The organism is Amycolatopsis sp. NPDC004169 (genome assembly GCF_040610315.1).
In the GTDB taxonomy this organism is placed as follows: Bacteria; Actinomycetota; Actinomycetes; order Mycobacteriales; family Pseudonocardiaceae; genus Amycolatopsis.
Genome location: NZ_JBEXMD010000037.1, coordinates 55,478 through 101,577, shown reverse-complemented (window position 1 = coordinate 101,577; position 46,100 = coordinate 55,478). Strand labels below are relative to the sequence as shown.

Annotated in this window: 44 protein-coding genes and 2 pseudogenes (1 of these 46 cut by a window edge); 19 read left to right on the top strand and 27 right to left on the bottom strand. The window is 71.5% G+C overall.

Annotated features, from left to right (window positions below):
* Nucleotides 1-159: 159 nt before the first annotated feature.
* From ABZX11_RS36655 to fdhA, 4 genes and pseudogenes are all read right to left on the bottom strand, one after another.
* A pseudogene (locus ABZX11_RS36655) lies at nt 160-306 on the bottom strand (integrase); the annotation flags it as partial.
* Nucleotides 299-847 carry a helix-turn-helix domain-containing protein gene (locus ABZX11_RS36650; RefSeq protein WP_354922052.1) on the bottom strand — a complete coding sequence of 183 codons (549 nt, stop codon included), beginning with the start codon at nt 845-847 and terminating at the stop codon, nt 299-301. The gene ABZX11_RS36650 and the pseudogene ABZX11_RS36655, both read right to left, overlap by 8 nt.
* Nucleotides 848-1,281: 434 nt before the next feature.
* The gene (locus ABZX11_RS36645; RefSeq protein ID WP_354922049.1) at nt 1,282-2,022 is read right to left on the bottom strand and encodes a PAS domain-containing protein; all 741 of its coding nucleotides are present in this window, start codon (nt 2,020-2,022) and stop codon (nt 1,282-1,284) included.
* A 363-nt stretch (nt 2,023-2,385) separates the two neighbouring features.
* Nucleotides 2,386-3,603 carry a formaldehyde dehydrogenase, glutathione-independent gene (fdhA, locus tag ABZX11_RS36640; protein ID WP_354922046.1) on the bottom strand — a complete coding sequence of 406 codons (1,218 nt, stop codon included), beginning with the start codon at nt 3,601-3,603 and terminating at the stop codon, nt 2,386-2,388.
* Nucleotides 3,604-4,253: 650 nt separating this feature from the next.
* On the opposite strand from fdhA, the gene ABZX11_RS36635 reads away from it, so the two are divergent.
* From ABZX11_RS36635 to ABZX11_RS36605, 7 genes are all read left to right on the top strand, one after another.
* Nucleotides 4,254-4,871 (top strand): NAD(P)-binding domain-containing protein, encoded by a 618-nt coding sequence (locus ABZX11_RS36635; protein ID WP_354922043.1) that lies wholly within the window; start codon nt 4,254-4,256, stop codon nt 4,869-4,871.
* A gap of 155 nt (nt 4,872-5,026) precedes the next feature.
* Nucleotides 5,027-5,224, top strand: a complete 198-nt coding sequence (locus ABZX11_RS36630; RefSeq protein ID WP_354922040.1) for a hypothetical protein — start codon at nt 5,027-5,029, stop codon at nt 5,222-5,224.
* On the top strand, nt 5,221-6,063 hold the full coding sequence (locus ABZX11_RS36625; RefSeq protein ID WP_354922037.1) for an aldo/keto reductase: 843 nt from the start codon (nt 5,221-5,223) through the stop codon (nt 6,061-6,063). Before ABZX11_RS36630 ends, ABZX11_RS36625 begins: the two co-directional genes overlap by 4 nt.
* A gap of 149 nt (nt 6,064-6,212) precedes the next feature.
* Nucleotides 6,213-6,734 carry a hypothetical protein gene (locus ABZX11_RS36620; protein ID WP_354922068.1) on the top strand — a complete coding sequence of 174 codons (522 nt, stop codon included), beginning with the start codon at nt 6,213-6,215 and terminating at the stop codon, nt 6,732-6,734.
* Between the two features lie 784 nt (nt 6,735-7,518).
* Nucleotides 7,519-8,838 (top strand): helix-turn-helix domain-containing protein, encoded by a 1,320-nt coding sequence (locus tag ABZX11_RS36615; protein WP_354922034.1) that lies wholly within the window; start codon nt 7,519-7,521, stop codon nt 8,836-8,838.
* Nucleotides 8,835-9,020 carry a hypothetical protein gene (locus ABZX11_RS36610; RefSeq protein ID WP_354922031.1) on the top strand — a complete coding sequence of 62 codons (186 nt, stop codon included), beginning with the start codon at nt 8,835-8,837 and terminating at the stop codon, nt 9,018-9,020. The genes ABZX11_RS36615 and ABZX11_RS36610 overlap by 4 nt, the downstream gene beginning before the upstream one ends.
* Before the next feature lie 120 nt (nt 9,021-9,140).
* Nucleotides 9,141-9,740, top strand: a complete 600-nt coding sequence (locus ABZX11_RS36605) for an MEDS domain-containing protein (RefSeq protein WP_354922028.1) — start codon at nt 9,141-9,143, stop codon at nt 9,738-9,740.
* Between the two features lie 290 nt (nt 9,741-10,030).
* Here the strand turns inward: ABZX11_RS36605 and ABZX11_RS36600 are convergent, their stop codons facing one another.
* A complete protein-coding gene (locus ABZX11_RS36600) occupies nt 10,031-10,444 on the bottom strand; it encodes a heme-binding protein (protein WP_354922025.1) in 414 nt (137 codons plus the stop codon).
* 188 nt (nt 10,445-10,632) lie between these two features.
* Here ABZX11_RS36600 and ABZX11_RS36595 point away from each other — a divergent pair, with 188 nt between their 5' ends.
* Nucleotides 10,633-10,935, top strand: coding sequence for an antibiotic biosynthesis monooxygenase (locus ABZX11_RS36595; RefSeq protein ID WP_176177241.1), 303 nt, complete (start codon nt 10,633-10,635; stop codon nt 10,933-10,935).
* Between the two features lie 487 nt (nt 10,936-11,422).
* Nucleotides 11,423-12,106 (top strand): ANTAR domain-containing protein, encoded by a 684-nt coding sequence (locus tag ABZX11_RS36590; RefSeq protein ID WP_354922021.1) that lies wholly within the window; start codon nt 11,423-11,425, stop codon nt 12,104-12,106.
* Between the two features lie 141 nt (nt 12,107-12,247).
* Here the strand turns inward: ABZX11_RS36590 and ABZX11_RS36585 are convergent, their stop codons facing one another.
* The gene (locus ABZX11_RS36585; RefSeq protein ID WP_354922018.1) at nt 12,248-12,688 is read right to left on the bottom strand and encodes a hypothetical protein; all 441 of its coding nucleotides are present in this window, start codon (nt 12,686-12,688) and stop codon (nt 12,248-12,250) included.
* A gap of 439 nt (nt 12,689-13,127) precedes the next feature.
* On the opposite strand from ABZX11_RS36585, the gene ABZX11_RS36580 reads away from it, so the two are divergent.
* Together ABZX11_RS36580 and ABZX11_RS36575 are read left to right on the top strand one after the other, a co-directional pair.
* Nucleotides 13,128-13,850, top strand: a complete 723-nt coding sequence (locus ABZX11_RS36580) for an SDR family NAD(P)-dependent oxidoreductase (RefSeq protein WP_354922015.1) — start codon at nt 13,128-13,130, stop codon at nt 13,848-13,850.
* 68 nt (nt 13,851-13,918) lie between these two features.
* Nucleotides 13,919-14,878, top strand: coding sequence for a 3-oxoacyl-[acyl-carrier-protein] synthase III C-terminal domain-containing protein (locus ABZX11_RS36575; protein ID WP_354922012.1), 960 nt, complete (start codon nt 13,919-13,921; stop codon nt 14,876-14,878).
* Here the strand turns inward: ABZX11_RS36575 and ABZX11_RS36570 are convergent.
* Genes ABZX11_RS36570 through ABZX11_RS36520 form a run of 11 tightly spaced genes read right to left on the bottom strand, consistent with a single transcriptional unit; the run spans nt 14,866 to nt 29,605 of the window.
* Nucleotides 14,866-15,912 (bottom strand): MupA/Atu3671 family FMN-dependent luciferase-like monooxygenase, encoded by a 1,047-nt coding sequence (locus ABZX11_RS36570; RefSeq protein WP_354922009.1) that lies wholly within the window; start codon nt 15,910-15,912, stop codon nt 14,866-14,868. The two genes, ABZX11_RS36575 and ABZX11_RS36570, sit on opposite strands and share 13 nt — an antisense overlap.
* A 21-nt stretch (nt 15,913-15,933) precedes the next feature.
* On the bottom strand, nt 15,934-17,199 hold the full coding sequence (locus ABZX11_RS36565) for an MFS transporter (RefSeq protein ID WP_354922006.1): 1,266 nt from the start codon (nt 17,197-17,199) through the stop codon (nt 15,934-15,936).
* Nucleotides 17,196-18,755, bottom strand: a complete 1,560-nt coding sequence (locus ABZX11_RS36560; protein ID WP_354922003.1) for an amino acid adenylation domain-containing protein — start codon at nt 18,753-18,755, stop codon at nt 17,196-17,198. Before ABZX11_RS36560 ends, ABZX11_RS36565 begins: the two co-directional genes overlap by 4 nt.
* Nucleotides 18,752-19,816 (bottom strand): HAD-IIIC family phosphatase, encoded by a 1,065-nt coding sequence (locus tag ABZX11_RS36555; RefSeq protein ID WP_354922062.1) that lies wholly within the window; start codon nt 19,814-19,816, stop codon nt 18,752-18,754. Before ABZX11_RS36555 ends, ABZX11_RS36560 begins: the two co-directional genes overlap by 4 nt.
* 26 nt (nt 19,817-19,842) lie before the next feature.
* Nucleotides 19,843-20,817 carry a 3-oxoacyl-[acyl-carrier-protein] synthase III C-terminal domain-containing protein gene (locus ABZX11_RS36550; protein WP_176177233.1) on the bottom strand — a complete coding sequence of 325 codons (975 nt, stop codon included), beginning with the start codon at nt 20,815-20,817 and terminating at the stop codon, nt 19,843-19,845.
* On the bottom strand, nt 20,814-21,923 hold the full coding sequence (locus ABZX11_RS36545) for an acyl-CoA dehydrogenase family protein (RefSeq protein ID WP_354921999.1): 1,110 nt from the start codon (nt 21,921-21,923) through the stop codon (nt 20,814-20,816). Before ABZX11_RS36545 ends, ABZX11_RS36550 begins: the two co-directional genes overlap by 4 nt.
* A complete protein-coding gene (locus ABZX11_RS36540; protein ID WP_176177231.1) occupies nt 21,916-22,194 on the bottom strand; it encodes an acyl carrier protein in 279 nt (92 codons plus the stop codon). Before ABZX11_RS36540 ends, ABZX11_RS36545 begins: the two co-directional genes overlap by 8 nt.
* Nucleotides 22,195-22,207: 13 nt before the next feature.
* Nucleotides 22,208-23,047 (bottom strand): 3-hydroxyacyl-CoA dehydrogenase family protein, encoded by an 840-nt coding sequence (locus ABZX11_RS36535; protein ID WP_176177230.1) that lies wholly within the window; start codon nt 23,045-23,047, stop codon nt 22,208-22,210.
* On the bottom strand, nt 23,044-26,424 hold the full coding sequence (locus ABZX11_RS36530; protein WP_354921995.1) for a thioester reductase domain-containing protein: 3,381 nt from the start codon (nt 26,422-26,424) through the stop codon (nt 23,044-23,046). Before ABZX11_RS36530 ends, ABZX11_RS36535 begins: the two co-directional genes overlap by 4 nt.
* On the bottom strand, nt 26,421-26,744 hold the full coding sequence (locus ABZX11_RS36525) for an acyl carrier protein (protein WP_176177228.1): 324 nt from the start codon (nt 26,742-26,744) through the stop codon (nt 26,421-26,423). Before ABZX11_RS36525 ends, ABZX11_RS36530 begins: the two co-directional genes overlap by 4 nt.
* Nucleotides 26,741-29,605 (bottom strand): condensation domain-containing protein, encoded by a 2,865-nt coding sequence (locus ABZX11_RS36520; protein ID WP_354921992.1) that lies wholly within the window; start codon nt 29,603-29,605, stop codon nt 26,741-26,743. The genes ABZX11_RS36525 and ABZX11_RS36520 overlap by 4 nt, the downstream gene beginning before the upstream one ends.
* A gap of 234 nt (nt 29,606-29,839) precedes the next feature.
* On the opposite strand from ABZX11_RS36520, the gene ABZX11_RS36515 reads away from it, so the two are divergent.
* Both ABZX11_RS36515 and ABZX11_RS36510 read left to right on the top strand, forming a co-directional pair.
* On the top strand, nt 29,840-30,247 hold the full coding sequence (locus ABZX11_RS36515; protein WP_176177226.1) for a RidA family protein: 408 nt from the start codon (nt 29,840-29,842) through the stop codon (nt 30,245-30,247).
* Between the two features lie 26 nt (nt 30,248-30,273).
* A complete protein-coding gene (locus tag ABZX11_RS36510) occupies nt 30,274-31,104 on the top strand; it encodes a class I SAM-dependent methyltransferase (protein ID WP_254897363.1) in 831 nt (276 codons plus the stop codon).
* Between the two features lie 46 nt (nt 31,105-31,150).
* Here ABZX11_RS36510 and ABZX11_RS36505 read toward each other — a convergent pair whose 3' ends face one another.
* Both ABZX11_RS36505 and ABZX11_RS36500 read right to left on the bottom strand, forming a co-directional pair.
* On the bottom strand, nt 31,151-32,872 hold the full coding sequence (locus ABZX11_RS36505; protein WP_254897362.1) for a non-ribosomal peptide synthetase: 1,722 nt from the start codon (nt 32,870-32,872) through the stop codon (nt 31,151-31,153).
* 568 nt (nt 32,873-33,440) lie between these two features.
* Nucleotides 33,441-33,611, bottom strand: a complete 171-nt coding sequence (locus ABZX11_RS36500) for a hypothetical protein (RefSeq protein WP_354921987.1) — start codon at nt 33,609-33,611, stop codon at nt 33,441-33,443.
* A 374-nt stretch (nt 33,612-33,985) separates the two neighbouring features.
* On the opposite strand from ABZX11_RS36500, the gene ABZX11_RS36495 reads away from it, so the two are divergent.
* Genes ABZX11_RS36495 through ABZX11_RS36485 form a run of 3 tightly spaced genes read left to right on the top strand, consistent with a single transcriptional unit; the run spans nt 33,986 to nt 36,286 of the window.
* On the top strand, nt 33,986-34,753 hold the full coding sequence (locus ABZX11_RS36495; RefSeq protein ID WP_354921984.1) for an SDR family oxidoreductase: 768 nt from the start codon (nt 33,986-33,988) through the stop codon (nt 34,751-34,753).
* A 5-nt stretch (nt 34,754-34,758) separates the two neighbouring features.
* Nucleotides 34,759-35,610: a patatin-like phospholipase family protein gene (locus ABZX11_RS36490; RefSeq protein ID WP_354921981.1), complete on the top strand. Its 852-nt coding sequence runs from the start codon at nt 34,759-34,761 to the stop codon at nt 35,608-35,610.
* Nucleotides 35,611-35,656: 46 nt separating this feature from the next.
* The gene (locus ABZX11_RS36485) at nt 35,657-36,286 is read left to right on the top strand and encodes a TetR/AcrR family transcriptional regulator (protein WP_354921978.1); all 630 of its coding nucleotides are present in this window, start codon (nt 35,657-35,659) and stop codon (nt 36,284-36,286) included.
* Nucleotides 36,287-36,309: 23 nt separating this feature from the next.
* Here ABZX11_RS36485 and ABZX11_RS36480 read toward each other — a convergent pair whose 3' ends face one another.
* Nucleotides 36,310-37,683, bottom strand: coding sequence for an MFS transporter (locus ABZX11_RS36480; RefSeq protein ID WP_354921975.1), 1,374 nt, complete (start codon nt 37,681-37,683; stop codon nt 36,310-36,312).
* A 94-nt stretch (nt 37,684-37,777) separates the two neighbouring features.
* Between ABZX11_RS36480 and ABZX11_RS36475 the strand changes: the two genes are divergently transcribed.
* Nucleotides 37,778-38,293, top strand: a complete 516-nt coding sequence (locus ABZX11_RS36475) for a helix-turn-helix domain-containing protein (RefSeq protein WP_176177221.1) — start codon at nt 37,778-37,780, stop codon at nt 38,291-38,293.
* Between the two features lie 42 nt (nt 38,294-38,335).
* Here the strand turns inward: ABZX11_RS36475 and ABZX11_RS36470 are convergent.
* The 3 genes and pseudogenes from ABZX11_RS36470 to ABZX11_RS36460 all read right to left on the bottom strand — a co-directional run.
* Nucleotides 38,336-38,458: pseudogene (locus ABZX11_RS36470) on the bottom strand (acyl-CoA dehydrogenase family protein); the annotation flags it as partial.
* Nucleotides 38,459-38,750: 292 nt separating this feature from the next.
* Entirely contained in the window at nt 38,751-39,758 is a 1,008-nt protein-coding gene (locus ABZX11_RS36465) for a right-handed parallel beta-helix repeat-containing protein (protein WP_354921971.1), read from the bottom strand.
* Nucleotides 39,759-39,771: 13 nt separating this feature from the next.
* The gene (locus ABZX11_RS36460) at nt 39,772-41,664 is read right to left on the bottom strand and encodes a hypothetical protein (RefSeq protein ID WP_354921968.1); all 1,893 of its coding nucleotides are present in this window, start codon (nt 41,662-41,664) and stop codon (nt 39,772-39,774) included.
* A 496-nt stretch (nt 41,665-42,160) separates the two neighbouring features.
* Here ABZX11_RS36460 and ABZX11_RS36455 point away from each other — a divergent pair, with 496 nt between their 5' ends.
* Nucleotides 42,161-42,418 carry a hypothetical protein gene (locus ABZX11_RS36455; protein WP_354922059.1) on the top strand — a complete coding sequence of 86 codons (258 nt, stop codon included), beginning with the start codon at nt 42,161-42,163 and terminating at the stop codon, nt 42,416-42,418.
* Here ABZX11_RS36455 and ABZX11_RS36450 read toward each other — a convergent pair.
* The 4 genes from ABZX11_RS36450 to ABZX11_RS36435 all read right to left on the bottom strand — a co-directional run bounded on the left by ABZX11_RS36450 (nt 42,409) and on the right by ABZX11_RS36435 (nt 45,856).
* On the bottom strand, nt 42,409-44,076 hold the full coding sequence (locus ABZX11_RS36450) for a discoidin domain-containing protein (protein WP_354921965.1): 1,668 nt from the start codon (nt 44,074-44,076) through the stop codon (nt 42,409-42,411). The genes ABZX11_RS36455 and ABZX11_RS36450 overlap by 10 nt on opposite strands.
* Before the next feature lie 405 nt (nt 44,077-44,481).
* A complete protein-coding gene (locus ABZX11_RS36445; protein WP_354921962.1) occupies nt 44,482-45,075 on the bottom strand; it encodes a malonic semialdehyde reductase in 594 nt (197 codons plus the stop codon).
* A gap of 24 nt (nt 45,076-45,099) precedes the next feature.
* On the bottom strand, nt 45,100-45,723 hold the full coding sequence (locus ABZX11_RS36440; RefSeq protein ID WP_354921959.1) for an NAD(P)-binding domain-containing protein: 624 nt from the start codon (nt 45,721-45,723) through the stop codon (nt 45,100-45,102).
* 1 nt (nt 45,724) lies between these two features.
* The gene (locus ABZX11_RS36435; protein ID WP_354921956.1) at nt 45,725-45,856 is read right to left on the bottom strand and encodes a hypothetical protein; all 132 of its coding nucleotides are present in this window, start codon (nt 45,854-45,856) and stop codon (nt 45,725-45,727) included.
* Nucleotides 45,857-45,943: 87 nt separating this feature from the next.
* Here ABZX11_RS36435 and ABZX11_RS36430 point away from each other — a divergent pair, with 87 nt between their 5' ends.
* A protein-coding gene (locus ABZX11_RS36430) for a MarR family transcriptional regulator (RefSeq protein WP_354921953.1) crosses the window boundary here: on the top strand, nt 45,944-46,100 show its start. It continues 308 nt past the right edge of the window; the window shows 157 of its 465 coding nt (coding positions 1-157); its start codon is at nt 45,944-45,946; its stop codon lies off the right edge, out of view.

Here is a 46,100-nt window from a genome sequence, read left to right as displayed (position 1 = left end):
CTCCTCGAATAAGTCCGTGCCGGAGTGGTTGCGCGAAGCGCGACTGAAGGCGCTCAAGCTCTCCACCCGCCGGGGGCAAGCCCCCGGGCCCCCGGTCTGGTCGCCTCTCGTAGGCGGCCTCCGGAACCCTCCTGGCGTCCGGGTCTGGTTGACCGTCGCCGGGGTCACGTGGTCGTAGACCCGGGCGACGCCCTTCATCTTCTGCCCCAGCCGGGCGCGCCGAGCGACCTCCGGGTCAGCCAGGTGCTGTGTGTGGCGACCTCCGTGGAAGGTGAACGTCGGGAGGATCGAAGGAACTTCACCCGCGGGACGTCTCCACACCTTCGAGGTCCATGAGCAGGTTGCGGACGGCCTGCGTCACCCAAGCCTGTGTCGGGTGCGCCGTAGTACCGAGAATGCGGATCCGCCGGCCAGCGTGGTGGATAGCCGCGAGAATGTACTGCCGCTGTCCAGTGAGGGTGATGGTCTCGATGAAGTCCATCGCCAGAACCGCCTCGGCTTGAGAGCGCAGAAAGTCAGCCCATCTGACCGTCGTCCGTTGCGGTGCTGAGTCGACACCTTCGGCCTTGAGGATCTCCCATACAGTCGAGGGAGCAACCTCGATACCGGGCAGCGCGAGTTCGCCATGGATGCGCCGGTAGCCCCATTCGGCCGCCAGGCGCAGAACGAGACGACGGATCGAGGTGCGGGTACGCGGGCGCCCAGGCCTTCGATTCACGCTTGCGCGGGCATCACGGCGTTTCAGCAGGTTGCGATGCCACCGCAACACCGTATCCGGGCTGACCAAGAGCCGGAGCCGACGTAACGCCGCGCGGGACAGCGGCACCAGCAATATCGAGAGGAACATCCTGTCCTCGGGCCGAAATTGCGGACGTCGGCCGCCGAGCTGTCGTTGCAAGATGGTGAGCTGGTGGCGCAGAGCGAGGATCTCGACGTCTTTTCCGGTCAGCCCTCAGCAAAAGTCGTAGTGCCGCGAAGGCGTGGGCAACGGCGAGATAAGCGAACCGAACCAGTACGAGACGCGATCATGCCGGAGGGCGAACGACCACCCACTATGGCACTCGACCTCCATGCTTGGGCGTCAGGCGTGAGCTGTCACTGTCGTTCCAGGCGATGCAGCCGGAGCTCGTCGGCAGCGACCAGATCCCCGCGGCAGCGCTACTCGACGAGATCAATGCGAACGTCAGGCGGGCGGTCGGCCCGGCGCGGGCGGGCTGCTCATCTCGGCGGCGGGCCGGAGGGCGGCATTCGCCGGGTCTTGCCCAGACGTCGGCAGTCTCGTCATCCACCTTGACCGCCGGACGCGGCCCGCTCGTCGATGGCTTGCGCGATCCCGCAGACGTGAATGTCGCCGTCCGGGCCACGGTGGGCGGTCCCCGCGAACCGCACGGGGGTCGGACCGAGCGCCAGGCCGACCCGCACGGTGTCTTCGATCGGGTCGCCGGTGAGCAGGCTTGCGCGCACCTGCTCGTCGAGTCGGGAACGGTCGGTGTCGTCCACAAGCGCCAGGAACCCCGCGTAGGTCGTCGGCGGGTGGGGATCGAACAGCAGACCGGACCAGGTCATCGTGCCGGCGCTCGGATGCCATTGCCAGATGCCCACGCGCACCCTGACCCACTCCCGGAAATCCACGCCGCCGTCCTGGCCGACGCAGTAGATGAACTCGTCGTCCGGGTCGGCGAGGAAGCTCCACCGGGTCCGCCGGTAGTGCCCGTCGCGGATCAGGAAGCCCACCTCGGCGTCGTCCCAGCGGCCGATCTTCATCAGCAGCTCGATGCCCTCGACCATCCCGTCCCGGTCGTCGGGGTGCACGAACTCCCACCACGACACCGAGGCCAGCTCGGCGATCGTCCAGCCGAGCAGTTCGCTGTGGCGGGCGTTCGCTGCCTGGTAGAACCCGTGGAAGTCGCTGCGGCCGAGAAGCATCGGGCCGCGTCCCCACTCCTCGGACAGCGACCTTCCCCCGATGCGTTCGGTCGCCCACTCGACGACGTGCGCGGGCCATGCGGCCTGATCTGACATCCCGGGAGCCCCTCCCCGTCCATTCGGCCTCCTCACGGCCGCCGGCTGCGCCGACCCGGCACGACAGAGCTGCGCCGGGTGCGGCCTCGACAGGTGATCGTGCACCAGCCGGACCGCCGTCGCACCCTGTCCACGGCCGTGGCGACTCGTTCGACCGGTCCGATGCGCATGTCGCCCGCGGCGGAAACCCCGGGCACGCCGGTTTCCACGGCGGCGGCGCGCGTCCCTGCGGCGCGCTGGACTCGTCAGGAGGGTCACGTGACGGGCGGTGCGGACCACGACGCGAATCGGCCACGGTCATGGCCGGACCCGTCGCAACACGCACGATGCGGGGCGTCGGCGCACGGGTCGATGCGCGGCCCGTCAGCTGGCGGGGATCATGCCGTGCGGGTCGAGGATGAACTTCCGAGGGACGCCGGCGTCGAACTGCGCGTAGCCGTCCGGTGCGTCGTCCAGCGAGATCACGGTGGCGTTGACATTGCGGGCGATCTGCACCCGGTCGTTGAGGATCGCCATCATCAGCCCGCGGTTGTAGCGCAGCACCGGGCACTGGCCGGTAGCGAAGGAGTGGGACTTGGCCCAGCCCAACCCGAACCGCATCGACAGCGCACCGACCCTGCTGTCCTCGTCGGCGGCGCCGGGGTCGTCGGTCACGTACAGCCCGGGGATGCCGATCCGCCCACCGGCCCGGGTGATCGCCATCGCGGTGTTGAGTACGGTCGCCGGCGCCTCGCGGCCGTCCTTGGTGTGGCCCTTGGCCTCGAAGCCGACGCAGTCGACAGTGGCGTCCACTTCGGGCACGCCCAGGATCTCGGCGATCTGGTCGGGCATCGGCCCCGCCGACGGGTCCAGCGTGGCGCAGCCGAAGGTGCGCGCGTGCGCGAGCCGCTCGGCGTTCAGGTCGCCGACGATCACCACGGCGGCCCCGAGCAGGAACGCCGAGGTCGCTGCGGCGAGCCCGACCGGTCCGGCTCCGGCGATGTACACCGTCGAGCCAGTGCCCACCCCCGCCGTGACGCAGCCGTGGAAGCCGGTCGGGAAGATGTCGGTGAGCATCGTCAGGTCGCGGATCTTCGCCAGTGCCCGGTCCCGGTCGGGGAAGCGCAGCGCGGTCCAGTCCGCATAGGGCACCATCACGTACTCGGCCTGACCACCGGGCCAGCCGCCCGTGTCGACGTAGCCGTAGGCGCCGCCGGGACGGTCGGGGTTGACGTTCAGGCAGATCCCGGTGTCGCCGTCGTGGCAGGTGCGGCAGCGCCCGCAGGAGACGTTGAACGGCACCGAGACGATGTCGCCGATGGTGAGGTTCTCGACGTCGGGTCCTTTCTCGATGACTTCGCGGGTGATCTCGTGGCCGAGGATCAACCCGACCGGCGCGGTGGTGCGCCCGCGGACCATGTGCTGGTCGCTGCCGCAGATGTTGGACGACACCACCTTCAGGATCATCCCGTGCGGGCACTTGCGGTTCTCGTTGCCCGGCGGGACGCCCGGGCCCGGTCGCAGGACCAGCTCGGGGTAGTCGATCGTCTCGACGCTCACCTTGCCCGGACCTTGGTAGACCACTGCACGATTGTCCGCCATGACGCTCTCCTCGCTGCTCTTCGTGGAGACCAGCCTGGTTCGCGGCCCCGCTTCGGGCACCGGCCTGCCGGGTCTGCGGTGTGGGCCGTCCACCGCCCTGACGGGACGATCCGCGGTGTCGCTCCACACGGGATGGCCCCCTGGACGCTGCCACCATTCGGAGCAGGCACGGTCGCAAGGGCGATGGTCATCCCTACAGCCCGGGTCGGGCACGCGGTCGCGGTCAGCGATATCGCCCCGGAGACCGCCCGACCCGCACGGACGCGACTGGAACGGGCACGGCGGCGTCCAACCGAGCAACGCCGCCGAGGGCTGGTCCGGGTCGGTGTGGCGCTGCCACTGGACGTCGCTGCCAGGCAGCGGGTAATCGAGCCCAGCGTTCTGCTGGTGGCCGTCGCCGGTGACGACCTCCCTGTTCATGGCGGCCATACGTGGCGTCATCGCGGTGGCGCAGACGGCGAGGCTGGCCAGGGCTGGCCTACATCGCGCTGCGCGATGCCGACGTCACGATTCTGACGAATTGCCGGATGTCAGCGGCCATACGGCGACCACCTCTGCCATGGCACCGACCCAACAGGCCGGTTGGAGAGGCAACGGATGGACCCATCGGGCCGAGGGCGGCCGACGGCCTGCCGAGCAGTGTGCAAGGTATGGATATCGCGGTGATCGGAGCGGGCACCGTCGGACGGGCGCCGGCCTCGACGATGGTGCGGGCGGGGCATGCAGTGTGGGTCAGTGACGTCGACGGCGAGACGGCCAAGGCCACGGCCGACGCGACCGGCGCCACCACGGCCGGCTCGAACCGGAGCGCCGCGGATGCCGCGCAAGTGGTCGTGCTCGCCGTCTCCTTCGACGCGGTCGGTCCGGTCCTGGACGAGCTCGGCCGGGCCGTCGAGGGCAAGATCGTCGTCGACGTCACCAATCGGATGGATCCGCAGCAGCTCGACGGGACGTCCAACGCCGAGGCCACCGCGGCCCTGGTGCCCGCGGCCCACGTGGTCAAGGCGTTCAACACCGTGCTGGCCGCGCGTCAGGCGGACCCGGTTGTCGACGGCGTGCAGCTCGACGGTTTCGTCGCCGGCGACGACGAGCAGGCCAAGCAGGCGATCCTGGACCTGGTCGCCTCGATGGGGTTCCGGCCGATCGACGCAGGCGGGCTGATCATGGCAAGGGCACTGGAGGCGATGGCCATGCTGAACATCAGGCTCAACATCAGCAACGGATGGCCGTGGCAGGACGGCTGGAAGCTCGTCGGCCCGACCAGTTGACGGGGAGGGCGCCACGATGTGTATCGACCCGACACGGCGTCGCGGTACCCGACACTCCAGGGGGCGGAAGTCGGCCCCACGGGCCGGTTCGCCCGCACAGCAATGGCTCCACCGGGGCGAGGCGCCGCGGGCAGAGCCCGGGCACACTCAGTGCGATGACCGACGACCACGACCGGAAGGGCTCCCCCGTGAGTACCGCGATGACCGTGCGCAGAGCGACGACCGTGACCGACGCGCCACCGGAGACCGAGCCGCTGCCCGGCGACGCCGCCGCCACCCGGGTCGGCGGCGACATCGTCGACGAGTGGGGGAAGCAGTCGTTCCCCGCGAGCGACCCACCGGCCAACTGGTGAGCCCACGACGGTCGGTCGCGCTCCCCTCGGGGCAGCTGGTGCCGGCGCTGGGGCAGGGCACGTGGGGCTGGGCGGAGCACCCCGACAGCCGTGCCGACGAGATGGCAGCGCTGCGCCTGGGCCTCGACCTCGGGATGACGCTCGTCGACACCGCGGAGATGTACGCCGACGGCGGCTCGGAGGAGCTGGTCGGCGAGGCGATCGCGGGGCGGCGCGACGAGGTGTTCCTCGTCGACAAGGTGTTGCCCGGCAACGCCGACCGGCAGGGCACCCTGGACGCCTGCCGGCGCAGCCTGGGCCGCCTGCGCACCGACCGGATCGACCTGTACCTGCTGCACTGGCGGGGACGGGTGCCGCTCGGCGAGACGGTGGCGGCGTTCGACGAGCTGGTGCGCGGCGGCCAGATCCGGCACTGGGGCGTCAGCAACTTCGACACCCGTGATCTCGCCGATCTCGCCGCCGTCGCCGGTGGTGGCGACGTCGCGACCGACCAGATCCTCTACAACCTGCAGCGGCGCGGGCCCGAGTTCGACCTGATCCCGCACTGCCGGCAGCGTGGCCTGCCGGTGATGGCCTACTCGCCGGTGGAGCAGGGACGGCTGCTGGAGCACCCGGCCCTGGCGGAGGTCGCGAACCGGCACGGGATCACTCCGGCCCGAGCGGCGTTGGCCTGGGTGCTGCGGTCCGACGGGATGATCGCGATCCCGCGGGCGGGGTCGCCCGAACACGTCCGGGACAACGCCGCAGCGCTCGAGGTCCAGCTCGATGAAGACGACTTCCAGCTGCTGGACCAGGCGTTCCCGCCGCCCCGGACCCGTCGGGCACTCGAGGTGCTCTGAACTCGCGAGCCGGCGGCGCTGATCGCGCTCGTGTCGAACGGGGCCGTGACGGATCGTGCGAGCCCGGGCACGCCGGCCCGACGAGCCGACCCGGCCGCGCAGCTGACGCCCGCAGGAGCCGGGTCCTCCACCTGCACCTCCAGCTCCCCGTGGGCGACACGCACCCGGACCAAGCGGCCGGGCGTCAGCTCGCCGACCAGCAGGAGAGCGGACAGGCGGTTGTCCACCTCGCGCTGGAGGCGCCGATCCCGTACCCGCCGCTGCGGTACGCGGTCGAGGACATCGAGGTGGACGGCACCTTGATCCGCCGCGGCGACCCGACCCCGGTCGGCTTCGGCGCCGCCGGGCGCGACCCCGCCCAGCACGGCGACACCGCCGCCAAGTTCGACATCACCCGTGTGGCCGCACCTCACCTTCGGCTACGGCATGCACCACTGCCCAGGCGCACCGCCGGCCCGCCTCGAAGCCAAGGTGGCGCTCCCGGCGCTGTCCGCGCGGTCGGTCTCCACGGTGAACGGATTTCCCGGCCAGTTACCAATCCGCCTGGCGATCACCGTCCCGTACTGCAGTACCGCGAGCAGACCGTTGTCGGTAGTCACGTGCCCGCTCCAGTGTCCCGGACCAAGACCGGACCCGACAGTGACAGCGGCGGCGTACCCCTTCTCGGTTAGGCAGTAGCTGACCGAGAGGACACGGTCGGTGGGCCCGGCCATACTCGCCCGGCGACCGTGGCCAGTTCCAAGGCGGCACGTTCCCGGCGTTACCGGCCGATGTCGCCGAAGACATTGTGGCGGCGGGTAGGAGCCACGCCGACAACGTCACCCTCGATAGTTGGCGATGACGACTCAAGTTTTGGCCCGCCGGAAGCGGCGGAGACGGCTGAGTTTCGGGTGACCCGCCGTCATCGAGGCTGGGGCATCGGAACTACCACGTCGCGGCGGCACTTCGGCGCCTCGCCGATGCCATCGGAGTCCGAGCCGCACCCCGGGCGTTACACGTTCGCTCAGGCGTCGCAATCGCGGAAGCGGAACAGCCGCCGACGGCGTAGGGTGCGCAACACCAGGTCCGCGTCGGGGAGGCCGGAAGTGATGCCCGAGCACGACGCGGCCCCACGGGACCCCGAAGCCAGAACCGACAACTGGTGGCGCGCCCAGCTGTCGAATCTCTACGGTCTCTCCGCGATTTCGATGATGATGTCCGACGGCCGCGAAGCCGCGGACATCCTCCGGCTCGCCGCGACTTCGGTGTCATCGCTGAGTGGATGCACGACCGATGCGGCGTACCTCATCGACGAGGACGGCATGGTCATCCCGCAGATAGGCGGAGCAGGCTCACCCCGGCCTCGGCGCGGAAGTCGGCAAGCTCGACGGGCACAGCGGGGCGATCGAACTGGGCGACGGCCACTGGCGCTGGTGCCACGCACTGCGTGGGCTCGGCGGCCTGACCGGCCACCTCGTGGTCCGAGCCGAGCGACCCCCCTCACGAGACGAAACCTTCCTGCTCAACTCACTCTGCCAGCACACCGCAACAGCACTGGCCACCGCGGCACTGCTCAAGCGGGAACGGCGCCAGGCCGTGGCGCTGCGGGAGCTCAACGAGCAGCTTTCCACGTCGGTGGAGCGGCTCAAGCAGCAGAAGCTGGTGCACGACGTGCTGTCCACCATCTCCGCCTCCGGGGCCGGCGAGCCGGGCATCGCGCACGCGCTGCACCAGCTGACCGCGCTGCCGGTGGCGATCGAGGATCAGTTCGGCAACCTGCGTGCCTGGGGCGGACCCGGCCGGCCCGAGCCGTACCCGAAAGTCGGCGTCCACCGACGCGAGGAACTGCTCCGCCACGCCGCGACCCTGCCCGTACCGGTCCGCGTGAAGGACCGGCTCATCTCCCTGGTGCGGCCGCGGCACGAGGTGCTCGGCGTGCTCGCCCTGATCGACCCCGCACGGACCGCCGGCGCCGACGAGGTGTTCGCCCTCGAATACGGCACGACCGTGCTGGCACTGGAACTCTCCCACCAGCGCAGCCTGGCCGAGGCCGAATTGCGCCTGCGCCGCGACCTGGTGGACGACCTCATCGCCGGAACCGACGACGGCAGCGCCTACGCCCGCGCCGACGCGATCGGCCACGACCTCCGCCGCCCACACCACGTGGTCGTGCTCAGGTGGTCCGATGACATCGCCGACGACGTCGTCGCCGAAGCCACCGCACGCGCCGTCACCACCCTCGGGCTCCCGTCACTCGTGTCGCGCCACTCGGGCACGGTCGTACTGCTGACCGCCGGGCACCTGGACGGCGCGGCGCTCTACGCCTCACTGTCGAAAAGCCTCGGCGCCGACGGCGCGATCGGCATCGGCAGCCGCTGCGACCACCCGGGACGGCTGCCCAAGTCCTACACCGAAGCGGTACGCGCGCTCGAGATCCGGCGCACCTCGCAGGCCTCCAACGGCTTCACCACGTTCGAACAGCTGGGGATCTACCGCATCCTCGACACCGGGGAGAACCACGGCGACGTCCTCGAGTTCGTCCGCGAATGGCTCGGCAAACTCCTTGACTACGACACCCAGCGCAACGCCGACCTGGTCCCGACGCTCGCGCAGTACCTCGAATGCGGCGGCAACTACGACGACACCGCCGCCGCGCTGACGATCCACCGCAGCACCCTGCGCTACCGGCTCGGCCGGATCCGCGAAATCACCGAACTCGACCTCAACGACGTGGACAGCAGGCTAAACCTGCACCTCGCCACCCGGACGTGGCAAGTGCTGCGCGGATCGCAATGACCAGAGAGGTGCCGATGGACCTGAAGGACCGGACCGATCGCAACGTGCTCCTCGACGACGCCGCGCTGGCGCCGGGCTTCGCGATGCTCGACAGCTGGTCACGGCGCAAGCTCTGCGCCGTGACCGTCCGTTCGGGCGCACCCTGTGCTTCTACGACCTGGACCTCTTCGGCGGCGACCTGATCATCCCGATGATCAAGGCACGCCCGAAAGTCTCGATGGCCGGAACGCTCGTCGAACACCCCTACTACCTCTCGTCGCCGGAAAACGGTCACGACCCCGACAGCGAACGGAGCATCCCTCATGACCAGTCCCCGCAAGTTCGGCACCCCCGGCGTCGTGATCGAACCGGGACAGCACATCTGCGCACTGCACGTGGGCGAAGAAGACCGCGACAGCGTCCTCCTGCCCTTCCTGAGCGAAGGCCTGCAGGCCGGCGAAAAATGCCTCTTCGGCGTGCACGAGAACGAAGTCGCCGGTTTCCTGGACCGGCTCGCCGAGAACGTCGACGACATCGAAGGGCGCGTCGGCTCCGCGCAACTGGACATCCGGGCGGCAGGAAACCGGCTGCTGTCGCCGGAGGAATTCAGCATCGACCGGATCATCGAATTCTGGGACAAGGCCGTGTCCGCCGCCATGGCCGCGGGCTACCCCTTCGTCCGGCTCGGCGCCGAGGCACGCTGGTGGCACCCACAGCTGCCCGGACTGACCGAACTGTTCCGCTACGAGGCCGCGCTGAACGACTTCACCAGCCGCTACCCGCAAGCGATCCTGTGCGTCTACGACATCACGCGGTACCGCGAGAACATCGTCTTCGACCTGCTCAAGACCCACCCACAGGTGCTGATGTGCGGAGTACTGCTGGAGAACCCGTACTACCTGCCCCCGGCGACCCTGGTGTAACCGCCGCTACCGTTCTGGCGATCCCCAGCCCCATGCTCGACGCCGTCGTACCGACCATTCCCGGCCCACACCGGGCACCGGCAACGTGAGCGGGCCTCCACCCACGTCCCAGCAGCGGCAGGGCGAGGCCGGCGACACGGTCGTAGCCGCCGTTGCGCCCCGGTCCAGCAGCCGGTTCGCCAACCCCGACCGCGGAATCAGGCGTTCACTGCGGTCGGGGCGGCCCCCATTTGGAAAGTCCGACGAGTGCTCGCGCTGCAGCGCCGCCGATCTCGCCGCGGGGACGGTCGTCAGAAGGCCTTCGCCGCGGCCTCGGCCACGGTCTGGTCCTGCTCACCGCTACCGCCGCTGACGCCCACCGCACCGACGACCCGGCCGTCGTGCCGCAGCGGGATCCCGCCCGCGAAGATCATGACGCGTCCGTTGTTCGACGCGTTGATCCCGAAGAACTGCTCACCGGGACCCGCGCTGGCGGCCAGGTCGACGGTGCTGATGTCGAAGGCCCGGGACGTGAAGGCCTTGTTGATGGAGATGTCGACGCTCCCGATCCACGCCTCGTCCATCCGGATGTGCGCGACGAGGTTGCCGCCGGCGTCGACGACGGCGATGTTGCTGGGCGAGCCGATCTCAGCGGCTTTGGCCTCCCCCGCGGCGACGACGCGCCGGGCGTCCTCAAGGGACACGGACTCCGTCTTGACGGTCATGGCCAGGGCCTCCTGTCGTGGGTACGCGGTGGTGAGCCCCCAGCTTGGTGCCGTCCGGCCCCGGGCGCCTCCGCCCGGCAGGCCGACAACCGCGGTCGATCTCGGGCCCGGCGGGCCGAAGCCCCGCCCCGCCACCCCGCCCGATGCTGGGACCGGTCCGGAGACCGAACGAACCGCAGGAGGCAGACATGGCCGTCACGGTGGGACTGCTCGTCACGCTGGAGGCACAGCCGGGCAAGGAGGCCGACGTCGAAGAATTCCTCAACACCGGCCGTTCGCTGGTCGAGGACGAGCCGGACACCTACCCCTGGTTCGCCGTCAAACTCGGACCGACGACGTACGCGATCGTGGACTTCTTCCCCGACGACGCCGGCCGCACGGCCCACCTGCAGGGAAAAGTCGGCCAAGCCCTCGGGGCGCGGGCCGACGAGCTGTTCTCGAAGCCGCCGGACATCGCGCAACTCGATGTGCTGGCATCGAAGCTGAAATAAGAAGAGCCGAACACAGCCCCGAGCTCCCTTCGGGGTGCCGCGCCTTCCTGGCGGCGGGTAGCCGGACGGCGAAGCGGACATACCCTCCGGGGCGGCCGATGCCACGTCGTCCGGTCTGGGGTGCTCGACACCAACCACACGCCATGCGCGCTCGTCATCGAGGGCAGCGCGATGAAGACGACGGGTGAAGTCGACCGAGGTGCTGCGCGCAGTGATCCCCAACGCCGTGGGGCACCCGAGTCGGGGGTCCGGTGCCGCGTGCGGCGCACCCGGCACCGGCGATCAACCGGTTCTTGCCCGAATCACCTCGGGGCCCGTCGATGTGGCCTGCAGCATCATCACGATCGGGTAGGCCTGATGCGACTCTGTGCAACCATCCGAACCGGAATCGGTCGAGCCTGTCGAGCACACTTCCGAGCCGGGGGCCGTCTGCTCGCAGGGGAGCCCGAACAGCGCGGGGCGTCAGACCGCCCGCCGGAGAACAACCATGACCTACGCGATACTCGATCAGCTCAAGACGGACCCGGCGTTCCAAGCCGCCCCCGCCGCGTACCTCGTCCTCGACCCCGACCTCAGGATCCACGCCGCCAACCCGGCCTACACCACGGCCACGCTGACCAGTTCCACCGATCTGGATCGGGCGTACCTGTTCGACGCGTTCCCCGACAATCTCACCGATGCCGACGCCGACGGCGTCGCCAACCTCTCCGGCTCGCTCGAGCGTGTCCTGCGCGAGGGCCGGTCCCACAACATGGGCCTGCAGCGCTACGACGTTCCAGCCCCGGCCGACCGCAGGACGTTCGTGCCGAAGGTCTGGGCGCCGATCAACGTGCCGCTACGCGACCCCGACGGCCGAGTCGCCGGCATCCTGCACCACGTCGAGGACGTCACCGACCTGGTGCAGGCGGCCCCACGGCCGCCGCACGAAGCCGCGAAGGCCCTCGCCCGGCTGCAGCACGCTCACCGCGCGACATTGCGGGAGAATCGCCAGCTGCGCGGGGCCTTGCGGACGCGGGGAGTGATCGAGCAGGCCAAAGGAATTCTGATCGGCCAACGTGGCTGTAGCGCCGATGAGGCGTTCGCCATCCTCGTCGGGCTGTCCCAGCACACCAACATCAAACTGCGTGACATCGCCCAAGCCCTGATCGACTGCACCGTCCCGGGCCCCTGAACCTCGACCTGGCCGGTCGCGAGAGACGGCGAACGGCAGCCACTCGACGCCGAACCGTCCTTCGGCCGCTGCGCCACGGTGATCCCCGCGTAGTTCACCAGGATCGGGTACCGGCGTTTGCCGACGATCCGCGCCGTGGGCTTACTCCGGAAAAGAGGATCCCACCACGACAGGTGATTCGTCGTGACGAAGGCGAACCCGCCTTCCACTTTGGACGGCCTGACAAGCTCCCAGCCTTCGGCCGCGCCCGTCCGGTTGACTGCGATGACCACGTCGGCCGCGTCGACCGGCCGGTTCAGCGCGAACCGCAGCGTGACCGGCTGGGAAAAGATCCCCGTCCGGGGTGACGTGCACGACTCCGCCCAGCGATGCGGTTTCCACGAAGGGCGGCTTCGCGACGTGGTCGTCGGCGACCGCTTTCAGCGTCTCCGGCGCGCCGGCGGCGACGCTGACCCCGCTGCCGAGGTCATGGAACGCCTCGCCCGCGGTCGCGTTCAAACCGCCCGGCAGCGATCCGCCGCCGAGCAGCCAGGCCGTCACTCCGCCAGCCACCAGCGCTACGACCAGAACCAACACCACCACGAGGTGACGATGACGCGCGGTCTCCGATGGTGCCCCACAAGTCCTCCTCGAACTTCCCGTGTCCTGAGCACTAGGAATGTCAGTCCGATCTCCCCCACTGTCGTCGGCGTCCTCGGGCGTTACGACGCCGCGGGGATCCGGGCGACGTCGTAACGCAACGGTGTCCCCCGCCGACTCGGCACACGACACACACCAGGTCGGCACGCAAGGAGCAGCCCGCAAGCACCGGGAGTCTGCCCTATGCTGGGCGACCTACGACCACCTGCTTCAGTTGTTTTCGAACCAGCCTTCAGGAGTGAGCGAACCGAGTTCGTGATTGCCTCGAAGCTGTTCGGGGCAGCCCGCGAACCTGGCGGGCGGGCGCCGCGGAACTTGCCCGAGACGTCGGCGTCGGCGAGGCTAGGCGGCATGACCAACATCGAACCGGGCTCCTGAACCGATGGCCCGGATCCTCGTCACCGGCGCCACCCAGGGCCTCGGCCGCGGTACTGCCGAAGAGCTGCTCGCCGGCGGTCACCACGTCGTCGCCCACGGGCGGGGTACCGGACGGCTGGACGACCTCGCCGCCCGCGGCGCCGACGTCGTCCTCGGCGACCTCGCCGACCCGGAGCAGACCCGGGACGTCGCCGAGCAGGTCAACCGCCTCGGGCCGGTGGACGCCGTGATCCACAACGCCGGCGTCATGACCGGCCCCACGGTGCTGCCCGTCAACGTCGTCGCGCCCTACCTGCTCACCGCCCTCGTCGGCACGCCCGGGCGCCTGGTCTACCTCAGCAGCGGCATGCACCGCGGTGGCCGGGCCGGTCTCGCCGGGCTCGACTGGTCGGGAACGCGCCCGACAGCGTCCTATTCGGACAGCAAGCTGTTCGTGACCACCCTCGCCGCCGCGGTGGCCCGCCGGTGGGCGCGGGTGTTCAGCAACGCCGTCGATCCCGGCTGGGTTCCGACCCGGATGGGTGGCGCGGGCGCTCCCGACGATCTGCGCGAGGGCCGCCTGACGCAGGTGTGGCTCGCGACCGCCGATGATCCGGAAGCGCTCACCAGCGGCGGCTACTGGTACCACCGGCGGCACGACGACCGGCATCCGGCGGCCGGCGATCCCGGTTTCCAGGACCGGCTCCTCGACGCGCTCGCCGAGCACACCGGCGTTCCCCTTCCCTGAAAGTCTCCGTAAACCCGCGCAAACACGTTAAGATGGGGTCGACGCGAATCGACACCAGGGGGTTTCCGGTGCCCGGAATCATCGATTTTTCCGTCCGTTTTCCGAGCGGCGTGCTCAAGGTCCCGGATCTGCAGGCCGCTTCGGGCGTGCCGCTGCCAGAAATCCTCGAAATCACGCACACCGAGACCATTCCGGTCCTCGACGACCACGAACAGGCCTGGGAGCTCGCCGCCGACGCCGGGCGGGAGGTGCTCGAGCGGTCCGGGGTCGACCCGCGCTCGGTGGGGTACGTGCTCTACGCCGGGTCCGGCGAATGGGACGTCCCCTTCTGGTCGCCGGCCGCCCGGGTGGCCGAGGAGCTGGACATCCGGCGGGCGCACTGCTTCGAGGTCGCCAACTTCTGCAACGCCACCATGACCGCGGTCCAGCTCGCGGCGGACAAGATCGCCCTCGGCCGCGCCGAGCACGTCCTTGTGCTGTCCGGTGACCGGCTCGCCGGGCTCGTCGACCACGCCGACCCCGACTCGAAACCGCTGTTCAACTTCGGCGACGCGCCCGCGGCCGTCCTGCTCGGCGCCCACGACGTCCGGTTCGAGGTCGTGCACTCGGCCATGCGGACCGATCCGGCGTGGGCCGACTACTACCGCGGGGAAATCGTCGACGACCGCATCCTCATGCGCCGGCGCGGGCACCGGAAAGGGCTCGGCGACGCCTATGTCCGCAATTTCGTCGAGCTCGTTTCCGAAATCCTCGGCGAACTCGAGCTGCCGCTCGGCGAAATCGCGTTCCTGCTGATGAACCAGGGCGACCGCGGCATGCACGAACGGCTGCTCGACACGCTCGGCGTTCCGGCCGCGAAATCGGTGTTCAACTACGACCGCCTCGGGCACATGGGCGGGTCGGACCCGTTCATCGCCCTGCGCGGCCTGCTCGACGAGCACCGCCTCACCGAGGGTGACACGGTGCTCGTCGCCAGCAGCGGCATGGGGTTCAGCTGGGGCGTGACCGCACTGCGCTACGGCAGCTGACGCCGCAGCTCGTCGAGGTGGTCGAAGCCGGCGAGAACGGTCTTGGTGTCGAGGCCGAAGTCGACCAGGCAGGCCACCTCGTCGACGCCGATGTCCGCCAGCCCCCGCGCGATGCCGAGCGCCTTGGGCACGGTGCCGAGCAGCCCGCCGTCGTCGAAGTAGCGGCGGAACGAGTGCTCGACCAGGAAGTCCAGCTCGTCCGGCGGCAGCTTCGCCGGGTCGACCCGGCGTTTACCGTCCAGCTGCGAACCCAGGATCAAGCCCAGCGAGCTGCGGATGTACTCGCTCAGGGCGGGGCGGACCCGGTCGCGCACGTGGTCTTCGTCGGTGCCGAGGAAGGTGTGGACCATGAGCACGACGTGCCCGGGCCAGCCGTCGGCGTCCGGCCGCTGCGCCACCGCTTCCCGGTAGGCGGCGATCTTTTCCGCCAGCTGCCCGACGTCCTGGCCGAGCAGGTGCGTCAGCAGCCCGGCCCCCAGCGTGCCGGCCGCGCGGAAGGTGTCCACCGAGCCGCCGCTGGTCAGCCAGATCGGCAGGTTCGCCTGCACCGGGCGCGGGTAGGTGCGGAACCGCTGCAGGGTGCCGGCGCCGTCCTTGCCGGACATCTCCTCGCCGCGCCACAGCGCGCGCACCTGCTCGGCGTGCTCGACGACGAGCCGGCGGCGGTCGGCGTAGCCGTCCGGGTTGAGGACGAAGTCCGACGCGTGCCACCCCGACGCGAACGACAGCCCGACCCGGCCGCCGGAGATGTTGTCGACCACCGCCCACTCTTCGGCGATGCGGGCCGGGTGGTGCAGCGGCGCGACGACGCTGCCGGCGCGGATGGCCACCCGCTCGGTCACCGCGGCGACCGCGGCCCCGGTCACCGCCGGGTTCGGGTAGAGCCCCCCGAACGGGTGGAAGTGCCGCTCCGGCGTCCACACCGCCGCGAAGTCGTTGCCGTCGGCGAACTTCGCGCCTTCCAGAAGCAGTTCGTAACGGTCACCGGACTCGGCGGTGCTGTCGTTGGCGAAGTAGAACAGGCTGAAATCCACCGGGAATCCCCTCCAGAGCGGTCAGTTGTCGGTTGCCGGGGCGGCCGCCACCGCGGCCCGGTCCGCGGCGGTGGCGCCGGCCCAGCGGACGACGGCGGGCGCGGCCAGCCCGGCGAGCAGCATCACCGCACCGAAGACCAGCCAGCCCGGTGCGCCGCCGCCGATGATCAGCACGGTCACCGCGAACGGCGCCACGGTCGACCCCAGCTGGGTCGACATGCCGAACAGGCCCTGGTACTGGCCTTGGGCGTGGTCGGGCGCCAGGCCGTAGGCCAGCGACCAGGCACCGGCGCTGTGCAGCATCTCCCCCAGCACGTGCGCCAGCGCGCCGGAAACGAGCACCACCACCGCGGCCCAGACCGGCAACCCGGCCGCGAAGGCGTACAGCCCGCAGGTGACGGCGAGGACGAATCCCGCACGCCGCAACGACTTCGCGCCGCCGTCCGGCTTCTCCGCGCCCTTGGAGACCCGGACCTGCAGCAGCACGACGCACACGGTGTTGAGCACCAGCAGCGCGGAGAACAGCGACGACGGCGCCGCCGTGCGGCGGGCGATCCACAGCGGCAGCGCGACCGTCAGCAGCGGGCCGTTCATGATCAGCACGGCGTTGATCAGCGCGAACACCGCGTACGGCCGGTCGCGCAGCACCCGCAGGCGCGGCCCGCCTGCCGGCTGGGCCACCGGCTCGACGCTCGGCACCCGCAGGTAGCAGAGCCCGGCGACGGCGAACAGCACCCCGGCGAGCAGGAGCAGCACGACGTACCCGGTGCGGGAGTCGAGGTAGAGGCCGACCCCGCCGAGCACCGCGCCCGCGGAGACGCCGATGTTCGCGATGGAGCGGAAGTACGACCACGCGCGCACGCGGTCTTCGGGCGGGACCACGGCCGCCACCAGCGTGCCGCGCGAGGCGTCGGTCGCGGATTCGCCCATCAGCACCAGGCAGGCGGTCACCGTGAGCCAGGCGAAGCTGCCGACGAACGCGTAGCCGCACGCGGTGACGCCGAGGGCGCACAGGGCGATGACCGTGGCGTTGCGCGGGCCGAGCAGGTCGGCCGCGTGCCCGGCGGGCACCGCCACCACCATCCCGGCCAGCGCGCCGATGGTGAGAGCCAGCCCGACCTGCGCCGCGGCGAGGCCCAGCGACCCGGTGAAGTACAGGACGCTGACGGACATGATGATGCCGTGCGCGGTCGTCTTGGCCAGGTTGCTGACGCTGATCACGCGCACGACGCCCGCGGGCGGCACGAGCTCGGCCAGCGCGGCGCGCAGCCGGGGCCCGGCCGTCACCGGCCGCTCGGCTCGAGCTCGACACCGGTGAACGCGGGCTGCTCGCGCAGCGCCGGGCGGTCGATCTTGCCGTTGGCGTTGAGCGGCAGCGCGGCCAGGTGCACCAGGCGCCGCGGCACCATGTGCAGCGGGACGTGCTTGCGCAACCAGCGCCGCAGCTCCCCGGACGGCTGCTCGTCGCCGGTGTAGAACCCGACGAGCACGGTCTCGCCCCCGCTCGGACGGGCGAGCACCACGGCCTGGCCGATCCGCTCGTGGCGGCGCAGCGCGGCCTCGATCTCGCCGAGCTCGACCCGGTAGCCGCGCACCTTCACCTGGTTGTCGAGCCGGCCCAGGTGCACCAGCCCGCCCTCCTCGAACCGGACGCGGTCCCCGGTGCGGTAGTAGTGCTCGGGGGTCAGGCCGCCGCCTTCGTAGGGCGTCGTGCCGTCCGGGCCGTGGGCCAGGAAGCGGCCGGCGTCGTCGGCGGGGTCGAGGTAGCCGTCGAACCGCTGCGGCCCCCGGACGCACAGCTCGCCCTCCTCGGCGGGCCGCCCGTCGTCGCCGAGCACCACGTGGTCGAGGAAGCCGTAGACCGGGCCGATCGGCACCGTGTCGTTCGACGTCGGCGGCCAGCTCAGCGGGTCGAGGCCGAGCCGGAACTCGGTGCAGGCCACGGTCAGCTCGGTCGGGCCGTACACGTTCGTGATCACCGCGTCCGGCGCCACGGCCTGCCAGCTCTCGGCCTGGTCGTAGGTGAGCGGCTCGCCGATGAACACGCTGTGCCGCACGCCGGTCGCGCGCCCCTTGGGCAGGGTGCCGAGCTCGTCGCCGACCGAGACCACCGACGGCACCGAGAACCAGTGCGTGATCCCCCGGCCCACCAGGTAGTCGACCGGACTGAGCAGCTCCGCCTTGCCCGGCACGACCAGCGTCGCGCCACCCGCCCAGGTGACGAACAGGTCGTACACCGACGGGTCGAAGGTCAGGTCGAAGGTGTGCGACATCCGGCAGCCCGGGCCCACGGCGAACCGCTCGACGTTGTGCCGGACGTAGGGCACCACGTTGCGGTGGCGGATCGGCACGCCCTTCGGCCGCCCGGTGGAGCCGGAGGTGAACAGCAGGTAGGCGACGGCGTCGTCGTCGGCCGGGTGCGGGGGCAGCGGCGGTTCCCCGGCCCCGGCGAGCACCTCGGTGTCGGCGGGGGCCAGCACGGTCGGCACCGCGTCCGCGAGGCCGGCCAGCTGCGGGGCGCCCGACTCGTCGGCGATCAGCACGTCCGGACGCGCCAGGTCGCAGACCGTCCGGTTGCGCCGCACCGGGTAGGCCGGGTTCAGCGGCAGTACCGCGGCGCCCAGCCGTTGCGCGGCGAGGTAGCCGGCGAACGTCGTCACGGTGTGCGCGGCCAGCAGCGCCACCCGGGCCGGCGGACCGCCGTGCTCGGCCACCATCCGCCCGGCCAGCCCGAGCGCACAGCGGTGCAGCTGCGCGTAGGTCAGCGTGGTCGCACCGATTTCGACCGCCACGGCGTCGGGTGTGCGGGCGGCGGTGCCGGCGAAGATCTCGTAGAGCGTCACGCCGTCACCGCCACACCGGTCAGCGAAGGCGCCGTGACCTTCATCGTCGACGGCGGATCCGTGCGCCGCGGGACGAGGTGCAGCCGCTGGACGCCCTCTTCGGCCGGCGCCAGGCCGGCCTGGCAGCCGCACGGGGCTTCGGTGTAACCGGCGAACCGGTAGGCGATCTCCATCATCCGGTTGCGCGCGGTCGGCCGGAAGTCGGCGACCAGGTGCGCCCCGGCCCGCGCGGCCTGGTCGGCGAGCCAGCCGAGCACGATCGCGCCGACGCCGAACGAGACCACCCGGCAGGAGGTCGCGAGCAGCTTGAGGTGCCACGCTTCGGCGTCCTTCGCCACCAGCAGCACCCCGACCGCGCCGTGCGGCCCGAACCGGTCGGTCAGCGTGGTCACCAGGACCTCGTGCCGCTCGTCGGAGAGCAGGTCGCGCAGCACGGCGTCCGGGTAGTGCACGCCGGTGGCGTTCATCTGGCTGGTGCGCAGGGTCAGCTCCTCGACGCGGGAGAGCTCCTCCTCCCCCGCCCGCCGGATCCCGAGCTCCAGCTCGAGGGAGCGCAGGAAGTCCTCGTCGGGCCCGTCGAAGCGGTCGCGAGCGGCGTCGCGGCGGAACGAGGCCTGGTACATCGTGCGGCGCCGCCGCGCGTCGACCGTGACGGTGGCCGGGCTGAACTCCGGCCGGCCGAGCAGCTCCAGGACGTCCGTGGCGTCGTAGCAGCGCACCTCGGGCAGGTGGTGGGCGACCTCCGCCCGTTCGGCGGGCTGGTCGTCGACGAAGGCGATGGTGCCGAGCGCGAACTTCAGCTCGTCGGCGATTTCGCGCACCGAATCGGACTTGCGGCCCCAGCCGATCTTCGGCAGCACGAAGTACTCGGCCAGGCCGAGCGCCTCCAGCCGCTGCCAGGCGTGGTCGTGGTCGTTGCGGCTGGCCACCGACTGCAGGATGCCCCGCGCGTCCAGCTCGCGCACCACCGCGCGGACCTCCTCGGCCACGCCCACCTCGGCGTCTTCCAGCAGGGTGCCCCGCCACAACGTGTTGTCGAGGTCCCAGACCAGGCACTTCACCGTAGTCACGGCTGTTCCCTTCCCGCTCAGACCCGCCACAGCGACACCGCCCACGCGGCCACCGGGCTGTTGTTCAACACCAGCACGTGTTCCCCCGCCGAGACCTCGCCCGAGCCGAGCAGCGCGTCGAGGTTGAGCACCACGTCCATCGCCCCGACGTGCCCGTACCCGGCCAGGTTTCGCGCGCACACCGGGTGGATCGGCAGGCCCAGCAGGGTTTCGTAGAAGTCGAAGGCGCTCGCGGTCACGTTCTGCATCAGCGTGGCGGCGACACCGTCCTTGCCCAGTCCCGCCTCCGCGAGCACCTCGTCGACCAGCCGGCTCAACCGCAGCCTGCTGTGCATGGCGAGCTCGAACCGGTAGCGGTCGGGCGACTGGCACTCTTCGCGCCACTCGTACCACGGCGCCTGCTTGTAGTCGACACGGAACAGGTCGTGGAAGCTGCCGTCGGTCTCCTGCCGGTGCGCCACCAGCTCCGGCCGGCCGCCGCGGACCACCGTCATGGCGTAGGCGCCGTCCCCGATCACGGTGACCGGGTAGCGGACGCGGTCGGCGCCGGCCGGGCGGCTCGCGTGCGTGATCAGGACGCTCTGCTTCGCCGGGTCCGCGAGCAGCAGGTCCCGGGCCAGCGCCCACGCCACGCTCGAGCCGGCGCACCCGAGCCCGTCGACGGTGAAGGAGAACGTCTTCTCCAGCCCGCAGCCGGCCTGGACCCGGCCGACGTCCGAGCCCAGCAGGACGTCCGGCGCCCGCGGGCCGACCATGACGAGCACGTCGGGTTCGCCGGGTGCTTCCTTGAGCAGCTCCTGGCACGCCCGCGTCGCGTACTCCGCCGTGTCGGCCTCGGGGAAGACGCCGACCCGGGAAATCCCGCTGGCCGTGGCGAACTCGGCCTCTTCGGACGGCAGGGAGTCCAGTTCGGGCAGGGCGGGCACCTCGGTGAAGTCCTCGGGCAGGACACAGTGGACGGTGCCGATCCCGATCACGTCCGCTCCCGTCATGCCCACGTCCGCAGGGCTTCTTCGGCCAGCACGAGTTCGCTGATCTCGTTGCTGCCCTCGATGATTTCCATCAGCTTCGCGTCCCGGTACGCGCGCGCGACCGGGTGACCGTCCCGGGCGCCGGCCGAGGCCAGCAGCTGCACGGCGGTGGCCGCGCCCGCGGCCGCCCCGGTCGCGGCGAGGTGCTTGGCCAGCACGGCGGCCCCGCCCAGGTCCGGGTCGCCCTCATCCCAGCACCGGCTGGCCCGGGCGCACGCCAGCGTCGCGGACCGTTCGGCGACGTACAGGCCGGCCAGGTGCCGGCGCACGAGCTGGTGCTCGCTCAGCGCCACCCCGCCCTGCCGCCGCGCCGAGACGTGCCGGGCGGCCTCGGCCAGGCAGGTGCGGAGGATGCCGGCGCAGCCCCACGCGACGGAGATCCGGCCGTAGGTGAGCACGGTCGTCACGAGCATGCCGAGCGGGAGGGCCGTGCCGCCGAGCAGCGCGTCGGCGGGCAGCCGGACCCGGTCGAACCGGACGTCGGCGTGCCCGGCGGCGCGGCACCCGAGCGGGTCGGGCACCCGCGTCACGCGGACCCCCGGCGCGTCGGCGGGCACGACCACGCACCCGGCCTGGCCGTCCAGCTTCCCGATCACCACCAGCAGGTCGGCGTAGGCCCCGACGGTGACCCACACCTTCGCGCCGTCGACGACGACCTCGTCGCCCTCGACGGTCAGCGTCGTCGCCATCGCGGCGAGGTCGCTGCCGGCACCGGGCTCGCTGAACGCCACGCCTGCGAGCGAACCCCCGGTGAGCGCGGTCAGGTGGGCGGCGCGCTGGCGGGCGGTGCCCAGCCGCTGCACCGCCCATGCGGCCATGCCCTGCGACGTCAGCACGCTGCGCAGCGAACCGCACAACGTCCCCACGTGCGCGGTCAGTTTCCCGTTGTCCACACTGGACAGTCCGAGGCCGCCGTGGTCCGACGGCACCTGCGCGCACAGGACGCCCTTGACGCCGAGCTCGCGCAGCACCGGCCGGGGCAGTTCCCCGGCGAGGTCCCAGCCCGCGGCGGCGTCCGCGGCGAGCTCGGTGGCGAGAGCCGCCGCTTCGGTGTGCAGCTCAGCCATCGGCGGTCTCCCGCAGCCGCAGCACCAGCGCGGTCATCGCGGTCACGGTGCGGAAGTGGTCCAGCTTGAGGTCGGGGCCGCCGATCGTCAGGCCGAACGCGCTCTCCAGGTGCACCACCAGCTCCATCGCGAACATCGAGGAGACGAGCCCGGAGGCGAACAGGTCGAGGTCCGGGTCGACGGCCTGTTTCGTGCGCTGCTCCAGGAAGGTCAGCAGATCCGCCCGGACCGCGTCCGCGGTGACCGGTTCCTGGTTGGTCGTTGTGCTCACAGCTCTCCTCGGGTCAGTGTCGGTGGAAGCCCTGGCCGGTCTTGCGGCCGAAGTCGCCGTCGGCGACCTTGCGCAGCAGCAGCGCGCACGGTTCGTAGCCCGCGTCGCCGGTGCGTTCGTGCAGCACGCGCAGCGAGTCGACGACGTTGTCGAGCCCGATCAGGTCGGCGGTGGCCAGCGGCCCGGTCGTGTGCCCGAGGCAGCCGGTGAACGCCGCGTCCACCGCCTCCGGGCTCGCGATGCCCTCCTCGACGATCCGCGCCGCCTCGTTGATCGTCCGCTGCAGGATCCGGTTGATCACGAAGCCCGGACCGTCACCGACGACGACGGGGGCCCGGCCGAGCCGGTCCAGCAGAGCGGCCGCGGCGGCCATCGCCGCATCGGTGCTGCGCGGCCCGCGGATCAGCTCGACCGCGTGGATCAGGTAGGGCGGGTTCATGAAGTGGATGCCGACGAGCCGCCCGGGATGGGTGACCGAGCCGGCGAGCTCGTCGATCGGGATGGCCGAGGTGTTGGACACCAGCAGCGCCCCCGGCCGCACGACGGCCGAGACCTCGGCGAGCACCTTCGCCTTCAGCTCGGGCCGTTCGGTGATCGACTCGATCACCACATCGGCCTCCGCGACGGCGGCGACGTTGTCCGCGGGCGTGATCTCCCCGGCCGTGACATCACCGGGCAGCTTCCCCATCAGCTGCGCCAGCCGCAGCTGCCCCCGCACATCGGCCTCGACCGCGGCAAGCCGCGCGGGGTCGACGTCGACGACGGTCACCGGCAGGCCGTGCCCCGCCGCCAGCGTCGTGATCGCGGTACCCATGACCCCGGCACCGAGCACCGCCAGCCGTTCCCCGCTCACTTGCCCTCCTTCGCCAGTTCGGGCAGCAACTCACCGAACGCTTCGTCGTGCGCGGCCAGGAATTCCAGACCGCGGCGCAGCTGTGCGCCGTCGATCGCCGAGCTGAGACCTCGGCGGCGCAGCCAGGGCTGCCAGGCGCGGACCTGGACCGCGTCCTCGGCCAGCTCGTGGCCCTCGAGCTCGTACAGCGCGACCGCCGACAGCACGCGGCTGTCACGGGCGAGCGCCTCCTTGGCCACCATCGCCCGCCAGTCCGGCAACGGCATCGGGTCGGTCTCCAGCCCGGTGCCGGCCAGCAGGCCGAACAGGTCCCGGGTGCCGATCGAGCGCTCGTCGGCGAGGTGGTAGACCCGGCCCGCCGACGCCGGGCTCAGCGCCAGCTCGGCGATCGCCCGCGCGATGACGTCGACGGGGGCGACCGGCTCGGCGCGGTCGTCGAGCGGGTGGGTGCCGGTGGCCAGGCCGCTGGCGAGCATCAGCCACACCAGGTCCCGGGCGTTGCACGCGCCCGTGCTGCCGGCCGCCATGATCAGGCCCGGCCGGAACACCCGCGCCCGGATGCCGTCCTCTTCGGCCCGCTCCAGCAGCCGCTCGCCGACCCACTTGCTGATCCCGTAGCCGCCGAGGTCGGGGTGCAGCGGCTGGCGCCGCGTCTCCAGCCGGGTGCCGTCGGTCCCGCTCGCCGGTGCGGTCGCGGCCAGCGTCGAGACCAGGCTGAAGTCGCGGATGCCGTGGCGGCGCACCCAGTTGAGCAGATCCACCAGCGGCAGGACGTTGTCCTCGCGCAGCACGCGGTACGGCTCGGTGAACACCACCCGGGCCGCGCAGTGCACGACGTGCCCGATCCGGTCCGCCAGTACGCCCCCGGCCAGCGAGTCCGCGGTCTCGCCGAAGGTACGCAGGTCCGCGGGCACGGCGACGGCACGGTCCGGATCGGGTGCCGGCAGCGCCACCGCGGCGGCCGCCTCCCGCAACCGGGCGGCCGCCTCCGCCGGATCCGCGGCCCGTACCAGGCAGTACACCCGGCCCTGCGTCGTCTTCAGCAGCTCGTGCAGCAGGAACGCGCCGAGGTAGCCGGTGGCGCCGGTGAGCAGGACGTCCCGGCCCGGGGCCCGCCGCCGCGACATCGGCACGAGCGGCAGCTTCAGGTCGGCGTCGACCAGCGGGCCATGATCGTCCACTTCGGACGGTTCAGTGGTGCCGTCCGCCAGCTGCGCTCGCACGATCCCCGCCAGCCGCCGCACGGTGGCCCGGCTGCCGCCCGCGCGGTGGACGTTGACCAGCACCCCGTGGCGCTGCTGCAGCCGCAGCGCCATCTGCACCGACAGCAGCGAAGTCCCGCCCAGCGCGCCGAACTCCTCGTCGACGCCGACGGTCTCGCGGTCGAACAGCTCACCCCACAGACCGGCGATGTCGTCTTCCAGGGACCCGGTCGCCGCCGGCTGCTCGGCCGCCGGGCGGGCGGGCGCGAACACGTCCAGCCGGTCCAGCGGCCAGAACCGCTTGCGCTGGAAGGGGTAGGTCGGCAGCGGGACCCGGCGGCCGGTCCCGCCCGCGGCGGCTGCCCAGTCGACGTCGACGCCGTTGAGCCACGCCGTGGCCAGCAGCTCGTCGAGCTCGCCCGGCCCGTCGGCGAAGATCCGGTGGATTCCGTCCGCCTCGCCGGGGTCCACAGTGGACACGGTGGTGTCCGGCGGGAGGGCGGCGAGCAGGCCGGCGGGCGGCTGCGTCCCGACGACGACCGCGCGGCGCGGCACCGGGCGCGCGGTGGCGGCCAGCGGGGGCCGGGGCAGCCGCAGCGCCGCGGCGAGCCGGCCGGGCGGGGCCGTCACGACCCGCCGTTCGCCGAACGCGGCCCGGCCGACCCGCAGCGTGTGCGCGATGTCGCCGACCGGGGCGTCCGGCGCGTCGAGCTCGTCGGCGAGCTGCCGCGACAGCGCGTCCAGCTCGGCCCGGGTCCGCGCGGACAGCACCAGCCGGACCGTGTCGCCCGCTTCGGCCGGCGGACGCGACGGCGCCGGCGGCGCGCCGAGCACCGCGACCGCGTTGGTCCCGCCCACGCCCATCGAGTTCACCAGGACGTGCCGGTCGGCGGCCGGGTCGACGACCCGCTCGGTCGGCACGTGGAACGGGCTCGCGGCCAGCTCGGCCGGGTCGCGCGGGGAATCGAACGCCGGGTGCGGGGGCAGGACGCCGGTGCGGGCGACGTGCACGGCCTTGATGAAGCCGGCGATGCCCGCCGCCGGGCCCAGGTGCCCGATGTTCGCCATCACCGAGCCGAGCCCGCAGTAGCCGGTTTCGGTGGTGCTCAGCCGGAACGCCTTGGCCAGCGCCAGCAGCTCGACGTGGTCCCCCAGCGGGGTGCCGGTGCCGTGCGCCTCGACGTAGCGGACGAGCCCGGCCGGGACGCCGGAGACGCGCAAGGCGGCCGCCACGACGTCCGCGACACCGTCCAGGTTGGGGGCGACGTACCCGAGCCGGTCGCCGCCGTCGTTGCCGACCGCCGTGCCGCGCAGCACGGCCAGCACGGGATCACCGTCGGCGAGCGCGTCGGCCAGCCGCCGCAGCACGACGACGCCGACGCCCGAGCCGTACGTCGTTCCGCTCGACTTCGCGTCGAACGACCGCACGTACCCGTCTTCGGACACCCACCCGCCGGGCGCCGGCTGGTAGCCGAGCAGTGGGTCGAGCACCGTCGCCCCGCCCGCGAGCACCAGGTCGCTCTCGCCGGACAGCAGGCTGAGCGTCCCGTAGTGCACCGCCGTCAGCGACGACGAACACCCGGTCTGCACGCTCACCGAAGGACCGCGCAGGCCCAGCTTGTAGGCGGCCCGGGAGGTCATGAAGTCCGCCTGGCCGCCGAGGGTCAGGTCCAGGTCGCCGACCGCCGCGGCGAGGCCTTCGTCGCGCACGCGCGCCGCGAACACCGCGGCCGAGTAGTTGCCGGCCGCGCTGCTGGCGAAGACCCCGGTGACCGGACCGTCCGGGCGCGGCGGGTGCCCGGCCGACTCCAGGGCCTCCCAGCAGGCTTCGAGGAAGATCCGCTGCTGCGGGTCGATGGCGTCGACTTCGCGGGCCTTGTAACCGAAGAACTCCGCGGCGAAGTCGGCCACGCCCGGCAGCGACGCGCCGACCCGGACGAACCCGGGCGCGTCGAGGGCCTCCTCCGAGTGCCCGGCCGCCCGCAGCTGCTCGTCGCTCAGCTCCCGCATCGACACGACACCGCGCTCGATGTTGCGCCAGTACTGCGCGGGCGTCCAGGCATCCGGGAACCGGCACCCGACGCCGATGACGGCAATATCTGTGCTGTTGCCGGCGCTCTGCGCCGGGACGGCGGCTCCGCCACCCGGACCCCCCGAAGGGCTGCTGTTGCTCATGCCCGCCCACCGGCCCGGCCGAGCAGAGCGCCCCGCGCGGCCGGTCCCGCCGGGGCGGCGACCCGGTCTTCGGCGCCGGCGAGGAACGCCGCCTGGGCGCGGATCGTCGAGTGCCGGAACAGGTCCGACACCCGCAGCTGCCGGTCGGTCAGCTCGCGCAGGTCCTCCCAGAGCATCACGAGCAGCAACGACGAGCCACCCGCGTCGAGGAAGTTGCGGTCGAGCGGCAGCGCCGCCGGGTCGGCGAGGTCCAGGATCTCCGCCCACACCGCGCGGACCCGCTCCTCCAGTTCGGTGCCGGTTCCTTCGCTGGTCGTCACATCTCCTCCAGTGGCCGGGCCGACGGACCGGTGCTGAGGTCCTCGGCGGCGGTGACTATCGCGGCGAGCAGGGTTTCCGCGGTGCCGCGGTCGAACAGGGCGGTCAGGCCCGCGAGCTCGAAGGCCAGCTCCTCACCGTCGTCGACGACGGTGAGCTCGAGCTCGTACTTGATGTGCAAGGGTTTCAGTGGCCGCAGCCGGCCGGGTGGTGGCGTGTCGCGCACGGTCAGGTACACCGGGGTCACCGGCGGCCTGCTGGTGTCGCGCCCGGGGTCCAGTGCGGCCGCGACGGCGTCGAAGCGCGCCAGCGACGTGCCGAACGCGGCCTGGCTCGCCGCGCGGACGCGGCCCAGCAGTGCGGTCCAGGACGGGTCGTCCCGCAGGTCGACGCGCAGCAGCAGGGTGTCGACGAACATCCCGACGGTGCCGGCGTCCCGCGCCGACCGGGTCGACCACGGGAAGGCGAAGAGAAAGTCGCGCTGGGCGCTCGCGCGGGCGAGGGCGACGCCGAGCAGGGCCGCACCGAGCATGAACGGCGTGCAGCCGGCGGCGGTCGCGGTGGCGCGCAGGGCGGCGGCCCGCTCGGGGCCGAGCGACGCCCGGACCACGAGCGCTTCGGTGCTCTGCTCGGGCGGCCGGGGCCGGTCGTGGGGCAGCGCGACGTCCACCGGTGCCCCGGTCAGCCGGGCGATGACGGCCTCGGTGTCCCGGTCGGCGCCGTCTTCCTCGGCGGGGGAAGGCGGGACGGCCGGGGCGAGCGGCTCGCCGCGGCCCAGTGCGTCGATCTGCCGCAGCACCAGGTCCATCGACGGCCCGTCGCAGACGATGTGGTGGGCCACGACCACCAGCGAGACACCGTCGCGGTGGCAGACGACCTCGGCCCGGGCGAGCGGTCCCGCGGCGAGGTCGAACCCCGCCCAGCAGGCCTCGGCGAGGTGGGCCGCCAGCCGATCGGCGTCCCACGCCCGCGCGTCGGTCACGGTCACCGGCGGTTCCGCGTCGCCGGTCCGGACCACGACCCGGCGGCGCTTGCGGTCCAGCCGGAAGACCGAGCGGAACGCACCGTGGTGGGCCAGCACCGCGGCGGTGACGTCCCGCAGCCGGTCCGGGTCGGTGCCCGCGGGCAGCTCGACGACGGCGGGGACGACGTAGGCCTGCCGCAGCCACGGGAGCCGGTCCAGTGACCAGAACCGCTGCTGCGCCGCGGTCGCCGGCCGCTCCGGCCCCGAGTCGGCCGGGACCGGGGCCGCCGCGGCGGGCGCCGGTTCGGCGAGCAGGGCGGCCAGCCCGGCCACCGTCGGGTCGGCCAGGAACCGGCGGGCGGACAGGGCCGCCCCGGTCTCGTCCTCGATCCGGCGGAGCATGCGCACCACCAGCAGCGAATGCCCGCCGAGGGCGAAGAAGTCCGCCCGCGGCCCGAGCTCGCCCACCTCGGCCCCCAGCTCGCCGAGCGCGGCGACGAACAGCTCCGCGGCACGGTGCTGCGTGCCGGACAACGCAGTGGTGCCGGGCTCCTCCGCCCGGACGGGCTCTTCGGCGGCCGGCTCCGCGGCGAACCGCGAGAGGTCCGCTGCCGGGTCGGCGAGAACCAGGGCCAGGATGTCCACATAGGACTCCAGCAACGCGGCGGCGACGTCGGCGGGGTACCGGCCGGTGTCGTGCTCCAGGGTCACCCGGGCCCCGTCGCCGCGCGGCTCGACGGTGAGCAGGAGGTCGAACTTGGCCGTGCCGGTCGGCAGGATCTCCGGCTGGTCCCAGCGGACCGGGACGTCCGCGGGCGGCCGGGGGAAGTTCTGCAGCGCGAAGGCGACGTCGACGAGCTCGGTCCGGGCGGCCGCGGTGAGCCGGTCGAACGGGATGCGCTGGTGGGTCAGCGCCCGGTAGGCCTCGCCGCGCACCCGGTGGCACAGCTCGGTGAAGTCGGCGCCGTCCGGTACCGAGCACCGCAGCGGAACCGTGTTGACGAAGAACCCCACCAGGTCCTCGACCTCGACCGAACTCCGGTTGGCGGTGATCGCGGCGGCCAGGAACTCCGTGCGCGCCGAACGCAGCCGCAGCAGCAGCTGGAACGCCGCGAACAGCACCACGAACGGCGTCGACCGGTGGGCCCGCGCGTAGTCCGCCACCGACTGCCAGAGCGGCGCGGACAGGACGGCGGCCTGCTCGGCACCGTCGCGCACGACCCGGCGGCCGGGTCCGCGCGGCAGCGCCCCGGCGAGGGTCAGCCCGGCAGGCACCCCGGCCAGTTCGGCCAGCCGTCGCCCGATCCGGTCCGCGGTTTCGGCCGACCCGGCTTCCGCGGCGTCCCGCCGCGCGAAGCCGGCGTACTGCTCGCCGAGGAGGGGCAGCCGCACCGGCCGGCCGTGCACGGCGGCGTCGTAGGCCAGCGCGAGGTCGGTGCCGAGGCGGCCGAGCGACCAGCCGTCGAAGGCGATGTGGTGCAGCACCAGCAACACCGCGTCCTCGGCGCCGTGGAAGACGGTGGCGCGCAGGACCGGCCCGGCGGCGAGGTCGAACGGCAGCGCCACGCGGTGTGAAGCGCTTTCACGGGCGTCTTCGGTCGCGACGACCTCGACGTCGACCGGGGCCGCCGGGACCACCTGCTGGACGGGATCGCCGTCCCGCAGGAGGTACCGGGTGCGCAGCACTTCGTGCCGCCGGACGACCTCGGTGAGCGCGGCCCGCAGGGCGGGCACGTCCACCCGGCCGTGCCACCGCAGGAAGACCGGGACGTTGTAGGTCGCCGCGCCGGGGGCGGCCTGGTCCACCAGCCACAGGCGGCGCTGGGCCGCCGACAGCGGCGCCGCCCCGGGGCCGGAACCGCCGTGCGGCCGATCGGGCGAAGCAATGGGCGAGGACACCGGAATTCGACCTTGTTCGCGAATTTCGCGCAACTTTCACACCCCCTGCCAACCACCATAGGCAACGTTTTCGTAGATCATTATGTGATCTGGATCACCGTCCACGCGTCGATACTTCCGCGATCATCAGTCCACTCCCGAGTCCGATCGGGTATTGTGCCACGCGGACGTGATCGAAATGGCCGGGGCCTCGCCGATTAATCGGAATTCCCGGCCGGTGAACAAAGGACCGACATGCGCACCGAGCTCAGCAACCCGGCGACCGCACCCGCCCCCGCCGGCCCCTACTCCCAGGTGGCCCGGCTGGACTTCGGCGACGGCGCGCTCCTGATCCTCTCCGGCCAGCTCGCCCTCGACGACGACAACGCCGCGATCGTCGGCGAGGGCGACATCGCGGTGCAGGCCGAACGGACTCTGGAGGTCATCGGAGCCATCCTGAAGGCGCACGGCGCCGGGTTCGCCGACGTCGTCAACATCCGGACCTACCTCACCGACATGGCCGACCGGGCGGCCTACGCGCAGGTGCGCGCGCGGTACTTCACCGGCGACCTGCCGACCAGCACCACCGTCGCCGTGGCCGCCCTGTTCCGGCCCGAGGCACTGATCGAGATCGAGGTCACCGCGGTCGTCCGGCACCGCTGACCCGCGGCCACGCACCAGGGGGAAAAGTGCAGCTCAACCGCTTTGTCACTGCCGAGTTCCATGCCGCCGCCGAACGCCTGCGGGTGCCGGAGATGGGCACCGAGGTCATCGCCCGGCTGCTGGCCGACCTCGTCTGCCTGCACCGGCCGAGCCGGGTGCTGGAGGTCGGCATGGGGTACACGACTCCGTTCCTGGCCGCGGCGCTGGCCGACGTGCGGGACCAGGTGGCCGCCGAGTCGGCGGCGCTGGCCGAGAAGACCAGCCGCCACCTCGCCGAGCACGACGAACTCGACGACACCTGGCTCAATGCCGCACCGGCACTGGTCACCCCGGAGTTCCACCTCCGGCCGTACCGGCCGTCGCTGGTCGCCGTCGACGACCTGTCGATCCCCGAGTCCTCGGCCGAACGGGTGCTCGGGGTACTCCGGGAGCTGGGGCTGGACGACCTGGTGACGGTCGTCAACGCCGATATCCGCGACTGCGCGCAGCGGCTGCCCGCCGGTTTCGCGCCGATCGACTTCGCGTGGGTCGACGCCTGGGAGTGTTTGTACTTCTTCGACAATTTCTGGGAACAGATCAACCCGGACGGCGGAATGGTGTTGATGCATTATCTGCTGACTTATCCGGAGGGTGAGGCCATTGTCCGGTACATCAGCGAGTTCGCCCGCACGAATCCGGGCGAGCTGGAAGTCGTCAACCTCCTCGAATCGCAGAAGCTGACCCAGAACAGCCTGACGATGATCCGGCGGACCGGTGGTACGCGGAAGCGCCGCTACGGCGGCCCGGGCGGCCGGGTGCGCTATTCGCCGGAGCTGCGCGCGGCCGCCGAAGCCCACCGGGACGCCGTCCGGTCGTGATCACCCCGCTCCGGCCGCCGGACCACGGCGACCGGAGCGGGGCCGTTCAGGGCCGGTGCAGCTCGCGAACCCGCGTGGCGAGCTCGCCGAACGACTCCGCCAGCAGCACGTCGGCCGGTTCCAGCACGATCCCGAGGCCGCGGCGCACCCGGGACGCCACCTGCATGGCCAGGATGGAATTGCCGCCCAGGTCGAGGAAGTTCGCGTCGGCCGGGGTCCCGCTCACCCCCAGCACCTCGCGCCACGCCCGCTCCAGTACGTCACCCGCCGGCTCCGCGACCGGCTCCCCGGCCGGCCGGTCCAGTGACGCGAGCAGGGCCGCGCGGTCGGCTTTCCCGGTGGGGCCCAGCGGAACCTCGTCGAGCACGACCCAGCGGGCGGGCACCATGTAGGCCGGGAGCACCCGGCCGAGCGCGGCCGACAGCTCCGCCGGGCCGGGTCCGCCACCGGCCGCCGGCAGCACGAACCCGGCCAGCCACGCGGAGGGGCCGTCGCCGACCTTCTCCACGAACGCCGCGGCCACCCCGTCGACGGCCGCAGTGACCTTTTCGATCTCTTCCAGCTCGATCCGGTACCCGCGCAGCTTCACCTGGCGATCGCGCCGCCCGACCAGCTCCAGGGCACCGCCGGGCAGCGCGCGCACCAGGTCGCCGGTGCGGTAGCGCGGGGCGCCGGTCTCGTCGGGCACGAACCGTTGCGCCGTCAGGTCGGGCCGCCCGAGGTAGCCGAGCGCGACCCCCGCGCCGCCGACGAGCAGCTCGCCGGTCTCGCCCGGTGCGACCGGCTCGCCGTCTTCGCCGACGACCGCGAGGGTGGTTTCCTGCAGCGCGAACCCGATCGGGATGCGCTCCAGCCCGGCCAGGGAATCCGGCGTGCAGTCGAAGAAGGTGGCGAAGGTCGTCGTCTCGGTCGGCCCGTAGCCGTTGACCAGCCGGCCGGGCGCGCCGTGGGCGAGCACCGCGCGCACCGCGCCGAGGTCGAGCTGTTCGCCGCCGACCACGAGCGTGTCCAGGAACCCGAAGGCGGCGGGGTGTTCCCGCGCCACCGCGTGGAACAACGACGTGGTCAGGAAGGCCGCGGACACCCGGTCGGCCCGCGCCAGCCGGGCCCACTCCGGTGGCGGCAGCTCGGCCACGGTCGGCAGGACGACCACGGTGGCGCCGTTGCCGAGGGCATTCCACAGCTCGAACGTGGTGGCGTCGAAGGCCGGGTTGGCCGTGTTGGCGACACGGTCCCCGGGGCCGAGGGTGCAGAACCGCGCCCCGGTCGCGAGCCGGCGGACCGCCCGGTGGGGGACCAGCACCCCCTTCGGCGTGCCGGTGGACCCGGACGTGGAACAGACGTAGGCGACGTCTTCCCCGGTCAGCACGATCTCCGGCGCCTCCGGGCCGCCACCGGTGTCCGGGACCGGCAGCGACGGCCGGCCGGCGGCGGGCGGCCCGGCCACGACACGCACGCCGGCGTCCCCGAGGATCGTCGCGACCCGGCCGGGCGGCGCCTGGGGGTCGACCGGCAGGTAGGCGGCACCGGCCCGGAGGATGCCGAGCACGGCCACCACGAACTCCGGGGACCGCGGCGCGGTGACGCCGACGACGTCGCCGCGGCCCACGCCGGCGGCCGCGAGCTCGCCGGCGAACCGGCCGGAACGCCGCCACAGCTCGGCGTACGTCAGACTTGCGCCGGTGCGCGCGTCGGCGACCGCTTCGGCCTCCGGCGTGCGGCTCACCCACTGCCCGACGAGCGCCGGTACCGTTCCGGCTTGGTCCACTGTCGCTCCTCCCACCCGGGGAACGGATCAGCTCCGAAAGCCGCTGCGGTGAAAGGGAATCGACGTGCAGGCGCGCCGCCCAAGCTCAGCAGCGTGCGCCGAGCGGCAGACCGCGGACGCGACCCTGCGCCGACGGAGAAGTGCGGAAGACACCCTGCCTGCTATTCCCCCGAGCGAGCCCCCAGAAGTTCCCCGGCACCGCCGGTCCACTCCGATGTCAGTCGGTAAAAACCATACCGAGCACCGAAGGGATGCCAACCCGCCAATCAGGTGACGTGTCACGGCAATGTCACGCACGCGCGGTCACGGAGTGCTCTGGTCCACATTGGACGAACTAAAGTTGTTTTGGTGCAGAGAAATTTCGTGGTCCGGACCGCGGTGAAGACCGAGGAGGCATTGCCACCACAGTATCGCCCGGGCGGTGGGTGTCGGTAGCCGCTACACCTCGCCCCGAAGATCGGCCGGAGGTCACAGCGGCCCGCCGATCAGGAAGACAGCCGAGACCGCCGGCACCAGCCCGGCGAACAGCAGCACCGCACTGCCTGGACGACACTCAGTACCACCCACGTCAGGACACGGGCCGCTCGCCGCCGAGGGCGGCGCGGACTTCGGCGAGGACCTGCGGCAGCGGGGTCGCCGTGGTCATCACCGCCACGACCGTGGCGACGTCGCCGCCCGTGGTGCCGGCCCGCAGCGCGAGCGATCGGCGGCCGACCACCTCCTCGACCAACTTGCCCACACCCCTGCGATCGCGCGGTGCCTGTACGGAAGCAACGAGCAGCCCGCCCGGCACGCCGACGTGCCGGCCGCCGACCTGGGCGGCGGACAACGCCGCACCGGTGTTCGGCGCTCACGTCCCCGGCGCCCGCGGTGCCGGCATCACCATCGCCGGCAGGGCGTTCCGCATCGACTCCTGGCCATCACTCTGATCCTGGCCCGCACGCCTGGGCCACTTGGCACCGGCGGGCAGCGCCATGCGCGTTTGACAAGTATGTCGTACGACATAGTATAGGTTTTGCCGGAGGACCTGAGACGCCGCTAAGAGCTCGTGCCCACTCAGGACCGCGGGCGGCTTCTCAGCCCTCGGCCAAGTCACCCCCAAGGAGATTCGCCATGTCATCCGTGCTCATCACCGGCGCGTCCAAGGGCATCGGCCGCGCCATCGCCGTCGAGCTGGCGGCCAGGGGCCACCGGGTGGTCGCCACTGCCCGGCGGCCGGAAACGCTGGTCGATCTGCCCGTCGACCAGCGGCTACGGCTCGACGTGACCGACCAGGACAGTGTCGACCGGGCGATCCGGGACGCCGGTGACATCGACGTCCTGATCAGCAACGCCGGCGCGACCGTGCGCGCCCCGCTCGAAAGCGTCCCGCTCGCCGAGATCGAAAACCTCTTCCAGCTCAACACTCTGGGCGCGCTGCGGGTGGCGCAAGGAGTGCTGCCGCAGATGCGGGAACGGGGCGCGGGGCGGCTGGTGTTCGTCTCCAGCGTCCAGGGCCGGGTCGTGCTGCCGATCATCGCCCCCTACGGAGCCAGCAAATGGGCGCTGGAGGCCATCGCCGAAGGACTGGCATTGGAGGTCGGCCACTTCGGCGTCCGGGTGAGCATCGTCCAGCCCGGCGCGGTGGCCACGGACGGCGCCGCCGGAGCCAAGTCCTTCTTCGGCGATGACGACCCCTACCTCGCCCTGCTCGGTCAGCTCGGTGTCCTGCGCGGCGAGGTCATCGCGCCGGAAGAAGTCGCCACCGCGGTGGCCGACACGATCGAGCACGCCGATCCCCCACTGCGCGTGCCCGTCGGCGCGGCGGCCGAGCAGCTCCTGAAGGCCCGCAAGGAAGCCCCCGAGGCAGTGCCGTTCCTGCCGGCCGAACTCGATTGGTAGAACCGATGACCGCCCCGCGGTCGATGACCGCGCTCGTGCTGGGTGGCGGCGGCCCCGCCGGTGTCGCATGGACGTCCGCCCTGCTACACGAACTTGTCTCCGGCGGACTGCCTGCGGCGGAGTCCGACGTGGTGCTGGGCACCTCGGCCGGGTCGGTGGTCGGCGCCTGGCTCACGATGCGGCCCGGCGGCCTCCCGACCTTGCCCCAGCGGATGCTCGATCGGGCCCGATGGCATGCGCGCAACACCGAATCCGGCTACGGCGACCGGGATCTTCTGCGCCGGGTCGTCGCCGGGTCCACCCATGACGCCGAATCCGCCCGGGGTATCGGTCAGGCGGCGATCGCCGCCATCCCGCCGATCTCCGTGGACCAGGCCGAAGGGTTGTGGCGCGCGACGCTGCCCGAAGGTCCGTGGCCGGATCGGCTCAGGGTGACGTCGGTGAACGCCGGCACCGGGGCGGCCAAGGCATGGTCGGCGGCCGACGGCGTCTCGCTCGCGGCCGCCGTGGCGTGCTCCACCGCGGCGCCCGGCGCCGCGCCCCCGGTGACACTTGCCGATTCGGTCTGGGTCGACGGCGCGGTTCGGTCCGGCACCAACGCCGACTTGGTTCGCGACGTCGGCTCGGCCGCCCGTGGCCGGGTACTCGTGCTGGCTCCCCTGCCGAACGACGGCCTCGCCCGCGAGGAGGCCGTCCTCGTCGAGCACGGTTACCGCGTCACGGTGATCACCGCCGAGCCGTTCTACGAGACGATCGCGGACCTGATGAACCCCCGGTTCGTGAAAGTCGCCGAAGCGGCCGGCGCGCAGCGAGCGCGTGCGGTCGCGGCGGAGCTGGCCGCGTGGTGGAACGCCTGAGTTGCTAAGATATGCAAGACGTCATACATAAAGAAGGTAGGTCGCCGTGGGTGCGCGCTCGGACGCCAAGGTGAAGATGGTCCAGGCGGCCAAGCAGCTCATGCGAGAGCGGGGCTACCACGCGACGGCGTTCTCCGACGTGCTCAAGCTCAGCGGGACGCCCCGCGGCTCGGTGTACTTCCACTTCCCCGACGGCAAAACGCAACTGGCGGCGGAGGCGGTCGAGGCCCACGCGCGGGAGCAGGTCGACATCATCGACCGCGCGGCGGAGCAGGCCGCCTCGGCGGCCGAACTGGTTGAACGCTACGTAGACCTCGGCCGCGACGGCATGGCGGCGAGCGGCTACTCCCGGGGCTGCGCGATCGCGCCCCTGGTGACCGAAGGCGCGACGCAGGAGTCGGCGGACCTCGGCGAAACCGGCCGGCGAGCATTCTCGGAGATGATCGACCGGCTCGCGTTCCACTTCATGACCTTCGGCGTCGAGCAGGCGGCGGCTCGCGCTCTCGCCGACGCCGTGATCGCCGGAGTCGAAGGGGCGATGATCACCTCGCGGGCTCGCCGCAGCCCCGCCCCCTACGACGCGGTCAAGATGACACTGGCCGACTTCGCGACACGGGCGCCTCGCTCGCGTCGCACCAGGCGAATGGCGGAACCGCCGCCTCAGCGTGCTGATTGAGACAGCTGACGCAGTGCCCGGACTCAGGCAGTCGGCGCCGCCGTCGCCGTGACGCGCTTCGCCCGGACCGTCAGCGCCGCGATCGCCGCCGCCCCGACCAGTGACACCGCGATGCCCACCCCGACCGCGGTGTTCCACCCCGCGGTCAAGCCGGCTGGGGACGGGTGGACGGCCAGCACGCTGACCACCGTGACGCCGAGCGCCGCGCCGACGTAGCGGCTCGTGTTGTTGATGCCGCTGCCCATCCCCGTCCGGTCCGGCGGCACGCTCGCCACCGCTTCGCGCCCCAAGGACGCGTTCACCACGCCCGTCCCGACCCCGGCCACCACCAGGCCCGGCAGCAGGGACGCCGGCGCCACGGCGGGGGTGGCGAACGCCAGCGGCACCAGGCCCGCCGCCACCACGACCAGGCCGGCGCTCAGCCGCGCACCGCCGGAAAACGCCGCGGGGAGGCGGCGTGTCAGCACCGCCGAGACCACGCTCGTCGCCGACCAGGCGAGCACCACCAGGGCCGAGGTGAGCGGGCTCAGCGCCAGGCCATTTTCGAGCATGGTGCAGAGGAACGCCATCAGCGCGGTGACCCCGGCGCCCGCCACGAACGCGCCCGTCGTCGCCGACACCAGGGCCGGGCGGCGGAAGAGCGTCAGGTCGAGCATGCCGCCGCCGGAGCGGTTCTGGTGGGTGAAGAACGCTGTGAGCAGCACGACCGCCGCCGCGATCAGAGCCAGCTCCAGGGGGCTCGTCCAACTCTGCCTGCCTTCGGTGAGCGCGGCCAGCAGCGCCGCGAGACCGCCGCCGAGCAGCAGCGCGCCCGGCAGGTCGACCGTCCGGACGCGGTCCGACTCCGACTCCGCCAGCAGGACCCGGCCGAGTGCGGCGACGCCGAGCGCCAGGCCCGCGATCACGACGTAGAGCACGCGCCAGTGGTGGTCGAGTGCCGCGCCGGCCAGCGGGCCGGTCGCGATGCCCGCGCCCAGGCAGGCACCCCACAGGCCGGTCGCGCGGGCACGGCCGGCCGCGTCCGGGAACGCCGGGCCGAGCACAGCGAGCCCGCACGCGATCAGCGCGGCAGAGCCGACGCCTTCGACGACGCGGCCGCCGATGAACGTCAGCGGTCCCGGCGCGACCGCGCACAGCACCGATCCGGCGGCCGTCACGACGGCGCCGGCGACGAAGACGCGCCGCCGTCCGAAGTCGTCGCCGATCGCGCCGGCCGGCAGCAGCGCGACGGCCAGCCCGAGGCTCATCGAGCTGAGGATCCACGAGGTCGCGACCGCGCCGGCGCCGAGGCCGCCCGCCACCGCCGGGACGATCGACAGGGGCGCGGTGAAGACGAAGAGCGCGAGCAGCGTGGCGCCGCCGGACGCGACGAGGACGGCTCCGGGACGGCTGGCCATGCGAACACCTACTTTGTTCGGTCACCGAACTCTTTCCTGCGAAGACTAGCACGATTGGTTCGATGAACGAACTTTTCTGTGGCAGACTGGACGCATGGCGCTGCCCCGCGAGTACACGAACCAAGCCTGTTCGATGGTCCGCGCACTGGAGATCGTCGGCGAGCGCTGGACACTGCTGATCGTCCGCGACGCCTTCTTCGGCGTCCGCCGCTTCAGCGATTTCGTCGAGCACCTCGGCATCCCGCGCGCGGTCCTGACCGAACGGCTCGAGTTCCTCATCGGCGAAGGCGTGCTGGAGCGCGTGCCGGGACCAGGCAAGCGAAGCGAGTACACGCTGACGGCAAAGGGACGAGAGCTCTGGCCCGTCATCCGCGCCTTGGTCGCCTGGGGCGACCAACACTACGCGCCAGCCGGACGCCGCCGCGTGTTCGTCCACGCGGGATGCGACGGCGAAGTCGCACAGTCGGGGACCTGCCAGCGATGCGGCGACCCGGTGACGCCCGCCGAGACGGTGATGACGCCGGGCCCGGGATTGCCGCCACCCCCGGAACACAGCCAGGTCAGCGCGATCCTCTCCCAGCCGCGCCCCCTTCTGCAGCCCATCCACTGACCCCTTGCACGCTCCCGGGGAGCCACCGGCTAAAATCGCGGCCGCTTCCTTGAGGCCCAGGCCGATTCCGCCGTACTCCTCCGGGATCATCGCTCCCAGCCACCCGCCGGCGGCGAACGTCTTGACGAAGTCCCACGGATACTCGTGCTTGCGGTCCTTGTCCAGCCAGGAGTCGTTGTCGAACTTCGGTGGAGGCCGGCGGCCTTCCGGCCGGCTCCGTTGAGGCCGGCCTGCAGGCCGGCGACCTCACCCGGTCAGTCGTCAAGCCGGCGCGCCGGAGCGTTCGGCCTCCACCAGCGGCACTACTGGCCCCCCGCACTTCGAGGGCCCGGCTCGCGAGCCAAGCGAAACTCCGCATACCCGGCCCCCGGCGTCGTGCCGGTTCACCGTCCACGGACCGTCTGGGACGGCGCCACCTGCGTCGGGTTCCCGCAGGTGGCGCCGTCGTCTCGGCCGGTCAGGTGCCGGGGGTGACGGGGGTCTTGGACACCCCCCTGCCGCCGGTGGCGGTGTTTGATGCGCCGATCACGTTCGGCTTGTTCTGGGACACGCAGTCGCTCTGGTTGGTCGAGTTGATGCCCCAGCCCGACTTGTTGGTCACCACGAAGGTGTTCTTGGTGAACGTGTTGCCGCAGCCAGTTTTCTCCCACACGTTGTGGGTCTGGATCCCGTCGAGGTAGCCGTTGCTGATCTTGTTGCCGGTGATGGTGTAGTTGTCGCCCTTGACGTCGATGGTGGAGTCGGCCGAGTTCTGGTTCTTCTCGCCCGTGCCGTCGAGGGTGTTGCCGGAGATCAGGCCGTCGTGGGTGCCTTCCTTGATGTCGATGGCCTCGGCGGCGACGCCGGGGCCGATTTTGTTGTCGAGCACCTGGATGTAGTTGCCGCCGTCGGGCGACTGGCCGCCGTTGGCGCCGTAGCATTCCCAGTTGCTGTTGGCCGAGCCGAGGTAGACGCCCTCGCCGTAGCCGGGTTGTTCCTTGCCGGTGTTGGTGATGGTGGAGTTCTTGATGGTGCCGTAGGCGCTGCTCTTGCGGAAGTGCACGGCCTCGGCGCCGACGTCGTGCACGGTGACGCCGTCGATGGTGACGTGCTGGGCGCCGTCGAGCACGATGCCCTTCTTCGAGTCCTTGACCGTGAACCCCTTGAGGTTCCAGTAGCTCGCGCCCTGCAGCCACAGCCCGTAGCCGGTCTGACCGGACGGGCAGTCGGTGTCACCGGGATTGAACAGCGGGTCGTGCAGCACGGCCTTCGCGCTGCCGGTCAGGGTGATCGGCGCGGACGCGGTGCCGGGCTTGGTCGCCACGAACGCGCCGCTGTAGTCGCCGTCGGCCAGCACGATCGTGTCGCCCGGCTTCGCCGCGGACAGCGCTGCGGAGAGCTGGGTGGCGGTGGCGACGCTGATCGTCGTCGCCGCGGGGTGCACGAGCTGCCCGGCCAGGGACAACGCCGCCAGTAGCTTGATCATCAGGTGACCCCTTTCAGCCGATGTTCTTCAGGAACAGGGACTTGGCCGTGCTGGTCTTCGTGTCGTCGACGCCGTGTCCGTGGGTGTAGTCGCGTTGTTCGTTGTGGGCCCAGTCCGTGATCGGCTTGCCGCTGACGTCGAGGTGGTGGAACGCCGAGCCGTCCCAGCCGAACTGGTAGATCTTCGTGTGGTCGGCGTAGTACGGCGTGTAGGCCGCGTTCGCGGTGATCTGCTTGGTCATGGTGTTGTTGAAGAAGACGTTGCGGGGCCCGGAAGATCCGGACCACTTGACCGCCTTCTGCCCGGTCGACCAGTAGATCGGGAACCACGTCGATTCGTCGGGCCCGTCGCCGCCCTCGCCGCCGCAGTGCGCGGTGCAGTTGCCCGACCGGTGGGCGTAGGAGACCTTGTTCGTGTTGTTCTCGAACAGGTTGTTGCGCTCGTAGCCGCCGTGGATGTTGAAGTCGGAGTCGATGTCGTTGCCGATCACGACGTTGCCCGAGGCCGACCACTGGAAGGTGAAGTGCCGCAGGTCGCGGGTGGTGTTGCCGGCGTAGAGCGAGTCCCAGACCCGGGAGCCGCGGAAGTAGCCGTTGCCGCCCTTGCCCTTGTTCCACGAGCCGTCCAGCTCGTTGTTCACGATCTGGAGGTTCTTGGCCTCCTCGGTGACGATCGGGTGTGAGCCGGTCATCGTCGCGTGCGTGTTGCGCACCCAGGAGTTCGCCGCCCACTTGAACACGATGCCCTGCATGGCCAGCGACGGCGCCAGGTTGCCGTAGTTGTCCTTGGCCTGCGCCTCGGTGATGCCCGGCGGGGCCACCTGGCCGAACGTGAAGTCCTCGAAGCCGACCCCGACCACCGGATCGACGATCGGGGACGCCTTCGACGCGTAGACGCTGCCGTCGATCGCGGGCGAACCGTCCGAAGTGGAGTCGACCGGGACGTCGTATTCGAGCGGCTTGTCGATCGACACCGTGTGGTTCGTGGTGTCGATCGCGGTGATGGTGAACCACTGCTGGCGCATGTGCAGGTTCTCCAGCGGCCACGTCGTCGGGTACGCGCTCATCGACTTGTAGAAGTCGATCGAGTTCGCCGCCCGGATGTTGATGAAGCCGCCGACCTTCATGTTCGTCGTTTTCGCGCTGGTGGCCAGGTAGACGGTCTTGTCACCGGTCCGCGCCGCGAAGCCCTTGTCACCGGGCTTCTCGCGCAGCTTCGCGCCGGCCTTCCAGTGCACGTTGATCGTGCCCTCGAAGATGTCCTTCCGGTTGGCCGGGGCGGACTTGTAGTCACTGGCGTAGCTCGGGTCGACGCCGCGCGACTGCACGCGGAAGAGGCCACGGCCCGGCCACAGCCAGCCGCCGGACGCGTCCCCGTAGTTCATGTTCTTCTGGTCCCACTGGTCGCCGTCCGGCGTGAGCACGTCGTACTCGGTGTTCTTGTCGGGGGCATAGACGAACTTCGTCTTGTCCGTGCCGGCGCCGCGCAGGATCAGGTAGTTCGCGTCGACGTGGATCTCGTGGGTGACGTTCAGCGTGCCGGCCGGGAAGGTGATCAGGCTGAGCTTCGTGTAGCTGCCCGACGGCGAGCACGACGCGTGGATCTTGTCGATGGCGGCCTGGATGCCGGCCGTGTCGTCGACCCCGTCGTCGGGCTTGACCTTGTAGGTGCTCGCGAGCTGGGCCGCGGTGATCCGGCAGCTCGCGCTGGGGTTCACGGCGTCGGCGCCGGGCAGGTTCAGCCCGCCGCGGAAACCGGCCTTGCTCCAGTCGTACAGGCCCGGCACCGGCGCCGCGCGGTTGCCCGCTGACGTGTCCAGTGTGGTCAGTGCACCTGGGCCGGGCGCGGCGACCGCGGCTGGGCCCGAACCGACCGCCGCGACGCACGCGACGGCGACGGCCGCCAAGGCCGCACCTTTTTTGTTGCGCGACAAAGAAACCTCCGAGATTGAGGGCGCAGATCGATTCGACTCCGGCTCGGCGCGGCACGGGACGCCGCCTGTCCGGCGCGTGCCGGCCGGGCGAACCGGAGAACGTTGACATCGGCCGAAAGCGGGTAACGCGGCTGAAGGCCGCCGTCACTCCCGCCTCGTTCACGGTGTGCGGCAATCGCCTATCCGGACAAAATTCCTCCATAGCTGGGCTGGCTCGGCCAGGACTGCTTGAAGGCGGCGGGTCTGCCGACCATACCTCGGCAAGTTCACTTAGTAAAGTAACTTTCCGAACGCGCAGGGTGCTCGGCGTGAACTTGACAGTGGGACACCCGCGGATCATCCTCGCGCGCGGCGCTGCACGACGCGTTGAGCGCATCGGAACACCCGGTCATTTGACTCGACCCCGTCACCGGAAGGCGACGCGGCCGTCGTCCGGCGGGCCCTCGATCCGCAGGACGGGCCCGCCGTCCTGGTCGGGCACTCCTACGGCGGCGCGGTCATCACCGAAGCCGGGACCCACGAGAAGGGCGCCGCGCTCGCCTACATCGCCGCGTTCGCGGTGCGCCGGTGCCGCCGATCCTGCCGCCACAGGAAGGATTCCTGTTTCTGGACAAGGAGAATTGCCACGAGTCCTTCGCCGACGAGGTCAGCCCGCAGCCCGCGGCCGTCGCCGCCCACGTCAAGCAGGCCGCGACCGGCGCGGAGCACGTCCCCGGTTCAGGCGTAGACCTCGAACTGCGCGAGCTGCCCCGCGGGCCAGCCGGTGTTGGCGGTGAAGGTGATGCGGACATAACGCGTGTTCGTGCCGGGCACGCCGACCGTGACGCTGTTGCCGCGGGCCGGGTCGAAGGTGTACCCGGCCGGGCCGGCCAGCGTGGTGAAGGTGCCGCCGTTCGCGGATCCCGAGATCGAGAGGGTCTGGGTGCGGGCGGCCCAAGCACTCACGGGCGGCAGGCCCAGGACGATCCGGCTGACTGCGGTCACGACGCCGAGGTCGACCTGGATCCATTGCGGGAACGCGTTGTTGGTGCTTTCCCAGTAGGTACCGGAATTCCCGTCGACGGCGTTGCCCGAGGAGTAGCCCTGGGTGTGGCTGCTTTCGGTGGTGGCCCGGCCCCCGGCCAGGTCCGTGCCGCTGTTGGTGGGCAGCCCGGGTGAGGTCGGCCGGACCGCGGTCAGCGGCAGCTGGCCTTTCAGCATCCGGCCGCCGTCGGCAGTGAGGCGCAGGTAGTAGTCGGACAAACAGGGCGTGCCGTCCTCGTCGAGGGCGAGCAGGCCGGAACCGGCCGGCGTCATCGACGCGTTCTCCGCCGTCTTGGCGATCTGGTTGCCTTCACCGTATTCGTCGAACATCGAGATGTAGAGGCCCTGCGCGCCGGCGCGGATCATGTTGTAGAACTGGCGCCACATGAAGTCGCCGTGTGCACGCTGGCGCGCCGAGACGTCGCCGGGCAGCACGCACGGCTGGTAGTCGATGCCGTGGGCGGCGCACTCCGCGACGTCGGGGACGTTCATGTTGGTGTACATCCAGTCCGAGTCCGCCGCGGTGCCGATCGCGCCGACCATCCACGGCGAGATCATGTCGAACGCGTGGTAAACGTCCGAAAAGCCCGGGCGCGAGCCGCCGGTACCGCTCCGCCACTCGCGCGGGACACCGCCGATCACGTAGCAGCCCTGGCCCTTGAACCAGTTCACGACATCAAGGCAAGCCGCGGCATCCCAAGGGTGGTTCGCGTCGTTGTAGCCGAACCCCCAGATGCAGACCACCGGCTTGCCGTTCTGCCGGGCGTAGGCCGGAGACGCCGTGTGGGCGGACATCTTCGCCGTCCAGTCGGTCTTGATCTCCGGCTGCATGTTCGCCCAGCCGGTGACGTCGTACATGATGTAGAATTTCCGCCCGTGCGATTCGGCCGCGCTGCGCACTTTCGCGGCCATCGCATCGCGGGTGGCGCCTTCGGAGCTGTTCGGGTTGAACCGCTGCAACGCGGCGGTGTCGCAGCCGTTCTGCTGCATCCAGAGGAAATGCGTGTCGACGGTTTGCTGGTCGTACGACGAGAACAACGTGGCGGGCTCGCCGCTGCCGAAGTTCTGATACGCGGTCGGGTACTTGCGGGTGTACTCGCGCATGTCCGGCCACGCCCGGATCACGTTGTTGTCCGGCGACGGCGTCCGGCTCCAGTCCTGGCTCCAGTGCCACCAGCCGCCGATCGGGGCGCCATCCCCGGCGCAGGCGAACCAGCCCTGGTAGCCGACGGTGATCTTGCCGACGACATCGCCGGGCGGGCTGGCGGCGTACGCGACGCCTGGTGCGCCCGCCAAGGACAGCGCTCCCCACGCCGATGCCGCCGCCGCCGAGCCGATGAAGGTTCTCCGGGAGATCTCCATGCCGGTCCCTCTCGTCCGCCAGTGCACGAGTACGTGGCCAGAATGTAGGCGTCCCGACAATGCTTAGCAAGAGTTGGACCGCTTTCTGAAATTTTCGTACCGGTGGCCGCAAGCGACGTCACCGGCCGGCGTCGTTTCAGGCGCGACGACGGGCGGTCGTCTCCAGCGCGTCGCCGATGACGCGCGCGCTGCCTGGCACTGGATCGAACCCTCAGGCGCACTGCCGGTGGCGATCCCCACGCCCGCAGACTGGATCGCCGCGCGGGTCACCGGCGCCCAGCTGGTCAGGATCGCCGCGGGCCGGTGTTCGCGGATGAGGTCCTCGATCAGCTCCGCCGGGGCCGGTTCGGCGGGGCCGGCGATGCCCGGTCGGTGAGCAGCACGGTGCCCGGCACGTCAGACCCACTACAGCGCGTCGTCGTGGGCCAGGCGCGGCAGCCGGGGGAACCACGGGTTCTCCCCCGGGTGCCCGATGTTGACGACCAGGATCGAGCGGAACCGCCCCTCCGGGAAGAACTCGGCGTCGACGGCGGCCGCGTCGAAGCCCGCCATCGGACCGGCCGCCAGCCCGACCGCGCGGACGGCGAGGATGAAGTACCCGGCCTGCAGGGTGGCGTTGAAGGTCGCGGTGTCCGCGCGCATCTCTTGGTTCGCCGCGAAGACCTCCTTCAGCTCCGGCTTGTAGGGCAGCAGCGCCGGGATGTGCTCGTGGAACCGGGTGTCCACGGCGAGGACGGCCACCGCCGGCGCGGACTGCGTCTTGGCGCGGTTGCCTTCGTCCAGGTGTTTGACGAGCCGGTCGCGGCCCTCGCCCGGGCGGACGAACAGCACGCGCAGCGGCTGGGTGTTGGCCGCCGTGGGCGCCCACCTGGCGAGTTCCCAGATCTCCGACAGCTCTTCGTCGCTCACGGGGGTGTCCGCGAAGCTGTTCGCGGTCCGGGCGCCGGTGAACAGCACGTGCGTGGCGTCGGGAGCCAACCGCTTCAGGGCGGCGTTCATCGTGTTTTCCTTTCGTGACAGGAGTTATCCGGACAGACCGACCGGGTGGCCGATGTCCTCCCGGATGGCGTGCAGGCCGGTCAGTGGACCGTCGACCTGCATGAGCCGGCCCATCGTCAGCGGCCCGAGGTCGACCGGCGCGTAGCCGAATTCCTCGGCCACCGCCCGGAACCGGACCTTGGCGGCCGCGTCGTCCCCGGCGTGGAAGAGGATGCGGCGGCCCGCCGGCGTGACCGGGTCGGCCGCGATGACCGGCCCGTAGAGGTTGTCGAACGCCTTGATCACGTGGGCGTCCGGCAGGAGTGAGGCGACGAGCTCGCTGCCGCCGACGTCCAAGACGTCGAGGACGGCGGCCGGCGGCGGGTCCGCCCACTGGTTGGTCGCATCGATGAGGATCCGGCCGGGCCGTGGCGGAAGCGCTTTCAGTGCGTCGCGCACGCGGCGCCAAGTCACGGCCAGGACGACGAAGTCGGCTTCGCCCGCTTCGGAGATCGTGCCGGCGGAGGCTCCCGGGCCGAGCCGGGAGACCAGCTCGGTCAGGGTGTCCGGTCCCCGGCTGTTGCTGAAGACCACTTCGTGGCCCGCCTTGAGCGGGTGGCTGGCGATGGCCTGGGACAGCGTCCCGGCCCCGATCATCCCGAACTTCACGTCAGTACGCCTCCGGCAGCAGGTCGTCGTCCGGCTGGTCCGCCGCCCACCCGGCCAGCTCTTCCCACCGGGCGTAGCCTCCCGTCCGTCGCGGACGGGGGTGCAGCCGTCCCGAGACGTTCGCGGCCTTCATCTCTGTCTCCCACTTTTGGTTAACGTGTTAACCAGAAGCTACGCCGCAACTTGTTAACGTGTCAACCACTTCGGTAGGCTCGGGAGCATGGCGCAGGTGCGGTGGCTGGACGAACGGGAACAACGGGCCTGGCGGAGCCTGACGGCGATGCAGGAGGGCCTGACCGAGTTCGTCGACCGGCAGCTGCGGCACCGGTGCGGTCTGTCCAATGCGGACTACCAGGTGCTCGCGCACCTGTCGGAGG

What these genes read in the sequence shown, in the direction of transcription:
- ABZX11_RS36650 (WP_354922052.1), bottom strand. Translation starts at nt 847, where the DNA reads ATGTTCCTCTCGATATTGCTGGTGCCGCTGTCCCGCGCGGCGTTACGT.
- ABZX11_RS36645 (WP_354922049.1), bottom strand. Translation starts at nt 2,022, where the DNA reads ATGTCAGATCAGGCCGCATGGCCCGCGCACGTCGTCGAGTGGGCGACC.
- fdhA (WP_354922046.1), bottom strand. Translation starts at nt 3,603, where the DNA reads ATGGCGGACAATCGTGCAGTGGTCTACCAAGGTCCGGGCAAGGTGAGC.
- ABZX11_RS36635 (WP_354922043.1), top strand. Translation starts at nt 4,254, where the DNA reads ATGGATATCGCGGTGATCGGAGCGGGCACCGTCGGACGGGCGCCGGCC.
- ABZX11_RS36630 (WP_354922040.1), top strand. Translation starts at nt 5,027, where the DNA reads ATGACCGACGACCACGACCGGAAGGGCTCCCCCGTGAGTACCGCGATG.
- ABZX11_RS36610 (WP_354922031.1), top strand. Translation starts at nt 8,835, where the DNA reads ATGACCAGAGAGGTGCCGATGGACCTGAAGGACCGGACCGATCGCAAC.
- ABZX11_RS36605 (WP_354922028.1), top strand. Translation starts at nt 9,141, where the DNA reads ATGACCAGTCCCCGCAAGTTCGGCACCCCCGGCGTCGTGATCGAACCG.
- ABZX11_RS36600 (WP_354922025.1), bottom strand. Translation starts at nt 10,444, where the DNA reads ATGACCGTCAAGACGGAGTCCGTGTCCCTTGAGGACGCCCGGCGCGTC.
- ABZX11_RS36595 (WP_176177241.1), top strand. Translation starts at nt 10,633, where the DNA reads ATGGCCGTCACGGTGGGACTGCTCGTCACGCTGGAGGCACAGCCGGGC.
- ABZX11_RS36590 (WP_354922021.1), top strand. Translation starts at nt 11,423, where the DNA reads ATGACCTACGCGATACTCGATCAGCTCAAGACGGACCCGGCGTTCCAA.
- ABZX11_RS36580 (WP_354922015.1), top strand. Translation starts at nt 13,128, where the DNA reads ATGGCCCGGATCCTCGTCACCGGCGCCACCCAGGGCCTCGGCCGCGGT.
- ABZX11_RS36550 (WP_176177233.1), bottom strand. Translation starts at nt 20,817, where the DNA reads ATGACGGGAGCGGACGTGATCGGGATCGGCACCGTCCACTGTGTCCTG.
- ABZX11_RS36545 (WP_354921999.1), bottom strand. Translation starts at nt 21,923, where the DNA reads ATGGCTGAGCTGCACACCGAAGCGGCGGCTCTCGCCACCGAGCTCGCC.
- ABZX11_RS36530 (WP_354921995.1), bottom strand. Translation starts at nt 26,424, where the DNA reads ATGAGCAACAGCAGCCCTTCGGGGGGTCCGGGTGGCGGAGCCGCCGTC.
- ABZX11_RS36515 (WP_176177226.1), top strand. Translation starts at nt 29,840, where the DNA reads ATGCGCACCGAGCTCAGCAACCCGGCGACCGCACCCGCCCCCGCCGGC.
- ABZX11_RS36495 (WP_354921984.1), top strand. Translation starts at nt 33,986, where the DNA reads ATGTCATCCGTGCTCATCACCGGCGCGTCCAAGGGCATCGGCCGCGCC.
- ABZX11_RS36490 (WP_354921981.1), top strand. Translation starts at nt 34,759, where the DNA reads ATGACCGCCCCGCGGTCGATGACCGCGCTCGTGCTGGGTGGCGGCGGC.
- ABZX11_RS36480 (WP_354921975.1), bottom strand. Translation starts at nt 37,683, where the DNA reads ATGGCCAGCCGTCCCGGAGCCGTCCTCGTCGCGTCCGGCGGCGCCACG.
- ABZX11_RS36475 (WP_176177221.1), top strand. Translation starts at nt 37,778, where the DNA reads ATGGCGCTGCCCCGCGAGTACACGAACCAAGCCTGTTCGATGGTCCGC.
- ABZX11_RS36465 (WP_354921971.1), bottom strand. Translation starts at nt 39,758, where the DNA reads ATGATCAAGCTACTGGCGGCGTTGTCCCTGGCCGGGCAGCTCGTGCAC.
- ABZX11_RS36450 (WP_354921965.1), bottom strand. Translation starts at nt 44,076, where the DNA reads ATGGAGATCTCCCGGAGAACCTTCATCGGCTCGGCGGCGGCGGCATCG.
- ABZX11_RS36445 (WP_354921962.1), bottom strand. Translation starts at nt 45,075, where the DNA reads ATGAACGCCGCCCTGAAGCGGTTGGCTCCCGACGCCACGCACGTGCTG.
- ABZX11_RS36435 (WP_354921956.1), bottom strand. Translation starts at nt 45,856, where the DNA reads ATGAAGGCCGCGAACGTCTCGGGACGGCTGCACCCCCGTCCGCGACGG.